The organism is Nonomuraea sp. NPDC004186, from assembly GCF_053603495.1.
Map to the genome: position 1 here is coordinate 1 of NZ_JBSGFQ010000110.1, position 42,564 is coordinate 42,564.

Here is a 42,564-nt window from a genome sequence, read left to right on the forward strand (position 1 = left end):
CTGAAACGACAATCCCACCATTCGCAGGAGATAACTCATGCCGCAGGTGCAACTTTGCCTTGTGGCGGTGATCACCGTGCGGCTACATGACCTTGGACTGCAAAACCTGCTAGGTTGGACTGCTGCTATGGCCCTGACCAGACACAACAGAGGGACAGCAGCCTGATGAGCGGGTTTTCTGCCCGACGCCCGATCACGACGTAAAGTGACGAACGTGTCCGAAGCCCGAAACCGAGGATCGGAGAGCACCCGAGACGTCATCGTCGAGACGGCATTGCGGTTGTTCAGGGAGCGCGGTTTCGACGCGACCACGATGCGTGCCATCGCCGCCGAGGCCGGGGTGTCCGTGGGCAACGCCTACTACTACTTCGAGAGCAAGGAGGCGTTGATCCAGGCGTACTACGACCGCGCCCAGGCCGAGCACGAGGCGGCCTGCAGGGAGTTCCTGGCCACCGAGACGTCGTTCGCGGCCAGGCTGAGCGGGGTGCTACGCGAGTGGGTACGCGTCTCCGAGCCTTACCACGAGTTCGCCGTGAAGTTCTTCAAGCACGCGGCCGAGCCCACCAACCCGCTGAGCCCGTTCAGCAAGCAGTCGTCCCCGGCCCGTGAGGCCTCCATCGAGATCTACCGCCAGGTCGTCGAGGGGTCGCGGGACCGCATGAACGCCGAGCTGCGTGAGGAGCTGCCCGAGCTGCTCTGGCTGCTGTCCATGGGAATGGTGCTGTTCTGGGTGCACGACACCTCGCCGGGCTGCGCGCGTACGTACCGGCTGATCGAGGTGACGGTGCCGCTGGTGGACCGGCTGGTCGGGCTGTCGCATCTGCCCGGGTTGAGGGGGATCACGAAGGACTTCATCGCGGCGGTCCACGAGTTGCGGGCCTAGGACGCCATACCGGTCGGTTGGTAGGGTGGAGCGGCCGCTGCGGACGCGCTTGGAGGCCGTGAATGAGTCGCAACTGGGGCATGACCATCCCCTTCTACGATCGCCCGCTGTCGAAGTCGCAGGAGCTGATCGCGGAGCTGCCCGAGCTGGGCTACACCGACGCGTGGTCCGCCGAGGTCAACGGGGCCGACGGGTTCGTGCCGCTGGCGATGGCCGCGCAGTGGGCGCCGGGGATCAGGCTGGGCAGCGCCATCGTGCCCGTCTCGACGCGCGGCCCGGGGCTGCTGGCCATGTCCGCGGCCACGCTGGCCGACCTGGCGCCTGAGCGGTTCGTGCTGGGCATCGGCGCCTCGTCGCCGGCGATCGTCGAGCGGTGGAACGCCGGGCGGTTCGACAAGCCCTACGCGCGCACGCGCGACACGCTGCGCTTCCTGAAGAAGGCGCTGGCCGGGGAGAAGGTCTCGGAGACGTACGAGACGTTCGAGATCAAGGGGTTCAAGCTGGAGCGGGCCCCCGAGCTCCCGCCGAAGATCGTGCTGGCCGCGCTGCGGCCCAGGATGCTCCACCTGGCCGCGGCGGAGGCCGACGGCGCGATCACCAACTGGCTCTCGCCCGACGACGTGCGCAAGGTGCGCGCCGAGATCGGGGAGGGCACCGAGCTGATCGCCCGCCTGTTCGTCTGCGTCAGCGAGGACGTCGACCGCGTGCGCGAGATGGCCAGGTGGATGCTGGCCACCTACCTGACCGTCCCGGTGTACGCCGCCTTCCACGACTGGCTGGGCCGGGGCGAGGTGCTGCGGCCCATGCACGAGGCGTGGCAGGCCGGCGACCGCCAGGCGGCGCTCAAGGCGATCCCCGACGAGGTGGTCGACGCCCTGATCGTGCACGGCGACGCGGCGACCTGCCGGGCCAGGATCCAGGAGTACGTGGACAACGGCCTCGACACCCCTGTCCTCGCGCCCGTCCCGGGCGGTGAGATCTCCATAGAGCAGGCCGTGCGCGCCCTGGCCCCACGAGGGTTGTAGGGGGCCATGCACGACGTGCTGAGGCTGGACGCGAACGACGTCTCGGTGGCCGGGCCGTTCGAGCACGCGGCGCTGCGCTGACCCCTTCTGGGAGCAGGCCAGGAACTCGTGGCGGTCCCGACGCGTTATGTCGTGAGAAGCCGGGGGTAGGGGGTTCCTCATGATGGCGAAGGCAGCACGGGCAGCGGCGGCCTGGCGGACTTACCGCGACGTGACCAAGCCGGGGTCGCCCGGCCTGATGACCAGGGTCCGGGCGATCCCGCGGATGGTCGGCGCGGTCATGCGCGGACAGTACGCGGGCATGGGCAAGAGCAAGCTCGCCATGCTCGGACTCGGCGTGGTCTACATCCTGTCACCCGTCGACGTGGTGCCCGACTTCCTGGTGATGGTCGGCGTGGTCGACGACTTCGGCGTGTTCCTGTGGCTCGCCGCGACGCTGCTCGGCGAGAGCGGCCGCTACGTCGAGCACGAGCGCAACGTCATCCAGGCCAGGCTGGTCGAGGAAGAGGGTTAGATCTCCTCCATCCGCAGCCAGGCGCGCGAGGGCAGCGGGTGGCCGAAGAGGCGGGCGGCGTTGCCGTAGGCGACCCTCGCGATGTCGGCGGGCGGGAGCGTTCCGAGATTGCGCGCCACGGACTTCTGCGTGTCGGGCCAGGTCGAGTCGGAGTGCGGATAGCCGCTCTCCTGCAGCACGTGGTCGAGCCCGACCGCGAGCCGCACGCCGGACAGCGCGTGGTCGTCGAGCGTGCCGAAGAAGAAGTTGCGGCGCAGCACCTCGCTGGGCTTGAGCCCGCCCTCCCACGACGCCTCGCTCGCGACCGGGTGGTCGAGGGCGTAGTCGGCGCGCTCGGCCAGCATGGGCAGCCAGCCCACGCCGCCCTCGACGATGAGGAGGCGCAGCGAGGGGAAGCGCAGCGGCACGCCCGACCAGAGCCAGTCGGCGCAGGCGAACATCGCGCTGGTCGGCATCAGCGTGGTGATGGCCTCGATGGGCGTGTCGGGCGAGGGCACCGGGGACCACGACGAGTCGCCCGTGTGCAGGGCGACCACCGTGCCGGTCTCCTCGCAGGCGGCGAAGAACGGGTCCCAGTGGCCGGAGTGGATCGACGGCAGCCGCAGCCGGGTCGGGAACTCGGGAAAGACCACGGCCTTGAAGCCGCGGGCGGCGTTGGCGCGGATCTCCTTGGCGGCCACATCGGGATCGGGCAGCCACGGGAGCTGCAGGCCGATGATGCGCTCGGGGTAGGTGCCGGCCCAGACGTCGATGTGCCAGTCGTTCCACGCCTTGACCAGGGCCAGACCGAGCTCCTGGTCACGGGTCCTGGCGAACGGCATGCCGGACTGCCCGGCCAGCATGCCGGGGAAGCACAGCGCGGCCCAGATGCCCGCCAGGTCCATGTCCTCGACGCGGGCCTCGATGTCGTGGCAGCCGGGGCGCATGTTCTCGAACCTGATGGGGTCGAGCGTGCGCTGCTCGCGGGGCAGCCCGGCGCCCACGTCGATGCCGGCGCACGGGTATGTCGCCCCGCCGTAGCGCCAGACCTGGTGGCCCGCCTCCGTATCCACGACCTTGGGCGCGACATCGGCATATTTCTCCGGCAGCCGCCCTTCGAACAGGTCGGGAGGCTCGATCAGGTGATCGTCGGCGGAGATGATCACGTAGTCGCGCCGCCTCGGGTCAGGGTCGGGGAGCAGCGGCGTAGTCACGCAGGTAACCGTACGACGGCGGGATAACGTCGAACAAGCTGCGACGTATCCGTTGGGTATCCGAGATCTTCGACCCGGGACCGCCAGGAGGGGGGCCGACGGGCGGTCCCAGGCCAGGGATGGGCCGCTCACCTGGACGCAGCAGGTGGGACCCGGCCTGCCACTACCCCTCGGAGTCCGGTTCAGTCAGCAGGTGGCCGCGTAATTCGGAAATGGTGGCCGGGGAAATGTTCAGGACTTGTGTGACATACGTCTCGATCGAGCCGTGCCGCGCCGTCAGGTCGCCGAGGAAGAGACGCATGGCCTCCGCGGGCGCCAGGCCGAACCCCGGCCACATGGGCGCGTCGGGGTGCCTGCTGCGCCAGCTGGCGACGAACCGCTCGGTGGCCAGCCCGGTGAGCGCGTAGTCCGCCACGATGTCGTCCTCGCCCACGCCCGCCAGTGACAGGACGAGCGCGGCGAGCACCCCGGTGCGGTCCTTGCCGGCCGCGCAGTGGATCACCACAGGGGCGTTGTCGGCCCGCGCGATCGTCTCCAGGGCGGTCCTGAGGTTCTCGACGCCGTCCTCGGTCGTCTCCAGGTAGCGGTCGGCGAGGTATCGCCCGACCCCGCTCTCCTCCTTGTAGGCCGTGATGTCCCAGCGGCGCCCCTCGATGGGCAGGTTCTGGTAGTACTGCCCCTCGGCGTCCGGGACGCGGCCCCCCTTCTCGATCTCGTACGCATGCCGCAGGTCGATGACCGTACGCACGCGCAGCTCGCGGAAGATCCTGAGATCGTCTCCGGCCAGCCAGCCGAGCGCGTCGGCCCGGTAGAGCCGCTGCCATTGGACCGTGCGCCCGTCATGGGCGACATATCCACCTACGTCGCGGAAGTTGAAGATGTTGGCGAACTCAATGTGGCGGATCACGCTCAACACCTTAATTGGCGGCGGTGACGGACTCCTTGGACGAATCGCCGGCCTTCCGCTCGGCCACCTCGCGGCGGATCAGCAGGACCCAGCCGGCCAGGGCGATGCCGATGAACAGCCACCACTGGACCCCGTAGGCCAGGTTGAGTCCGCCTCCCGCGCCCACGTCAGGCTCGGGCACCGGGGCCGGCGCCGTGGCAGGCGGGGGCGTCTGCTCGGTCAGCTCCACGTAGCCGCCCACCAGCCGGTACGGCAGCCCCTTGCCGATCTTGTCGGCGTTGATCAGCAGGACCTGCCCGGCCGGCAGCCCGGCGCGCTCCCGGATGCCGCTGGAGTCCTCGGTCTCGCTGAGCCGTAGCCGCCCGGTGACATTTACCTGTCCTGTGGGCGGAGCGGGCACCTCGGGCGTGGCGTCGGCGGTGGCGCCGGCCTTGACCCAGCCCCTGTTGACGATCACCGCGGTGCCGTTGCCGGTGACGAGGGGCGTCAGGACGTAGAAGCCGTTCTGGCCCTCCTGGGGTCGCCTGCGTACGAGGAGGGCATGGGACGGGTCGTACGTGCCCGAGACCGTGACCTTCCTGAACCGGTCGTCCGCGCGGACCTGCCGCCCCGGGACCGCCAGCCGCTCCAGCGGCACCGGCGCGGCCTCGATGTTGGCCGTGACCCGCTCGCTGTTGGCCGAGCGCTCCTCGAAGCGCCCGAACTGCCACCGCCCGAGGAACACGAAGGCGGGGATGACCAGCAGCACCACCACGTGGAGCGCGAGCCATCGGGGCGTCAGCAGGAACCGGTACACGCTTCAAGGGTAGGCACCGGAGGGGGTGCCCCCTCACGCGCCTAGGCGCTTCTGAGCTGGGCCCCCGACCCGGGCACCGCGGTCACCTCGCGCGGCCCGCTCACCTCGTGGCCGTCCGCGCACCGGAAACGCTGCTCGATGGGGGCCCCGCAGTCGCGGTGGGTCAGCAGCACCGCCGGCCCGTCCTCGTCCGCCAGGTATTTGTCACCCCAGTGCATGAGCGCGACCAGGAGGGGATAGAGGTCGCGGCCCTTGTCCGTGAGCCGGTATTCGTCGCGCTGCCGCTGGCCGGGCTCGCGGTAGGGCTCCTTGCGCAGCAGGCCCTCGTCGACCAGCCGGGCGAGCCGGGCGCTGAGCACCTGGCGGGGGGCGCCGGTGATCGCCTGCATGTCGGCGAACCTCCGCACGCCGTTGAACGCCTCGCGCAGCACCAGGAAGGTCCACTTCTCCCCGACGATGTCCAGGGTGCGCTCGATCGAGCAGTTGTCCACCCGGAAGGGAACGTTCATTGCCACATTATATCTGAGTTCATTTGACAGACTCAGCGCTCGCGGGCAGGCTGAGTCTATGCAGGGAACCCAGATCCGCCCCGCGCGCCCGGACGACGAGGAACGGATCAGACGCTTCCTGGCGGGGCTGTCGCTCCACACGCAGACGCTCCGCTTCTTCACCGGCGTCAGCAGTCCCGCCGCGGGGCTGGTGCGCACGCTGCTCGCGCTGGACGAGCGCCGCGACGCGCTCGTCGCGATCACCGAGGGCGGCGAGATCGTCGGCCACGCCATGAGCTTCAGGGGCGGCTGCGCCGACGTGGAGGTCGCCGTGGTCGTGGCCGACCAGTGGCAGGGCCGGGGGATCGGGCCCAGGCTGATCGACGTGCTGCTGCTCAGGGCCTCCGTACGAGGTGCGCGGACCGTGGGCATGGACGTGCTGGGGGAGAACCGGCGCGTCCTGAGACTCGTCCGCAGGCTCTGGCCGGACGCCGAGATGAAGGTGACTTCCGGATCGGTGGAGGTGACCGCTATGATCGATCCACTCGGCCTATTTGCGGAACAAGGTTCTGTTGGCACACCATTGACAGCGTGAAGAGTGCCAAGAACGGACGCGACGGCCGTACCCGCATCATCGAGGGTGCCCTCCGCCGCTTCAGTCAGGACGGGGTCTCGGCCACCACGCTGGCCAGCCTCCGCGAGGAGAGCGGCGTCAGCGTCGGCAGCTTCTACCACCACTTCGCCAGCAAAGAGCATGTCTTCGGCGTGCTGTACGCGGAGATCCTGACCGCCTACCAGGCCGCCTTCCTCGCCGAGCTGGTCAGCCACGAGGAGGCCCGCGACGGCATCGAGGCCGTCGTGGCCTTCCACATGCGGTGGGCCGGCGAGCACCCGGAGAGGGCCAGGCTGCTGGTCAGCGAGCGACCGCCGCGCAAGCACGAGCCGGGCGGCGCGGAGGTGGCCGAGGCCCGGCGCGGGTTCTTCCGCCAGGTCTCCGACTGGTGGCGGCCGCACATGAAGAACGGCCTGCTCCAGCCCGTCCACCCGACCATGTGCTACGTGCTGTGGCTGGGGCCCGCGCAGGAGATGTGCCGCCTGTGGTTCGCGGGCGCCCACACGCCTACGGAAGAGGAAATCAAGGGGCTGGGCGCCGCCGCCTGGCAGAGCCTCCGCCAGCAATGACAGGCCCCCGCAAGGGGCCTGACCAGCGCGGGGAGCGATGATCCGGGCACCGTCTGTGGTGTTATTGTCCACTTGTGACTCGACCTCGGGCGCTGGCACTGCCCGCTATGCCGGAGAGCGCGCTCGCCCGCTTGGGCGAGGTAGCCGACCTGGCCGAGGTTCCCGCGCGTCCCAGCCTCGGCTTCACCGACGAGCAGCTCGCCGACCTGGTCATCGAGACCGGCGCGACCGTGCTCATCACCGACGGCGACCAGGTTCGCACGTCGGTGCTCGCCCTGCCCCTCGACGTGGTGGCCGTCATGGGCCCGACCACCAGCGTGGACCTGACGCTGGCCGCCGAGTACGGGGTGACCGTCCTGCACGCCGCCGACCGCGACCCCGAGTCGGTGGCCGAGCTCACGCTCGCGCTGATGTTCGCCGTCAGCCGCAACATCGTGGCCGCGGACCGGGAGGTGCGCCAGGGGCGCGTCGGCAAGGTGCCGCCCGCCCAGCGCCACCGCGGCAGGCGGCTGAGCGGCAGGACGCTCGGCATCGTGGGCCTGGGCCGCGCCGGCAGGGCCGTGCGCTGGCGCTGCGAGGGCCTGGGGATGCGGGTGATCACCTGCGATCCGTTCGTCCCCGAGGCCACCCACACCCTGCCCGCCCTGCTGGCGGAGGCGGACGTGGTGTCGCTGCACGTGCCGCTGACCGGGGAGACGCGGGGCTTCTTCGGCTACCCCGAGTTCGGCGCGATGCGGCCGGGCTCCATCTACCTCAACACCTCGCGCGGCGCGCTGCACGACCTGACGGCGCTGGTCGACGCGCTGCGCCAGGGCCAGGTGGGCGGCGCGGGGCTCGACCACTTCGAGGGCGAGTGGCTCGATCCGGCCCACCCCCTGACGCGCCTGCCGAACGTGGTGCTGACGCCCCGCCTGGGCGAGGCCACGGGGGAGAGCCGGGAGGAGCTGGCCGGGATGCTGGTGGAGGACATCGCCCGGCTGCTGCGCGGCGAGCGGCCCGCCCACGCCTGCGTGCCCGCCCTGCCGTTCGCCTGATCCGCCTGGGCCGCTATGCGGGCTGGCGGAGGCGGGTGTGGACGCGCCAGCTCGCCCGGTCGAGCGAGATGTCCAGCCGCAGGTCGCCGCGGTGCCTGCGCAGGCCGGGCACGCGGACCCGGTCGTGCACGTCGAACCTGCCCCGATGCGGATAGCCGAACCCCAGCTCGCCGGGCAGCACCCGCAGGTCGTCGCGGTTGCCGCAGCGCGGGCACGTCCAAGACACCAGGTCCATGCCGCGGTTGTAGTCGGAGCAGGCGCGGAAGTATTCGTCAGGTCCGAACCGGGACTCGCAGGCCAAGCAAGGGATCAGCATGGGTCCGCTCCTCGGGGCGACATGGCGACTTCCCTAGAGATACCGCTCACTACTTGTCCGCCGCTTGCAGAACGCTTGGGTGTCTAAGTAACAGTATGAGCACACGGAGCGACGAGCCTGGGGCGGAGAGCGGTAGCTTGCGTGACCAGCGGAGCCCCGTGCGAGTGCGACCATCGGCTCAGAGCGACGAGCCTGGGGCGGAGAGCGGTAGCTTGCGTGACCAGCGGAGCCCCGTGCGAGTGCGACCATCGGCGCAGTATCCGGAAACAGTGCGAGCGCCGATGGTATCGGGCCATGCGGGAGTGTCCGTGGTGAAAGGATGGACTTGTGGAACGACTGCGCCATCACCTCCTGGAGACCGACTACACGATCGACGGCGTACGTGAGCGGCTGGGCAGCATGGCGGCCTCGGCCCTGGCCAGGGAGGAGCTGGTGCCGGCCCTGCGCGCCACCGCCGACCTCGATCCGCTGGCGGCGTCGATCAGGCTGTGGTGGCTGGGCGTTCCCGTCCCCGCCGCGTCCCTCGCCCCGGAGGTCCTCGACTCGGGGCTGGTCAGGGCCGACGGCGACCAGGTGAGCGCGACCGTGCACCTGCAGCCCTGGGAGACCGGCGGCTACCTCGTCTCCGACCGCAAGGTGCGCCCCGGCGACCCGGCGCTGCGTCCTGACCACGTGGTCGGGGCCGGCGGCGCCTCGGCCAACCTGGCCCAGCTCGCCACCCGCCGCCCGGTGGGGCGCGCGCTCGACCTCGGCACCGGCTGCGGCGTGCAGGTCTTGCACCTGGCCGGGCGGGCCGAGCACATCGTGGCCACCGACGTGAACCCGCGGGCCGTGGAGCTGGCCAGGCTGAGCTGGGAGCTGTCCGGCATCTCCGGCGTGGAGGCACGTACGGGGTCGATGTTCGAGCCGGTCGAGGACGAGCTGTTCGACCTGATCGTGAGCAACCCCCCGTTCGTCATCGGCCCCGGGGGCGGCCTGACCTACCGCGAGGCCGGCGGCGACGGCTTCTGCCGCGACCTCGTACGCCGCACGCCCGGCCACCTCAACCCCGGCGGCCAGGCCCACTTCCTGGCCAACTGGCTGCACGTCGAGGGCGAGGACTGGCACGACCGCGTGGGCGGCTGGCTGCGCGAGACCGGCTGCGACGCCTGGGTGGTCCAGCGCGACGTGCAGGACCCGGCCGAGTACGTCGAGCTCTGGCTCAGGGACGCCGCCGAGCAGGGCACGAAGGCGTACGCCGAGCACTACGACCGCTGGCTGGCCTGGTTCGACGAGCGGAAGGTCGAGGGCATCGGGTTCGGCTGGATCACCATGCGCAACTCCGGCACGCTCGACCCGGTCGTCCGCGTCGAGCACCTGGACCACCTGGTCTCGCTCCCGGTCGGCGACTACGTGGACTCCGTGCTCGACGCCATCGCCACCGCGCACCGCGTCAAGGACCTGGACACCGCGCTCCTGCGCACCGCGGACGGCCTGCTCGACGAGCGCATCGGCCTGCCGGGCGCGGAGGACCCCATCCGCATCGTGCTGCGCCAGACGCAGGGCCTGCGCCGCAGCAGGGAGGTCGGCACGGTGGAGGCCGCGCTGGCCGGAGTCTGCGACGGCGAGCTGGCGCTCGGCCCCCTGCTCAACGTGATCGCCGAGCTGGTCGGCGACGGTGAGATCCTCGACTCCGACGCGGTCAGGCCGCTGATCGCGGAGGGTTACTTCCTGCTTTAATCGCCCGTCAATTGGACGTTGAGCGCTGGGGTGGAGGCTCATGGCCAAGACACGGACCCCGGGGGGTTCGAGGGCCGTGTCAGGTCCGGCCGGTCGTCTAAGGTGAGGCGGCTAGCCACTACGCGGAGCATCCGGATAACCGGGCCCCCTAGCGACGCGTGGTGGCGACAGATGACCGGCCGGGCTGCATCACGACATATTCGTGACGGCCTAAGGACAGCCTTGATCAACCATGTGTGGATGACACGTCTGGACGATGAGCTGTACTCAGGACTCGACGACGGCCCCTTCGGCGGGGATGGCCTCGATCAGGGCCTTGAGGTCCCCGGCCTCGGGGGCGCCGAGCCGGGAGAAGATCTCGAACGCCTGCCGTAGGCATTCCAGGCTCCTGGTCGTGCTGCCCAGACCGCGCAGCGCCTTGCCGAGCACCGTGAGCGACAGCGCCTCGCCGTACGGGTGGCCGATCTCGCGGGAGACCACCAGCGCCTGCTCCGCGTGGCGCACGGCCTCGGGGTGGCGTCCGGCGGCGATGAACGTCTCGGCCAGCCGGGAGCAGACCCGCTGCTCCCAGACGCGCTGCTTGCTGGCCCGGAAGAAGGCCAGGCACTCGGCGTGGTGGTGGACGGCCTCGGTGAGCCGGCCGACCCGGGACAGCACGATGCCGAGGTGGTAGCGGGCGCGGGCGGTCCCGGCGCCGCTGCCGATCTCGGTGAACAGGGCCAGGCCCTTCTCCGCCGCCGCGATCGCGTCCGCGGGCCGGCCGAGCCCCAGGTGGTCGCGGGCCGAGTAGCTGAGCACCAGCGCCTCGCCGGCCGGCACGTCGTTCGCCCGGTAGAACCGCATCGCCGCGTCGAACAGCTCCAGCGCCTCGATGTGGCGGCGCTGCCTGCCGACGACGACGGCCAGGGCGTTCAGCACCTCGCCGGTGACGATCTTCTCGCCGCGGGCCGTGGACAGCTCGTGGACGACCCTGAAGTGGCCCTCGGCCGCCTTCAGCTGGTTGTCGGCGAACAGCACCCGGCCGAGCACGTACCGGCTGCGCAGCTCGCTGCCCTGGTCGCCGAGCCGCTGCGCGGCGCTCAGCACGGCGCGCGTGCCCTGGGCGAACTCCCGCGTGTGGGTGCCCGCCTCCAGCAGCGGCTCCATCGCCACCAGCAGGTCTCCGGCGGGCAGCAACTGCTCGCCGGCGACGGCCGACGCGGCGGCCTGGTTGATGGCCGCGAACAGCGAGTCGCCCTCGGCGATCAGCCAGGCCACGGCCTCGTCCACGCTGGTGAACGACAGCCCCTCGCTGATCGTCACGATGTTGGCCGGGATCATGCTGCCCTCGTAGGCCAGGCTGTGCGCGGACTGGGCCGAGGCCAGGTAGAAGCCGAGCAACCGGTGCAGCGCCCGCGCCTTGGCCTCGGGCGGCTCGGTCTTGTCCAGCTGGCGCCTGGCGAACAGCTTGAGCAGGTCGTGGAAGCGGTAGCGGCCTGGAGCGGGCGCCTCGAGCAGGCTCGCGTCCACAAGGGACTCCAGTACGGACTCCGCCTCGAACTGGCTCACCGACAGCACGGCGGCCGCCGCCCCCGTGGAGATGTCGGGCCCCTTGGACAGCGAGAGCAGGCGGAAGGCACGCGCCTGGGCCGGCGCGAGCTGGCCGTACCCGAGCGCGAACGTGGCCTCGACGGCCAGGTTGCCCACGCGCAGCTCGTCGAGGCGGCGCTGCTCGTCGGCCAGCCTGGGCACGAGCGAGGCGACCGTCCAGGAGGGGCGCGCGGCCAGCCTGGCGGCCACGATGCGCACCGCCAGCGGCAGGAACCCGCAGGCGGCCACCACGTCCATGGCCGCGCCGTGCTCGGCCGACACGCGCTCGGCCCCGGCCACCGACGCGAACAGCGACAGCGCCTCGCCCGGCTCCATCACGTCGAGGTCGATGAGCCGTGCGGAGGGCAGGTCGGCCAGCTTGCCGCGGCTCGTCACGATGGCCGCGCACCCGGGCGAACCCGGCAGCAGCTGGCTGACCTGCTCGGCGTCGCGGGCGTTGTCGAGCAGCACGAGGATGCGGCGGTCGGCGAGGATCGACCTGTAGAGCGCGGCGCGTTCCGGCAGCCCGTCCGGGACGATGTCCGGCGGGATGCCGAGCGCCCGCAGGAACCCGCCGAGCGCCGACTCGGGCACGGTCGCCTCGTCGGTGTAGCCGCGCAGGTCGGCATAGAGCTGGCCGTCGGGGAACAGGTCCTCGGCCAGGTGCGCGACGTGCACGGCCAGCGCGGTCTTGCCCACGCCGCCGATGCCGGAGACCGCGATCACGGGCACGCCCTCGGCCGACGACTGCGCCGACGACTGGGCCGACAGCAGCGTGCGGAGCCGTACGGCGACCTCCTTGCGGCCGGTGAAGTCGTTGACGGCGGCGGGGAGCTGCGCGGGGCGCGGCAACTGCGGGGCCTGGCGCTGCTCCGGCTCCTCCACCGGCTCCTCGGCGGGCACCTCGGCGGCGGCCAGCGTGGGGTCGGCGGCCAGGATGCGCTGGTGCAGCGCGGTCAGCTCGGGGCCCGGCTCGATGCCGAGCTCCTCGACGAGGGCCTCGCGCGTCTCGGTGAACACGTTGAGGGCGTCGCCCTGCCGCCCGCACCGGTAGTAGGCCAGCATCAGCTGGGCGCGCAGCTTCTCGCGCAGCGGGTGGTCGGCGGTCAGCGCGATCAGCTCGGAGACGACCTTCGCGTGGTCGCCCAGCTCCAGGTCCACGTCCATGAGCGTCTCGACGACGCTGATGCGGCGCTCGACCAGCCGGTCGCGCTGGTGCTCGGAGTAGGGGCCGACGGTCCCGGCCAGCGGCTCGCCCTCGAAGAGCGACAGCGCCTCGCGCAGCCCTTCGGCGGCCTCGCGCAGCCGACCGCCCTTGCGCGCGCTCTCGGAGTCCTGGACGCCGCGTTCGAAGCGGACCAGGTCGAGCGAGCCGTCGGGCAGCCGCAGCGCGTAACCCCTCCCGATGGACGTCAGCAGCTCCGGGCGGGAACGGGCGGGCCGGTCCGGCTCCAGCACCGTACGCAGGCGGGAGACGTAGGTGCGCAGGGCGCCCAGGGCCCGCGGGGGCGCGTCCTCGCCCCAGACCGCGTCGATCATCTCGTTGGGGGTGACCGCATGGCCTTCACGCAGCAGCAGCATGCCCAGGATGGAACGCTGCAGCGGAGTGCCCAGATCGAGCTCCTGGCCGTCACGCCAGGCGCGGACAGGACCGAGCACGGCGAACCTCAGCCCGCCCTCGACGCTCTGACCAGCCATGCCGAATGTCTCCCAGCCAATGGATCGTTTTGTTACCAAATGATAGATCCAACGTCCTTTGTCACCTAGACTCCGGACTGATCGTTAAATGTGCCGTTGATCCGTCTTTGATCCGGTGTTGAGCGTGCCCCTGGATGCTGATGGTCGGCTAGGCATGATTCACACCGCGGGGGCGTGTCATGTAGAGCACGCGTAGGCAGGAAAAAATACGGCCCCGCCCAAACTTTCTTGGGGCGGGGCCGTGGTGGACAGGTTCTCAGGCCGCCTCGACCAGTCCGAGCCGCAGGGCGAGCCGCTCGCGTACGAGCGGCCATTCGGAGCTCAGGATCGAGTAGAACGCGGTATCTCGGACCGTGTTGTCGGCGCCTCGGCTATCCGCTCGCCGCACCCCGTCGAAGTGTGCGCCGAGGGCCTCGATGGCGGCCCGGGACTTGGTGTTACGTACATCTGCTTTGAGGGTGATGCGGTGGACGTTCCATGTCTCGAAGGCGAGCGAGAGCATCAGGAACTTGCTCTCACGGTTGACACCCGTGCCCTGGGCACTGGCGGCCAGCCAGGTGTAACCGATGTCCGCCACGGACGGGATCTCGCCCACCGCACCCCGTGTACCCGGAGGCCAGGGCATGGGGCCCTGCCAGTACTCCAGGTGCATGAGACGGGTGGCACCGACCACGCGGTCGGTGTTCAGCCACCGGATGGCGAAGGGCATGGAGCGGCCCTCCGCCTGCTCAGCCATGGCGGCCTCCACATAGGAGACCATCTCGTCCCGGCTTTCCGGGACGCGAGTGAAGGCGTAAGTGCAACGGTCTTCACTCGCCGCGGCGACGAGGTCGTCGATCGCCGCGAGGCTGAGAGGTTCCAGGCGCACGGAGCGCCCGGACAAGGTGACAAGAGCGGGCATGAGCACATGATGAGGGGAAGCGGGGGCGCACGTAACCATGCAGTTAGGAAGATCTTTTGCAGCTTTCTGCAGACAGGGTGTTCCTGCAGGTCAGCGGCCCCTTTTGAGCGATGGTAAACCCGCTCTTGGGGAAAGATTCGCCTAACTGTGACATGGCGTCGGGACGAGCGCGGGACGCCGTTCACGCACCGCTTCGTGCGACACCGAGGCCAGCTCGTTCAGACCCTTCGAAAGATAGTCCAGATTGTCGGCGATCCAGGGGAGTTGGAGGGGGTTCGGGCTGTTCAGAGCGGTCAGTCGCTCTTCGGCGGTCTCGCCGTAGAGGAGGCTCACCGCGACCCGCACCCTGGCCGCCGCCGGGTCGTCGCCGAAGGCGTGTCCGGGCAGGACACCGATGCCGTGTTCCTCCAGCAGGATCTTGGTGATCTCGGCGGAGCCGCCGAGCCGGAGGTGGCTCAGATCGGGATAGAGGTAGAAGCCGCCCTGCGGGGCGGGCACGTCGGCCCCGATCTCGGTGAACCTCTCGTGGACGGCCCTGGCGACCGTGCCGTGCAGCCGCCGGGCGAGCTCGATGCGGGCCAGCAACTCCTGGGGCTCGTCGAAGGCGTACGCCGCCGCCTCCTGCACCGGGGCGGCGGGCGCCGACCAGATCTCGCTGGCCACCGCGAGCAGGCTCCTGTGCAGCGCGTGGCTGCCCGCGGGCAGCCTGGCCACGCCGATCCGCCAGCCGCCCAGCGCCAGGCTCTTGCTCAGCCCGGTGGTGATGATCGTGCGCTCGGGGGCGAGGTCGGCGGGGGAGGTGAACGGCAGGGCCGGGTCGTGCACGACGTCGCGGTAGATCTCGTCCGAGATGATCACCAGATCGAGCTCGCGGGCGATCTCCACCAGCCGCGCGATGGTCTCCGGACCGGACAGGCGGCCCGTCGGGTTGTCGGGCAGCGTCACCAGCAGCGAGTTGACCGTCCGGCCCTGGGCCCTGGCCCGGAGCACCGCGCCGGCCACGAGGTCGGGGTCGGGCACTCCGCCCCCTCCTGGCGGTGCGGGCACCAGGATGGGGCGGGAGCCGACCAGCTCCGCCTGGGCGGCGTAGCTGACCCAGCTGGGCATGGGCAGGACGATGTCCCCGCCGATCGCCAGGAGGAGGCCGTACAGCAGGGACTTGCTGCCAGGCCCGCAGACGACGAGCCCGGGGTCGGTGGGGAGCCCGCGTCGTGTCCAGTAGCCCGCCGCCGCCGTCCTGAGCTCGGATGCCCCCGCGACCGGCCCGTAGCCGTTGCGTTCGGCCGCGCCGGCCAGCCTGTCGCGCAGTGCCGGGTGGACGGGCAGCCCTGCCTCGCCGAAGGCCAGGTGAAGCACTCGCTCCCCGGCGCGCCGTCTTCGGTCGATGTCCTCGTTTGCCGCCAAAGTGGCGGACAACGTCACGGTCATGTTTGTCACGTTCCCAGGGTGGTTTGATGAAGGCATCAGCACAAGCGAGGCTTTTCGTGGGTAGGCATAAGGAAGACTGATGCTTGAATTGCGGCGTTTGGTCCTGATCTGCGAGTTCGCTCGTCGCGGAAGTATCGCTGCGACGGCGGCATCGCTGGGGTACAGTCCTTCGGCCGTGTCGCAGCAACTCGTAGCGCTCGAACGTGAGACCGGAACGGTCCTCATCGACAGGACCGCGCGCAGTGCCGAGCTGACCGACGCGGGGCGGCGGCTGGTGGCGCACGCGGAGCGCATCCTGTCCATGGTCGAGGAGGCGGAGTCGGACCTGTCCGCCCATGCGGGGACACCCGCGGGGCGGGTCGTGGTCACCGCCTTCCCGACGGCCGCGGTCGCGTTCGCCCCGGCGCTCGCCCGCTCGCTGCGCCGCCACACCGAGCTGACGCTCCGGCTGGGGCAGAGCAGGTCGGGCCGGGGCATGCGCGAGGTGCAGTCGGGAGAGGTGGACATCGCGCTCGTGGACGACTGGTACGGGCGGGTTCGCGACAACGAGAGCCTGCGGGTGTTCCCGCTGCTGCGCGACCCTCTGGTGCTGGTGGTGCCGCGCAAGCACCGTCTGGCCGACCCCGATGTGCCGGTGGACCTGCGGGAGCTGCGCGACGAGCCGTGGATGGCGACGCCCGACGGGGAGCCGTCCCGGCTGGCGGTGGACCGGCTCCTGGTGGACGTGGGCGGGACCCGGCCCACGCCGTGGGAGTTCGAGGGGCTGGGAACGATCCTTTCTCTGGTGGCGAAGGGGATCGGCATCGCCGCCGTGCCCGCGCTCGCGCTGGCGGCAGGGGTGCGGGGGCTGGCGGTGCGCCAGTTCCCGGGAAACCCGGTGGGGCGCGACGTGCACGCGGTCGCCCGCAACTCCAGCGTCAACCGGCCGTCGGTGTCGGTGACGCTCCGCGCGATCCACGTGGCCGCCCGCTACCTCGCCGCCGACCTGGATCCGGTACGCCCGGCGGACCGCCGCCCGCCCGGCGATCCGCTGGAAGATGACGAGGCGGCCCAGTGAACGGCCCAGTGAACGGCCCAGTGAACGGCCCAGTGAACGGCCCGGTGAGGCGATAGCGTCTGCCGTTATGGCGCCGACGTACGACATCGAGCACCTCCTGCTCTCCCAGCCGAGCACCCGCACGGTCGCGGGCATCGACGAGGTGGGCCGTGGCGCGTGGGCGGGACCGGTAACGGTCTGCGCCGTCGTCACCGACCTGTCCGAGCCGCCGTCCGGCCTCACGGACTCCAAGCAGGTCTCGGCGGCCAGGCGCACCCCGCTCGCCGAGGAGCTGACCGCGTGGGCGGCCGGCATCGGCTTCGGCGAGGCCACCCACACGGAGATCGACGAGCTGGGCATGACCGAGGCCCTGCGCCGGGCCGCCAGGCGGGCGCTGGAGGCGCTGCCGGTGCGCCCGGACGCGGTGATCCTCGACGGCAAGCACGACTACATCGGCCCGCCCTGGCCGGTACGCCTGGAGGTCAAGGGCGACGCGGCCAGCATCTCGGTCGCGGCGGCGTCCGTCCTGGCCAAGGTCCGGCGCGACGCGTACATGGGGACGATCGGCTGCGAGGAGTACGGCTTCGCCGACAACGCCGGCTACCCCTCACCCCTCCACCAGGAGACCCTGGCCCGGCTCGGCCCCACGCCCCACCACCGGCTCTCGTGGTCCTACCTGGACGACCTCCCTCGATGGCGGCACCTCAAGCACCACCGGGACCCGCTCGTGGGAGAGGGTCAGGCCAGCCTGTTCGGCTGAGCGGGGACCATCGGGCATCATCGGATGGGTGCGAATCGGCGTCTTCGTCATCGCGGCGCAGTTCCCCGGCCAGGAGGCCGGGCAGGTGCTGGCCGATGCCGTCGAAGTGATCGTGGCCGCCGAGGAGGCGGGGTTCGACGACGCGTGGGTCGCCGAGCATCACTTCATGTCCTACGGCGTGTGCCCCTCCGCGACCACCCTGGCGGCGGTCGCCCTCGGCAGGACCTCGCGGATCGGGCTCGGCACGGCCGTCAGCGTGCTGTCCACGCAGCATCCCGTGGCGCTGGCCGAGCAGGCGGCCATGCTGCACCACCTGTCCGGCGGGCGGTTCACGCTGGGGGTCGGCAGGGGCGGGCCGTGGGTGGACCTGGAGGTGTTCGGGACGGGGGCCGAGCGGTTCGAGCGGGGGTTCGGGGAGTCGCTCGACCTCCTGCTCGACGGGCTCTCCGGCGGTCCCGTCGCCGGTGACGGGGAGTTCTTCCGGTTCAGGGAGGTCCGGGTGGTGCCGGGCGCGAGCATGCGGCCGGTGGTCGCGTGCACCTCCGAGGCGACCGTGGGGGTGGCGGCGGAGCGGGGGCTGCCGATGCTGCTCGGGATGCACATCGGGGACGCCGAGAAGGCCGCCCTGGTCGAGGACTACGTCGCCCGGGGCGGGACCGCCACCGATCACGTGGCGGCGGGGGTGGCCTACGTGGCCGACTCCACGGCGGGGGCGGTGCGGGAGATCAAGGAGTCGCTGCCCCGGTGGCTGGAGCCGGGGCTGGCGGGGTACGTGCCGGTGGACGATCGCCCCCGACCTATGCGAAATATCCCTGCATATGTGGATTTGTTGGCCCGGATTCATCCGGTCGGGTCGGCCGAGCATTGTGCCGCGACGATCCTGCGTACCGCCGAGAACACCGGGATCGAGCGGTTCATCCTGCTGGTCGAGGGGCTGGGCGAGCACCGGCGGACGGTGGAGAACGTGCGGCGGTTCGGGGCGGAGGTGCTGCCGCTGCTACGGGCCCGGTGACCCGGGCAGTGCCGGGTCACTGGGCCGGGTCACTGGGCCGGGTCACTGCGCCGGGTCACTGGGCCGGGTCACTGCGCCGGATCACCGGGCCGGGTCACTGCGCCGGGTCACCGGGCCGGACGGTCAGCAGTCGACCAGCTCCGGCTTCTGGTTGAGGATCTGGGCCCTCGGGGTGACGAACTCGTGCAGGGCCTTGGTCGCCGTCGGGTCGAAGACGGCGACCCGGTGGCAGTTCTGGAAGGCCAGCCGTACTCCGAAGTGGCGCTCCAGCGCTCCGCGCATCGCGTCGCTCGCCAGGCAGCGCAGGAGCTGGCCGCGGGCTTCCTCGGACGGCGGCGGCACCTGGTTGTCGGCGAACTCGGCTCCGGTCTGCTCGCGCTGTTCGGCCAGCCCGCTGATCAGCGACCACGCGTACGGCAGCGAGTCGCGGACGCACGCGATGAAGGCCGCGTCGTCCACCTCACCGGCTCTGGCCTGGTCGAGCAGTTCGTTCGGAACGGTCAGCGACATGCTGTCTCCTCTCGAATGGGATCAATCTGACGCTAAGTGGGGATTCGTGATCGCTCCAGATGCCTGGAGGGGGGCACTCAGGGGCCGAACACGAAATCCGGGTCTATCTGTGAGGCCAGGTCGGACCCGGTCCGGTCGTTGCCCCACGCGTGGGCGTTGCGCAGGTGGAAGTCCACGGTCTGGCGGCCGAAGCGCGCCCAGTCCTTCTCCTGCTCGTCGAGGGTCTTGCGGAGCACGGCCAGCGCGTCGGCGTTGACCGGCTCCAGGTCGTCGAGCGTGAAGTGGCGGCCCTGCTCCATGGCGCGGACGGCGGCGGAGTGCTCCATCCAGGTGAGCAGGTCGTCGCCCACGTGCTCGCGCAGGAAGTCGACGTCGGACGGGCCGTGGACCTTGTTGCCGACCACGGCCAGCGCGACGTCGTACGCGGCGGCGTACTCGCGGTACTGGCGGTAGACGCTCACACCCTGCCTGGTCGGCTCCGCGACGAGGAACGTCAGGTCGAACCGGGTGAACAGCCCCGAGGCGAAGGAGTCGGCGCCCGCGGTCATGTCCACCACGACGTACTCGCCGGGGCCGTCGATGAGGTGGTTGAGCAGCAGCTCCACCGCGCCGACCTTCGAGTGGTAGCAGGCCACGCCGAGGTCGTCCTCGCTGAACGGGCCGGTCGCGAGGAGGCGCAGCCCGTCGGGGGTGGTCAGCGCGTACGGGTCGGCGGCCAGGTCCTCGAAGCTCAGCAGCCGGGATCCGCGGCCGGGCGGGGTGGTCTTGACCATGGCGTCGGCGGAGGGGATGCGGGGGTTGTCGCCGCGCAGCCGCTCCTTGATCTCGGTCAGGTGGGCGCCGAGCGGCTCGGGCTGCCGGTCGAGGCCGAGCACCATGGCCAGGTGCTGGTTGATGTCGGCGTCCACGGCCACCACCGGCCCGCCCTGGCTCGCCACATGTCTGGCGAACAGCGCGGACATCGTCGTCTTGCCACTGCCGCCCTTTCCGACGAACGCCACTCTCACGGGCCCTCCAGGTGGATATGAAAACCGTTTCCGTTGTCATCATGCCACACTCCGTGCGGGGCGTGTGCGGACAACGCGAAAAGGCCACGTGGACGGTTTCCACGTGGCCTTTCCGGACGGGCGATTCAGGTGCAGGTGGCGTCGAGGTTGACCGGGGTCTCCGGGTCAGGTGTCCGCTCGGCGGCGGTGCCGGCCCTGGTCGGGCCGGCCTCCAGGGTCTCGGCGACCTTGCGGCGGATGAACGACCAGTCGGGGTACGCCGTGTTGATCAGCGGCGGCACGAAGCTGAGGCTGCGGATCTTGGCGTCCTTGACCCGCTGCGCGAGGTCGATGACGGCCGGCAGCAGGTCCTGCGGGAGGTCGGTGGAGATGGCCCGTTTGGTCGCCACGGCCAGTCGCTCGAAGCTGTTGATCACGGTCATCGGGTCGGCCTGCTTGGCGAGCGCGTTGAGCAGGCACTTCTGGCGTCCCATGCGGACGTAGTCGTCGCTGTCGGTGCGCGAGCGGCCGTACCAGAGCGCCTCCTCGCCGGACAGCCTGCGGGTGCCCGCCGGCAGCAGGCCCTCGCGGTACTTGCCGTACACGATGGGCTCCTTGATGGTGACCTTCACGCCGCCCATGGCGTCGATGATCTCCGCGAACCCCTTCATGTCCACCAGGGCGTAGTAGTCCACGTTGAGGCCGAGGATGTCGCCGATCGTCTGCTTGATCAGAGCCGGCCCGCGCTGGCGCCGCTCCACGCCCGGCACCACCTCGGGGTGCTCCTCGGCGTACTGGAAGATCTCGTTGAGCAGGCCGGGCGTGTCGGGGCCGGTGCCGGTGAACCCGTAGGGGAACTGGTCCCGGGCCGGACCCGCGCGAAATTCGACGCGCTGGAGGTTGCGCGGCAGGCCGAACAGGGTGGTCGCGCCGGTCTCGGTGTCCACGCTGGCCACGGTCATGCTGTCGGTACGCACGCCGGGCCGGTTCGGCGCGGCGTCGCCGCCCAGGAGCAGGAAGTTGACCCGGCGGGCGCCGTTCCACGGGTCCTGGGCCATGATGGGCGCGGTGGCGGTGGTGCTGGGGAACAGGGTGTTCACGACGTCGCGTGACAGGTACGCCAGCCTGGTGGCGTACACCGTCGGGGTCATGATGAGCGCGCAGAGCGCGAGCGTCAGCGCCGTGGTCAGGAAGCGGCCGATCCTGTCGGAGCTCGGCGGGCGTACCAGGACGAAGGACCAGACGACCACGCCGGTCCAGGCGATCGCGATCGCCACCAGCACCACGGTGAACCCGATGAGCCAGCGGGGCTGCACCGCCAGCGACAGCAGGTGAGTGCTGTACGCCGTGAACACCATGAGGATGCCGGCCAGCATCACGACATATCCGAACATGAGCGCCAAGCCCGTCTTACGGCGCTCCGCGGCCAGATGTGCCACTCCCCACAACAAGGACGATGCCAGTGTCAGGGCCATGCTCGCCCCCAGGCCGAATCCCCGCTCTTTCTCCGTCATGCCTGGTCAAACCCCCATTTGCGCGCCCATCCACGCCACCTTAGTAATGCGCTGTGCGGGAAAGACGGTAGGAAGGGACGGGTCAGGTCAATTCCATGTCAAGACCACCTTGAGATATAACGTGAGTGTGCGCAAGCGACACGGAAGCTACGGATTCGACGCTCCCTGGGCGCTGGTCGGCTTGTTGTTCGGAGCGCTGGTGCTCCTGGCCCTGGCGTCGGTCTCGTTCCTGCTCGACATCCCCCTGGCGGGCATCGCGTTCCTGTTCGGCGGGCTCTACACGCTGGCCAGCGCGGCCAGCTACCTCTATACGACGCGGCGCGGCAAGTTCGCGGTCTGGGCCGGTGAGCTCGAGCGGCTGAACGGCGACGAGCTCCTGCTCGACCTCGGCTGCGGCCGGGGCGCGGTGCTGCTGATGGCGGCCCGGCGGCTGGAACGCGGCAAGGCGACCGGCATCGACCTGTGGCAGTCGAAGGACCAGTCGGGCAACCGGGAGACCAAGGCCAGGGCTAACGCCGCCGCCGAGGGCGTCGCCGACCGCGTCGAGCTGGTGACGGGCGACATGCGCGACCTCCCGTTCGGCGACGGCGCGTTCGACGCGATCGTGTCGAGCCTGGCCATCCACAACATCCCCGACGCCGAAGGGCGCGCGCAGGCCGTGCGCGAGGCGCACCGGGTGCTGCGGCCCGGCGGGTTGATGCTGATCGCCGACTTCCAGCACACGGCCGCGTACGAGGACACGCTGCGCTCGCTCGGCGTGGTGGACGTGCGGCGGCGCGACGCGGGCTGGCGGTTCTGGTACGGCGGACCGTGGTTCAGCACCGGCATCCTGGAGGTCAGGAAACCCGCGGCCTGAGCCTGCGATGCACATCGCGGCGGAAATCCGGCGAGGGGGTTTGCATGGTCATGCATAGGTGTGTATATACTTCGACTCGTGTCTAAGATGCTCACCTCTCTGCCTGTCGGTGAACGTGTCGGGATCGCCTTCTCCGGTGGCCTCGACACCTCGGTCGCGGTCGCGTGGATGCGCGAGAAGGGCGCGGTGCCGTGCACCTACACCGCCGACATCGGCCAGTACGACGAGCCTGACATCGCCTCGGTGCCCGGCCGCGCCACGGCGTACGGCGCCGAGGTCGCCCGGCTGGTCGACTGCCGGGCGGCGCTCGTGGAGGAGGGGCTCGCGGCCCTGGCCTGCGGGGCGTTCCACATCCGCTCCGGCGGACGCACCTACTTCAACACCACGCCTCTCGGGCGGGCCGTCACGGGCACCCTGCTCGTACGCGCGATGCTCGACGACAACGTGCTGATCTGGGGAGACGGCTCCACCTTCAAGGGCAACGACATCGAGCGGTTCTACCGCTACGGCCTGCTCGCCAACCCCTCCCTGCGGATCTACAAGCCGTGGCTGGACGCCGACTTCGTCACCGAGCTCGGCGGCCGCAAGGAGATGTCCGAGTGGCTGCTCGCCAACGGGCTGCCCTACCGGGACAGCACGGAGAAGGCGTACTCCACCGACGCGAACATCTGGGGCGCGACCCACGAGGCCAAGGCGCTGGAGCACCTCGACGCGGGCATCGAGATCGTCGAGCCGATCATGGGAGTGCGGTTCTGGGACCCCGACGTCGAGATCGCCGCCGAGGACGTCACGATCGGCTTCGACCAGGGCCGGCCGGTGACCATCAACGGCAAGGAGTTCCCCTCCGCCGTCGACCTGGTCCTGGAGGCCAACGCCATCGGCGGCCGGCACGGCATGGGCATGTCCGACCAGATCGAGAACCGGATCATCGAGGCCAAGAGCCGGGGCATCTACGAGGCGCCGGGCATGGCGTTGCTGCACGCCGCCTACGAGCGGCTGGTCAACGCGATCCACAACGAGGACACCCTGGCCAACTACCACGCCGAGGGGCGGCGGCTGGGCCGGCTGCTGTACGAGGGCCGCTGGCTGGACCCGCAGGCGCTGATGCTGCGCGAGTCGCTGCAGCGCTGGGTCGGCACGGCGGTCACCGGCGAGGTGACCCTGCGGCTGCGGCGCGGCGAGGACTACTCCATCCTGGACACGTCTGGGCCGGCGTTCAGCTACCACCCGGACAAGCTGTCCATGGAGCGCACCGAGGACTCCGCCTTCGGGCCGGTCGACCGCATCGGCCAGCTGACCATGCGCAACCTCGACATCGCCGACACCCGCGCCAAGCTGGAGCAGTACGCCGGGCTCGGCATCGTCGGCCCCCAGCACCCGATGCTGACCGACGTGCCGCAGACGGCCTCGACCGAGCTGATCGGTGAGATGCCCGAGGGCGGCGCCGAGGCGATCGCCAACCGTGGCGAGCGCGGCGAGATCCCCGGCGACGACGAGCTGCTCGACCACGCCGCGATGGAGTCCGGCACCGACTGACGAGGAGACGGCCGCGGCTGCCCGGCAGCCGCGGCACCGCCAACCCCCGGGAGCCGACGCGTGGCCGAACCGCAGGGCGACGAGCTCTACATCATCGTGTGCGCCGCCGGGCCGGCCCCGGACGTCGGCCGGCTGGTCGCCATGGCGCAGGAGCGGGGCTGGGCCGTCCAGGTCGTCGCCACTCCGTCGGCTCTCGACTTCATCGACGTGGCCGCCCTGGAAGCCCAGACCGGCCGGCCCGTCCGCAGCCGCTATCGCAAGCCGCACGAGCCCAAACCCCCTCGACCGGGCGCGATCATCGTCGCGCCGGCCACGTACAACACGGTCAACAAGTTCGCCGGGGGCATCGCCGACACCTATGCCCTGGGCCTGCTGGCCGAGGCGCCCGGGCTCGGCATCCCCGTCGTCGTGCTGCCCTTCGTCAACAGCGCCCTGGCCGCCCGCCGGCCCTTCCTGCGCAGCATCGACGAGCTGCGCGCCGAGGGCGTCCGGGTCGTGTTCGGCCTGCCACGGCAGGTCGCCACGGACGAGCCGGACGCCGGCGCCCACCGATTCCCCTGGGAACGCGCGCTGTCGGAGCTGTCTTAAGGACTTGCGCCTGACACTGTGTGAGGCGGTATGCCAGGAGGTGCCGACTTTCAGGAGGAACATCGTGGCAATGGCTGAGCGGGTCGACGAGATCCTGGGCACGGGCAAGGCGCCGAACTTCCACGGTCTCGTGGTGATGCGGGGCGGGGAGATCGTGCTGGAGCGTTACGGCGCGGGGCCGGACCACCGGCTGGGCGACTCGCTGGGGCACGTCGAGTTCGACCGGGACACGCTGCACGACCTGCGCTCCGTGTCCAAGAGCATGGTGGCGCTGCTGTACGGCATCGCGCTGGGCGAAGGGCTCGTGCCGGAGCCGAGTGCGCCCTTGGTAGCCCAGTTTCCGGAATATCAGGATCTGGTGGCGGATCCGGAGCGCGCTCATCTGACCGTCGAGCACGCGCTGACCATGACCCTCGGCCTCGAATGGGACGAGAGCGCCCCCTACACCAGCCCGGCCAACAGCGAGATCGCGATGGAGCTGGCGCCCGACCGGTACCGGTACCTGCTGGAGCGGCCCGTCGTCGAGGAGACGGGAAAGCTCTGGCACTACTGCGGCGGAGCCAGCGCCCTGCTCGGCGGCCTGATCGCCCGCGGGGCCGGCAGGCCGCTGGAGGAGTACGCCGCGACCGCGCTCTTCCGCCCGCTCGGGATCGACGCGTTCGAGTGGTCCAAGGGATACCACGACACGGTGAGCGCCGCGGCCGGCCTGCGGCTGCGGCCGGTCGACCTGGCCGCCGTCGGGCAGCTGGTGCTCGACGGCGGCCGGGGCATCGTGCCCGCCGAGTGGCTCCGGGAGCTGGTGCGGTCGCGGGTGGTGATCGAGGACGGGTTCGAGTACGGCTACCAGTGGTACGTGAACACCAAGGACCGCCACTGGGTCGGCGGCCTCGGGAACGGCGGTCAGCACCTGCTCGTCCTCCCCGAGGAGGAGCTGGTCGTGGCATTGACGGCCGGCGACTACGACCAGAGCGGGGACAGCTCCAAGGCCGTGCTCGAAGCGGTCCTCGCCTCCTGAGGGTTCCTTACGGAATGAGCAGGATCCGGCCGGTGACCGCGCGGCTCTCCAGGAGGCGGTGGGCCTGCGCGGCCTCCTCCAGCGGCAGCGTACGGTCGATGTAGGCGACGCTGCGCCCGGAGGCGAGCCGGTCGAGCATCGCCGGATAGTGCGTCCCGAACACCTCCCCGGCCCAGCCGGGCCCGCTGCACCCGGTGAGCGTCACCCCGCGTTCCATGAGGTCGGCGGCCGTGACGGCGGCGGGCTCCCCGGTCAGCATCCCGTAGAACAGCATCCGGCCGGTGCCGGGGGTGAGGTGGTCGAGCACCCGCCTGGCCGTGGTGCCGCCGATGGACTCGAACACCACGTCCACCTCGGGCAGCTCGTCGGGCCAGCCGGCCGGGCCGTGGTCGAGCACGAGGTCGGCGCCCAGCTCGGCGGTCCGGTCCCGCTTGGCGGCCGAGCCGGCGGTGGCGATCACCCGCCCGGCCCCGAACTCCTTCGCGTGCCGCACCAGGTACGTCCCCACCGAGCTGCTGCCCGCCTCGACCAGCACGGTCTCCCCGCCGGCGAGGCGTGCCTTGTGCAGCAGCGCGAGGGCCAGCGCGCCGGGCGCCCCCGCGGCCAGCGCCTGGTCCGGCCGCACGCCGTCCGGCACCGGGGCCGTCAGAGCGGCCGGGAGCACGGCGTACTCGGCGTACGAGCCGAGCCCGCCGGTGACCCCCACGACCGTGCTCCCGAGCAGCTTCGCGTCCACCCCCTCGCCGACCTCGACCACCTCGCCGGCCGCCTCCGCGCCGATCACGGCGGGTAGCGGCAGCGGGAACGGCAGCGTCCCCGCCCGGATCTGCGTCTCGGCGTAGCTGACGCCGACGGCCTGGGTGCGGATGAGGACCTGGCCCTCGCCTGGGCCGGGGCGCGGCAGGTCCGTGACTTCGAGCCGTTCGGGGCCGCCCTTTTCCGACAGGACGATCGCGCGCATGCCTGAACTCCTTTAACTGAACCGATGGTCCAGTTAATATATGGACCACTGGTCAAGTTTGTCCATGGGAAAGAATGACCGGATGGAACGTCGAGAGCGGGCCGACGCCGCGCGCAACAGGCAGGCCATCCTGCGGGCGGCCGAGGAGCTGCTGCGGCGGCACCCGCCCGAGCAGGTCTCGGTCGAGCGGGTGGCGGTCGCCGCCGGCGTGGGCAAGGGGACGGTGTTCCACCGGTTCGGGAGCCGCACGGGGCTCATGCTGGAGCTGATGAGCGAGCGGGCGCGCGAGTTCGAGCAGGCGTTCACCGAGGGGCCGCCGCCGCTGGGGCCGGGCGCGGAGCCGGTCGAGCGGCTGGTCGCGTTCTTCGCGGACGTGGCCGTGCTGGCGGCGCGCAACGGGAACCTCGTCAGCGCCATCGAACACGCCAGGATCACCACGAAGGCCCACGGCGAGCAGCGCAGGGAGGAGAACCCGATCTACCGGTCCTGGCACCGGCACGTGTCCCGGCTGATCGCCGAAGGGCGGTCCGACGTGGACGCCGAGCAGATCGCCCACATGCTGCTCGGCACGCTGCACATGGAGCCGATCGCGAGCCAGCTGCGGGCCGGGCAGCACGAACGGCTCGCCGCCGGCTTCGCCGACCTGGTCAGAGGGCTGCTGCGTTAGAGGGGCAGGTGGGGGATCGCCGCGTGGAAGGCGGCGACGGCCGCCCTGATCGACGGGTGCTCGCCGTTCCCCTTCCTGAACGCCGCGAGCGTGCGGCGGCTCAGCGGCAGGCGGGTGAGCGTCACCCCGGCCGGCGGGTCGATCGCCGCCAGGTGCGGTACGAGCGCGACCCCCTGCCCGGCGGCGACGAAGGCGAGCACGGTGTCGAAGTCGTCGATGTGGTGCCGTACGAGCGGCTCGAACCCCGCCGCCTGGCACGCCCGGATCGCCATGGTGTGGCAGAGGGTGCCCGGCCTGTCGGTGATCCACGCGTCGGCGCGGGCGTCGGCCACGGAGGGCCGGTCGGTCAGGTACATGGGCTCGCTGTACAGCGGCTCCGTCTCGATGGACGCGTCCGTCACGGGCGGCACGAAGTCGTACTCGTGCACGAGCGCCACGTCCAGCTCGCCCGCCCGCAGCGCGGCCGAGACGTCGGCGGGGTCGATCTCGGAGACCATCGGCACCAGCCCGGGATGCGCCCCGGTCAGCTCGACGAGCGCCGGGGGCAGGAGCACGCGGGCCGCCGTCGGGAACGCGCCGATCCGTAGCGGCCCCGAAGGCCCGCCACGCGCGGCGGCGAGCGCCGCCGACGCGCGTTCGAGCTGCTCCAGCACGGCGTGAGCGTGCTCGACCAGCAGGTGCCCGGCGGGCGTCAGCGCCACCGTACGGCCGGTGCGCTCCAGCAGCGGCACGCCCGCCTCCCGCTCCAGCGCGCTGAGCTGCTGGGAGACGGCCGAAGGCGTGAACGTCACCGCCTCCGCGACCGCGGCGATGGTGCCGCGCCGGGCGAGTTCGCGGAGGAGGTGGAGCTTGCGCGGGTCGAGCATAAGCTGAGCTTAATCTCAAACGAAGAAATCCGCGCTGGACCTAACGGGTCCGGGCAGGACAGGCTCGAACCATGCTGAGAGGACTACACGTACCGCTGGTCACCCCGTTCACCTCGTCGGGAGAGGTGGCCGTGGACGCGATCGAGAAGCTCGCGTCGGACTACCTCGACCAGGGCGCCGCCGGGCTGGTCGCGCTGGGGACGACGGGCGAGGTGGCCGCGCTCGACCCCGGCGAGCGGGAGCTGGTGATCGAGGCGTGCGCGCGGGTGTGCGCGGAGCGGCAGGCGCTGCTGACGGTGGGGGTGACGGGGAACGCCACGCGTTCGACGGCCCGGGCCCTGCAGGGCCTGCCCTCGGGGGTCGGCGCCGCGCTGGTGACGGTGCCGTACTTCCTGCGGCCGGGCGAGCGCGGGGTGATCGCGCACTTCGAGGCGCTGGCGGAGGCGACGCCGGTGCCGCTGGTGATCTACCACATCCCGTACCGGACGGGTCAGGCGGTCGGCGCCGCGACCTTCCGGCACCTGGGCGCGCACCCGATGATCGCGGGCATGAAGTACGCGGCGGGCGGGATCGACCAGGACGCGGTGGACCTGCTGGGGGATCTGCCCGAGGGGTTCGAGGTGGTGGGGGGCGACGACGCGTTCATCTCGCCGCTGCTCGCGCTGGGCGCCGTCGGCGGGATCCTCGCCTCGGCGCATCTGCAGACCCGCGGCTACGTCGAGCTGGTGGAGGCCTGGAACGCGGGCGACGCGGCCAGGGCGAGGGCGCTCGGGCACCGGCTGGCCAGGCTCTCGGCCGCGCTCTTCGCCGAGCCGAACCCCACCGTGATCAAGGGAGTGCTGCACGCCCAGGGCCTGATCCCGACCCCGGACGTGCGGTTGCCGCTGGTCCCGGCCGGGGAGGCGGCGGTCTCACAGGCTCGCCTGGTAGCGGTACATCCAGGCGAGTGACTCCTGGCTCGCGCTCTTCTTCAGGAAGAACGGCAGCATCAGGTCGCGGAAGACCCGGGCGACCGGGCTCGCGGCCTTGCTGTTGCTGATCGTCCTCGAGTACGCCACCACCCGCTCCGCCCTGGGCCGCCGTTCGGCCTCGAAGCGCTCGAACGCCTTCGTGTGGCTCCCGCTGTCGCGCAGGCACCTGGCCAGCACGACCGCGTCCTCGATGGCCAGCGAGGCGCCCTGGCCGGAGCTGGGTGAGGTGGCGTGCGCGGCGTCCCCGATCAGCAGGACCCGGCCGCGGTGCCAGACGGGCACCGGCGGCAGGTCGTAGATCGGCGACCCCGGCTCGACGTCGCTGCGCCGGATGAGCTCGGCGGAGAAGTTCGCGTCGTCCTCGAACGCCCTGACCAGCACCGGCTTCCAGTCCTTCGGAACGTCGCCGAGCCGCCTGGGCAGGTTCGCGAACCACCAGGTCTCGCCCGACTTCGGTACCGCGCCTATGGTCGCGCTCGCACGGGGCTCCGCTGGTGACGCAAGCTGCCGCTCTCCGCCCCAGGCTCGCCGCTCCGTGTAACCGAAGAACGCGCGCTTGCCGAAGACCATGTTGTAGACGCCCGGCTCGCCGGGGAAGCCGGCGTCCTTGACGATCCCGCCGAAGCTGTAGAGGCCGCTGTAGCGGGCGGCGGGAGCTTGCGGGTCCAGGATCGTGCGGGTGCTTGAGTGCACGCCGTCGCACGCGATCAGCAGGTCGCCCGTCGCCTCCGTGCCGTCCGCGAACCTGGCCGTCACCTGCCTTGCGCTTTCGTCGTACGAGACCAGGCGCTTGCCGTACGTGACCTCGATGCCGCGCCGGGCGGCCTCGTCACGCATGGTCCGGTAGAGGTCGGAGCGCAGGACGGTGTGGCTCACCGTGCCGTCGTCGAGCCGCAGCCCGTTGGCCACCTCGCCCAGCCGCTTGCCCGATCCGCTCCACATGACCATGCGCGGAGTGGGGATGGCCTCCGACAGTACCTTGTGGTGCGCGCCCAGCACGCGGAGCGCGGCCAGGCCGTTGGAGGCGACGTTCAGGAACGAGCCCACGTCCTCCGCACCCTGCCCGTACGCCTCGAAGATCTCGGCGTCCACACCCACCTCGCGCAGGGCCATCGCCGTGACGGGTCCGGCGATGCCGCAGCCTATGATCAGAGCCTTCATAGTGATAACCTTTCGTTCGGTCGAACGAAATATATGCGGAGGCTTTACCTGTGTCCAGAGATATTTCGGAGCGGCGAAAGAATTTGCTGGAGGCCCTCGGCATGGCGGGGCGGGACAGCAGCAACGCCGCCGTGATGTACCACACCGCCATGGGCGAGCGGCTGGGGCTCGGCATGACCGAGGAGAAGACGCTCGACCTGCTGCAGCGCATGGGGCCGCTGACGGCGGGGGAGATCGGCCAGCACGCGGGGCTGGCGCCGGCGACCGTCAGCGGGCTGATCGACCGGCTGGAGTCGAAGTGGCTGGTGCGGCGGGTGCGCGACACGCGGGACCGGCGGCGGGTCATCGTGGAGATCAACTACGAGCGGCTGGCCGGGTTCAGCGAGCTGTTCGAGCCGTTCGTGGCGGCGTTGGGGGAGCTGTACGCGCGGTACACGGATGACGAGCTGGAGCTGATCCTCGACTACGTCACCCGCGCCACGGCCCTCCAACGCGAGGCCACCCGCGACCTGACGACATAGCCCCGCAGCCTCCAGTGCTGTGTGCGGCGGCCGGTGGGTGGGATCACGGGCCGCAGCACCAGAGCGAGCGAGCCGGGGCCGGTGGCCTAGCGGTCGGCTTCGCGAACGGTCGTGTCCACCTCGCTCACGCGGTCGGCTTCGCGGATGGCGGTGCCGACCTCGCTCACGCGGTCGGCCAGCAGGCCGAGGGCGCCCACGGCCCGGGCCATCGGGTCGTCGTCGGCGCCGCCCAGGGCCTTGGCCTTGAGGTAGGCGGTCTTGATCTCCGCCCAGCGTCCGGCCTGGGCCGGGGTGAGGCGGCCGCGCAGTTCGGCCAGCTTGAGCAGGTTGGCCTCGGCGTCCGTGGTCAGGGTCTGGGCCTCTCCCAGGTAGTGGTCGTCGATCACCGCTTCCAGCTCGGCGTCGTTCATGGCGGGGACGATGCGCTCGGCCAGCTTGTTCATGTTGCGGTACGAGCCCTGCAGCCGGTACGGGGGCTCGGTGCGGGCCGCGTCGGACTGGGCGGCCGAGGCGATGTAGGCCTGGTTGTTGGCCAGCACGACCTCCTGGACGCGTACGAGCTTGGCCAGCACGCTGAGGATCTGATCCAGCTCCGGCTTGCTGTACGGGTGACGGAGCTGGTCGGGCTGGACGGTCGTGTCGCCCCTGGCGAGCCGTACGAGGAGCTCGACGTCCGCGCGGTCGCGGCCGGAGAGCGGCGCGAGCACCGGGTTGGAGGTCAGCGCGTTATCCACATAGCTCAGCGCGAACAGGTCGTCCTTGCCCGACAGGACGTCACCCAGGTTCCAGACGTCGGCGCGGTTGGCCAGCATGTCGGGGATGCGGAAACGCTGCCCGGACTCGGTGTACGGGTTGCCCGCCATGCACACCGCGAACCGCTTGCCGCGCAGGTCGTACGTGCGGGTGCGGCCGTTCCACACGCCCTCGATGCGCCGCTGGGCGTCACAGAGCGAGATGAACTTCTGCAGCAGCTCCGGCGAGGTGTGCTGGATGTCGTCGAGGTAGAGCAGCGTGTTGTTGCCCGTCTCCAGCGCGAACGAGATCTTCTCCACCTCCTGCCTGGCCGTCGCGTCGGGCGCGTCCGCCGGGTCCAGCGAGGTCACCTCGTGGCCCAGGGCCGGGCCGTTCACCTTGACGAACACCAGGCCCAGGCGGCTGGCCACGTACTCCATCAGGGTCGTCTTGCCGTAGCCGGGCGGTGAGATGAGCAGGAGGAGGCCCATCTGGTCGGTACGCTTGCCCGCGCCCGCCGCGCCGAGCTGCTTGGCCAGGTTGTCGCCGATCAGCGGCAGGTACACCTCGTCGAGCAGGCGGTTGCGCACGAAGGCGCTCATGACCTTGGGCTTGTACTCGTCCAGGCGCAGGCGGTGGCGCTCGGCCTCGACCAGCTCGCTCCTGCGCCGCTGGTAGGCCCGGTACGCCGGTACGCGCTCCTGGCGGAAGCGGCGTGTCCTGGTGAGGAGCTCGTCCAGCCGGATGTCGAGTTTGCGGTCCTTGATGCGGGGGTGGGCGCCCAGGAGGCCGTCCACGGTCTCCTGGACGGCGGCGCTGGAGTCGTGGCGGGGGACGTCGCACAGCTGCACCGCGATGGCCTCCGCCACCTCGGGACCCTGGTGGTAGGCGGCCATCCAGGCGTGGGCCAGTTGCAGGCGCTCGGGGAGCGGGACGCTCTTGAGCTCGTCCTCGAACTCCCGGAGCTTGGCCGGGCCCAGGGCCTGGCGGAAGCCATCGAGGAGGTCGCGCGCCGCCTTGCCGGTCACGAACCCGAACGGGCTGCTGCCCAGCTCCTCGACGAGATACTCTCCCGCAAGCCCGGCCCCCGCGACGGTAGGGTCGGGCGCCGGCGTGCGGAGGCCCGCTGCCGGCGCGCCCGGTGGGTTCGGGCGGAGGCCGCCGACGAAGTCCGCGATCAACGTCTCCAGCTCGACCGCCAGCGAGTCCAGGGCCGGGGTGGGGCCGAAGACGGCGCGGGCGCGGACGAGCGACACGGCGCGCGTGGTGAATGTTTTACGTGAAACCTCGTCCAACCCGAAGGCCCAGAACAGCTGCGCCGCCGCCCGCACCTCGGCCGGGTACCGCAGCAACCCCGCCCCCGACCGCAGCCGTACCAGCACGTCCAGGATGGCAGCGGCGTCGTGGTCGTGGACCCCGCGCTCGTACCCCTCGTCATAGCGCGACTCCACCGCCTGCCGCACCGCGTCCTCAAGAGCGACCCCGGGGGAGAGGGAGTCCAGGAGCGAGGCGGCCAGGTGCTCGCCCCGGTACACCTCAGGCGTCTCCGACACCAGCAGCTGGTCCCAGAAGGGCCGGGTGTCGGCGAAGGAGGCGGGCACGGGCGAGCGGTAGTCGGTCCCGGTGATCGCGAAGTGCATGGACAAGCGCTCATGCTCACGGCCGCTTCCGTGCGGCACCAGCGTCAGGTCGATGGGCTGGGTGTTGACGGCGAAGCGGTGGCGGCCGAGCCGGAGCGTCTCCCCGCCGTCGGAGAAGAGGTCGAGGCGATCCCGGAGGGCCCGGCCCGCCTCCTGCTGGGCGGACTTGACGCGCCCGTCCAGCTCCTCGGCCCGTACGGCGTCCCCGAGCGAGCGCAGCTCGACGGCGGCCGAGCGGACCTTGGCCACCATCGGGTCGGTGGCGAAGTACGTGTTGACATCGTCCAGGGAGGCGAGGGCGCCGAGGCGGCGGGTGATGCTGCCCAGGATGCGTTCGGCGGAGGCGAAGACGCGGTCGGCGCGCCGGGCGAGGTCGTCGAGCTGGGTCTGCTTGCGGGCCGAGAACGCCTCGTAGACGTCCTCCCGCTTGGCCGACAGCTGCGCCGCGAAGTCGTCGAACTCGCCGAAGCGCGACTCCAGGGTCTCCAGCTGCAGCATCAGCCGCCCGAGCTGTTCGTCGCACTTGGCCGGGGTGTCCGCCATCGCCAGCGCGCCCGTGATGGCCTGGCCGAGCAGGGCGAACTCGGCGGCGAACGCGGCCCGCCCCTCCGTCCCGAGCAGTTCGCGCCGGCGCCCGTCCAGGATGGCGCGCGCCCGGTTCACCCCGCCGAGGACCTCGGCGATCCGGCCCAGGATGGAGGTGCGTACGGTCGCGTCGGCGATGTCCAGCGAGCCGACGACCTCCGTCACCACCTCCAGCCCCTCCGCCTGCGCGGCCAGCCGGTCCGCCACGGGGGCGGCCTCCGCGACCGTGCCGATCGCGGCCGCCCCGGCGGCGAGCTCCTCGACGGCCGCATGGTAGGCGGTGAACGCGTCCGCACCCTGCAGGAACTCGACCGCCCGCCTGCCGACGGACGCCAGCTCCTCCGTCACGGAGGAGGACAGCGCGTCCAGGCCGGCCAGGTCGATGTAGCGGGTCTCGCGCAACGTCACCAGGCGGCCCTGGGCCCGCCGCAGCGTGGCCAGCGTGTCGACCCAGGCGTCCGCGGTGACCGGACTGTCCGCCCGCGCCTCGCGTACCAGGTGGGTGATCTCCTCGGAGGCGGCGGTGAGCGCCTCGGCGGCCTGGCGGGTGAGCTGCTCGACGTTCTCGTACTCGTCCAGCACCTGCTCGGCCGTGGCCCGCACGTCGGCGAGCGGCCCGCTCAGGCCGTGCTCCTCGAGCCAGTGATAGGAGTCGAACGTCCGCGTGCAGGCCGCGATCAGCCCCTCGAACGTCCCCGCGGACGCCGCCATCTCCTCGACCATCCGCGACACGGACAGGCAGTCGGAGATGCCGCGCACCAGCTCCGCGTTGCCGATGCGTTCCAGGGGCCCCGTCCCGGCGGGCTGGGCGGCGGCGTACGTGTCGGAGACGTACGGCGTCTGCCAGACCTGCATCGGGTGCACCCGGGTGGGCTCGTCGGAGGTCGCGCGGAAGACCACCATCGTGCCGTCGTCGAACAGCGAGTAGCCGTGACAGACGATGGGGTTGGCGACCTCCTTCCTGATCACGTTGTACGGCAGCAGCAGCGAGCGCCCGTCACCCCTGGCGTGGAAGACGTACAGGACGTCCTCGCCGTTGGGCGAGCGGACCACCCGCTCGAACTCCAGGTCCGTCACGTCCGTGTCGAACGTCTTGCTGGCCCCGGTCGCCAGGTAGTAGCCGCCGGGGAAGATCAGCCCCTGGTCCTCGGGCAGGCGCTGGCACGCCTGGCCGAGGCCGTCGAGCCTGATGACCGCCTTGGTGCGGGTGTTGAAGACCAGGTGGCGCCACTCGGTCTCCTTGTACGGCCTGATCCGCATGAGGACGAGCGGCCCGACCCTGGCGTACTCGACGTCGGCGTCCGCCAGGCTCTGCAGCGGTTCGGCGACCGGCTCGGCGTAGATGCCGGCGCCGGTCTCCGTGTTGTTCTCGATCTTGATGGTCAGGTCGCCGCCGACCGTCTCGACGAACACCTCGCCCTCGATCGAGATGTGCGGGTGCCGTCCGAGCACGTGGTCGTCGCGCGTGGTCGGCGTCCACTCGAAGTCGTGGGACGGGGGGAAGGTGTGGTCCCGCTCCCCCCGGTTGTCCACATATTTCGGGACGCCGCCGTTGTCGACCGTCCACCGCAGCACCCGCAGGTCCGCCGGCCCCGTCTGGAACACCGCCAGCAGCTTGCCCTCGACCCGCCGCAGCTGCTGCAGCCTGGTCTCCTTGTAGTACCGGTACAGCTCGGCGAAGTCCTTCTTGAACGCCGGATCGTCCAGCGTCTCCAGCTTGTCGGCGTCGAACCTGAACGCGTCACCGTCCCTGGAGAACCGGTGCACCGCGAACACGTCCGCCACCGCCGTCTCCGGCTTGAGCCCGATGAAGACGTTGTAGCCGAAGAGCATCACGTCGCCCAGGGAGACGATGTCCCTGGGGACGCAGTTGTTCTCCGTGCGGATCCGCTCGGTGCCCAGCAGGCGCAGCTCCGCGCCGCCGAACACCTTCAGCCGCGCCCCGTTGAGCGCCTCGGCCGCCGCCGTCAGGGTCTTGGCCTGGGCCTGGAGCCTGTTCCTGAGGACCTCGTAAGTCCCCGCCTCCAGCTCAGTCACCGAGCGGCCCCGGCGAGCGCCGCCACGGGGGAGTCGGCCAGGCCGAGCCTGCGGGCCGTCTCCAGCAGCTCGCCCAGCGCCGTCGCCTGCGGGCCACCGTCCTGGATGAGCCGCATGAGGAGGGCGGAAACGGTCAGGTTCTTGATGTCCTCGGTACGCACGCCGCCGATCACGTTCGCCAGGTCGGTCGCCAGGCTGGCCGAGCCGTTCACGTACGGCGAGACCAGCGCCCCCGCGACCTCCGAGTGGTCCACGAACCCGTCGACCACCTTGCCCGCGGTGATGGACCCGACCACCTTGTCGAAGAACATCGTGTCGCCGCCGACGATGTCGATGTTCGCCTTGGCGAGACCGGCGGCCAGCACGCTGGCCTGCGACTCCGCCACCTGCCGCGACACGTCGATGTGCTTGAGCCTGATCTCCTTGTCGGCCTCCAGGCGCAGGCGGTACTCCTCGTGCGCCCTGCTGGCCTCGTCCAGCGCCGCCATCGCGGCCGCCTTCTGCGTGAGACCCTCGGCCTCGGCCTTGAGCTTCTCGCCCACCGCGGCCGCCCCGGCCAGCGCCATCGCCTGCTCACCCTCGGCCTGCGCCTTGAGCCGGTCGCCCTCGACCAGCGCCATGGACTTGGCGCCCTCGGCCTCGGCGGCCAGCCGCTCCTTCAGCACCAGCGCCTCCGCGCGGCCCACCTTCTCGATGGCCTCGGCGTCGCGCTCCTTGACCTGCACCTCCGCCAGCCCGGCCGCGGCCGACTCGGCCTGGATGCCCTCGGCCAGCCGGATCTTGGCCCTGGTCTCCAGCTCGGCCGCCTGCTGCCTGGCCTCGGCGAGCACCAGCTCCTCGCGCGCCTTGAACTTGGACGCGGCCTCCGCGGCCTCGGCCGCCTTGATGTCCTTGACCAGGTTCTCCTGGGCCTCGGCCTCGGCGGCGATGATCACGGTCTGGCGGGTGCGCTCGGCCTCCTCGACCACGCGCAGCCGCTTGATGCTCTCCTCCTGCTCGGCCACGGTCTTGTCGACCGCGATGCGCTCGCGGATGACCTCGGCGATGGTCCGCTTCTCGGTCTCGACCTCTTTGTCCTTGGCGATGCGCGACAGCTCGGTCTCCCGCTCGCGGGCGATGACCTCCAGCACGCGGTCCTTCTCGATCCGCTCGGACTCGATCGCGATCACGCGCTCGCGGTTCTTCTCGGCGACCGCGATCTCACGGGCGCGGTTCTCGTTCTGCACGCCGAGCTGCTCGTCGGCCTTGATGTTCGCGCTCTGGGCGCGCAGCCGCTCCTCGGCCTGCACGCGGGCGATCTCCGCCTCCTCGCGGGCCTTGACGGTCTCGATCTCCCGCCGCTGCTTGAGCTCGGCGTCGGCCTGGCGGCGCTGCAACTCCAGGATGGCCTCGCGGGCGTCGACGTTCTGGCGGGTGATCTCCTTCTCCTCGTTGCGCTGGAACTCGTTCGTGCGCACGTGCTCGATCGCCGTCAGCTCGGTGATCTTGCGGATGCCCTGCGCGTCGAGGATGTTGCTCTTGTCGAGCTGCATGAGCGAGGTCTGCTCGAGGTAGTCGATGGCGGCGTCCTCGAGGCTGTAGCCGTTCAGGTCCGTGCCGATGAGCCGGACGATCTGGTCCCTGAACTCGTCGCGCTTGGTGTAGAGGTCCACGAAGTCGAGCTGCTTGCCGGCCGTCTTGAGCGCCTCGGAGAACTTCGCGCTGAACAGCTCCTGCAGCGTCGACTCGTCACTGGCGCGCACGGTGCCGATGGCCTGGGCGACCTTGATGACGTCCTCGGCGGTCTTGTTCACGCGGACGAAGAACGTGATCTTGATGTCGGCCCTGATGTTGTCCTGGCAGATGAGCCCTTCGCGGCCGGTCCGCTCGATCTCGATGGTCTTGACCGAGATGTCCATGGTCTCGGCCTTGTGGACGACCGGTAAGACGACGGCGCCGGTGAACGTCACGTCCACTTTGTTGACCTTGGAGATGATCAGTGCCTTGCCCTGATCCACCTTGCGGAAAAGGCGGCCGATGACGACGAGCAGGCCAATCACGATGACCAGGATGACGGCGAGAAATACGCCGAAGCCGGTGGAGATGACGTCCATCAGTGCTCACTTTCGTAGGGCATGACCCAGAAGAATTCGCCGTCTTTGTCGTATTCGAAGATGAGTGCGTCGTCGCCGCGGGCGAGACGGTCCTCGCCGGTCGTGCGTACCTGCACGATCGCGGACGAGCCGTCGGCGGCCGTGACCTCGGCCTGGCCGAAGTCAGGGGTGGCCGCGCCGGTGCGGATCACGCACATCTGGCCGACGAAATCACCACGCGAGTGCCGGTCCCCGGCAGGGAACAGCCTGCGTAGCGGACCCAGCAGACCACGGATGGCCAGCCAGGCCCCGACCGGTGCGGCGAAGGGGACGGCGATCAGCAGGCCGCCACTCGCCACCACGCTGCCTATCAGGCAGAGCAACCAGGCCAGGGCAATCAACAGCGAAAGCACGATCCCGGCCGGAACTCCCCCGAGGCCCAGCCAGGTGGCGTCATCTTCCAGTTCGAACAGCCCGGTGATCACGGTCAGCCAATAGCCGATGACCACCACGAGAAGGAAAGTGAAAATGACAGTCGGAAAGCTCAGTACGGTGTCTAAGAACTCGATCATCCCGCCCCGTGTGCCCATCCCCCGTTGATGTCCTGACGGACTATATACAGATAAAGCGCGACTAAAGCGGAAAGTTCCCGAAAAGTCTGGTGACTTTCCCGGCTTGACCTCCACTTAGGTTGAGGTTGCAGGGTTGGGCTCATGACTGACGTGATGAGAGCCGCGGCCTTCGCCGAACCCGGCGGCCCGGAGGTCCTGAAGGTGATGGAGCTGCCCGCGCCCCAGGCGGGTCCCGGCCAGGTCAGGGTGCGGGTGCGCGCGGCCGGCGTGCAGCCGTTCGACACGGCCGTACGGGCGGGGTGGTTGCCGCCGTACATGGGCCCCGTTCCCTTCCCGCGCATTCCGGGCAACGAGTTCGCGGGCGTGGTGGACCAGGTGGGTGACGGGGTGACCGGGGTGTCCGCGGGGGACGAGGTCCTCGGGTTCTCGGCGCTGTACGCCTATGCCGAGTACATCGTGGTGCCGGGGACGGACGTGGCGCCCAAGCCGGCGGGGGTGCCGTGGGAGGTGGCCGGCGGGCTGACCTCGGGTGTGCAGACCGCCGAGCTGGCGATCGACGGGCTCGGCCTCGCGGAGGGCGAGACGCTGCTCGTGCACGGCGCGGCGGGGTCCGTGGGCACGGCGGCCGTGCAGATCGCCCGGCGGCGCGGGGCCACCGTGATCGGCACGGCCCGCGAGGCCAACCACGACTACCTGCGCGATCTCGGCGCCATCCCGGTGGTCTACGGCGAAGGGCTCGCCGACCGGGTACGCGCGCTCGCCCCGAACGGTGTGGACGCCGCGCTCGACGGGGCCGGAGGTCACGCGCTGGAGGTCTCGATCGAGCTGGTCAAGGACCGCGGCCGGATCGTCACGCTGGTCGAGCACGGCAAGGCGGCCGAGCTGGGCGTCCGGGTGGTGCAGGGGCAGCGCTCCGCCGAGCGGCTAGGGCGCTACGCCCGCCTGTACGCCGAAGGCGCCTTCACGTTCGCGGTACGCAGGACGTACCCGCTGGAGGACGCGGCGGAGGCGCACCGGGAGATCGAGACCGGCCACGGCCAGGGCAAGATCGTCCTTCAGATCCGCTGACGTACGGCCTCGGCGACGGCGAGGCCGATCTCGTTGAGCTCGGTCTCCCCGTCCTTGACGTCCCACAGGGCGTTCTGCAGCACCCGGCCGAGCGTCCACCCGGCAGCCCGCCGGGGGTCGAGGCCGAGCCGGTCCACCATGAGGTCGAAGCGGCGCAGCACGGCCCGCCGCACGTCGCCGGTCGCGACCACGTCGTCCCAGCGGTTGTGCAGGGCGGGCAGCAGGTCGAACCCCGGGTCGCCCGCCAGCGGCTTGGGGTCGATGCTCAGCCACGGCTCCCGGCCGGCGGCCAGCACGTTGTCGTAGTGCAGGTCCCAGTGCAGCAGCCGGTCGCCCGGCTCGGGGACGAGCTCGCCGACGGCGCCCGCGCAGTAGCGGATCCATTGGCGGTCGCTCTCGCGCGGCAGCTTCGCCACGGCCCTGTCCACGTCGTCCAGCATGGCTCGCGCGATGTCGCCCAGCCGGCGCATCCCCTCGGGCGCCGGGTAGGACACCAGGCGGGCCAGGAGGTCCGCGAGGATGCCCAGGGCCTTCATGTCGTCCGGCATGCCGGACAGCGAGCGGTCGGCCTCCAGCCGTTCGAGCAGCAGGGTGCCGGTCCCGGGGTCGGAGTCGAGCAGCAGCACCGACGCGTCACCGGCCCAGGTGCGCAGGCCGGGGGCCTCGGTGGCGTTCTCGTCGTTGACGGGCTGGAGCTTGAGCGCCGCCTTCGTGCCGTCCTCGCGTAAGACGGGCAGCACGAGGGACACCACCCCGTGCCTGGACTCCCCGTCCAGCCGCAGCGCCCACTCCTCCAGGTAACGCTCGGCCAGCGCGGGCAGCCCCGCGGACCAGGCGCGACCGGCCTCCCCGTCGTATTTCACGTGGGATTCGGTCAACGCCGCCGGCACCCTGATCTTCATGCCCCCAGTCTGCCCGGGGACGGCGGTTCAGAAGTGCCAGGGGTACGGCGACCAGTCGGGCTCGCGCTTCTGCAGGAAGGAGTCGCGCCCCTCGGCGGCCTCCTCCGTCATGTACGCCAGCCGCGTCGCCTCGCCGGCGAACACCTGCTGCCCGACGAGCCCGTCGTCGATCGCGTTGAAGGCGAACTTGAGCATGCGCTGCGCCGTCGGCGACTTGCCGTTGATCTTGCGGCCCCACTCCAGGGCCGTGCGCTCCAGCTCCTCGTGCGGGACGACGGCGTTGACCATGCCCATGCGGTGCGCGTCGGCCGCCGTGTAGGTGTCGCCGAGGAAGAAGATCTCGCGGGCGAACTTCTGCCCGACCTGCCGCGCGAGGTAGGCCGAGCCGAAGCCGCCGTCGAAGCTGGCCACGTCGGCGTCGGTCTGCTTGAAGCGGGCGTGCTCGGCGCTGGCCAGTGTGAGATCCGCCACGACGTGCAGGCTGTGGCCGCCGCCCGCGGCCCAGCCGGGCACCACGCAGATCACGATCTTGGGCATGAACCGGATGAGCCGCTGCACCTCCAGGATGTGCAGCCGCCCGGTGGCCGCCGAGCCGTCGGCGTACTGGTAGCCGTCCTTGCCCCTGATGCGCTGGTCGCCGCCGGAGCAGAAGGCCCACCCGCCGTCCTTGGGCGAGGGGCCGTTGCCGGTGAGCAGCACGCAGCCGACGTCGGTGGTCTGCCTGGCGTGATCGAGCGCGCGGTAGAGCTCGTCCACGGTTGCGGGCCGGAACGCGTTGCGCACCTCGGGGCGGTTGAACGCGATCCGCACCGTGCCCTGGTCGACTGCCCGGTGATAGGTGATGTCGGTGAAGTCGAATCCCTCGACCGCCTGCCACGCCTTGGGATCGAACAGCTCGGAGACCATGCGCCAGAGCCTAACGGATCTGACCTTCGGCCCATTCGGCCCACTCCTGCTGCGCCTTGCCCAGTCGCAGGCCGTATTCGAGGCTGATCCGGCCGTACGCCGAGAGGTTGTCCTCGCGGTTCTCGAGGAACTCGCGGAGGCCCTCCAGGTGCTCCACGTGCTTGCGGACGTGTTCGGCCTGGTGGCGGAGGTATCCGCGGGCCTGCTCGGGCGCGACCTGGGCCAGGAAGAACACGCGGAGCAGCATGTCGCTGCGCAGGACCCTGGTCGGCTCGACCTCGGTGATCCAGTGGCGCAGCTCGGCCAGGCCCGCCTCGGTGACCGCGTACTCCTTGCGGCCGCGCGGGCCCTCGGCCGACACGTCCACGAGACCCGCGTCGGCCAGTTTGCCCAGCTCCGCGTAGAGCTGGCTCTGTGTGGCGGGCCACACGTTCGACAACGAGATGTCGAACATCTTCATCAGGTCGTATCCGCTCGCGGGTCCCTCGGAGAGCAGTCCCAGCACGGCGTGTCGAAGGCTCATATTCCTATGTTGACATATCAGCGCAGGAGGTTCTAGCTTCGACATGTCACTTTAGGAATGTGGAAGGACACCCCACCATGCGCGGTCTGCTCGGCTTCCTGCCCTGGATCGTCTACGCGGTCATCGCCACCGGCGACGAGTGGCGCTGGGGCGCCATCACCGGGCTCGTCATCGCCCTCGGCCTCGTCGTCATCGACCGCAGGGCGGGCAAGGCCTGGGACGAGATGGTGATCGAGAGCAGCGCGGCGCTGTTCTTCGCCTGCCTCACGGCGCTGTCGCTGGTGGCCCCGCACTCGCCGCTCACTCCGTACGGCCCCGCGCTGGTCAACGTCTGGCTGGCGGGCACCGCCTGGGGCTCGCTGGCGATCCGCAGGCCCTTCACGCTCGGCATCGCGCGCACGATGGCGCCGAAGGAGGTCTGGGAGACCCCGCGTTTCTACCGCGTCAACGCGTTGATCACCACGGTCTGGGCGGCGGCCTTCACCGTCGCCGCGGCCTCCCTGACGCTCGTGCTTTCCGTCTCACCTCACGCGACGACGCTCGTCATCGCCATCAAGGTGCTCACATTCGTTCTGCCCGCCGTCTTCACGGCCTGGTACCCCAAGCGCGTGCGGCAGGCGCCGGCTAAGTGACCTCCGCTCGCAGCTCCGCGAGCAGCTCGCCCTGGTCGGCGAGCATGTCGGTGAGAATCCTGCGGGCAGCCCCGAGCAGGTCGGCCAGCTCGGGTGTGGCCAGCGTGTAGACGACGGTGCTGCCCTCGCGAATCGCGCTCACGATCCCCGCTCTGCGCAGGACGGCGAGCTGCTGGGAGAGGCTCGAGGCCTCGATGTCGATCTGGGCCAGCAGATCCCGGACGGGAAGCGGCCCTTCCTGGAGTAGCTCCAACACTCGGATGCGAGCGGGGTGGCCGAGCG

At 70.7% G+C, this 42,564-nt stretch carries 40 protein-coding genes; 19 read left to right on the forward strand and 21 right to left on the reverse strand.

Translation table 11 applies throughout. The features are described from left to right. Positions 1 to 214 precede the first annotated feature (214 nt). The 3 genes from ACWEPL_RS51850 (at position 215) to ACWEPL_RS51860 (ending at position 2,422) form a co-directional block, all read left to right on the forward strand. Positions 215 to 883 (forward strand): TetR family transcriptional regulator, encoded by a 669-nt coding sequence (locus ACWEPL_RS51850; protein WP_449897063.1) that lies wholly within the window; start codon positions 215 to 217, stop codon positions 881 to 883. A 62-nt stretch (positions 884 to 945) separates the two neighbouring features. After that, positions 946 to 1,908: an LLM class F420-dependent oxidoreductase gene (locus ACWEPL_RS51855; RefSeq protein ID WP_363978957.1), complete on the forward strand. Its 963-nt coding sequence runs from the start codon at positions 946 to 948 to the stop codon at positions 1,906 to 1,908. A gap of 160 nt (positions 1,909 to 2,068) precedes the next feature. Then, positions 2,069 to 2,422 carry a YkvA family protein gene (locus ACWEPL_RS51860; RefSeq protein ID WP_350724070.1) on the forward strand — a complete coding sequence of 118 codons (354 nt, stop codon included), beginning with the start codon at positions 2,069 to 2,071 and terminating at the stop codon, positions 2,420 to 2,422. On the opposite strand, the gene ACWEPL_RS51865 is transcribed toward ACWEPL_RS51860, so the two are convergent. From ACWEPL_RS51865 to ACWEPL_RS51880, 4 genes are all read right to left on the reverse strand, one after another. Next, a complete protein-coding gene (locus tag ACWEPL_RS51865) occupies positions 2,419 to 3,615 on the reverse strand; it encodes an amidohydrolase family protein (protein ID WP_350724068.1) in 1,197 nt (398 codons plus the stop codon). The two genes, ACWEPL_RS51860 and ACWEPL_RS51865, sit on opposite strands and share 4 nt — an antisense overlap. 163 nt (positions 3,616 to 3,778) lie before the next feature. Further along, entirely contained in the window at positions 3,779 to 4,522 is a 744-nt protein-coding gene (locus tag ACWEPL_RS51870; protein ID WP_363978961.1) for a tyrosine-protein phosphatase, read from the reverse strand. A 10-nt stretch (positions 4,523 to 4,532) separates the two neighbouring features. Continuing rightward, positions 4,533 to 5,318, reverse strand: coding sequence for an SURF1 family cytochrome oxidase biogenesis protein (locus ACWEPL_RS51875; protein WP_452440773.1), 786 nt, complete (start codon positions 5,316 to 5,318; stop codon positions 4,533 to 4,535). Positions 5,319 to 5,359: 41 nt separating this feature from the next. Next, the gene (locus ACWEPL_RS51880; RefSeq protein WP_452440774.1) at positions 5,360 to 5,827 is read right to left on the reverse strand and encodes a winged helix-turn-helix transcriptional regulator; all 468 of its coding nucleotides are present in this window, start codon (positions 5,825 to 5,827) and stop codon (positions 5,360 to 5,362) included. A gap of 58 nt (positions 5,828 to 5,885) precedes the next feature. Here ACWEPL_RS51880 and ACWEPL_RS51885 point away from each other — a divergent pair, with 58 nt between their 5' ends. From ACWEPL_RS51885 to ACWEPL_RS51895, 3 genes are all read left to right on the forward strand, one after another. Continuing rightward, on the forward strand, positions 5,886 to 6,401 hold the full coding sequence (locus ACWEPL_RS51885; protein ID WP_452440775.1) for an N-acetyltransferase family protein: 516 nt from the start codon (positions 5,886 to 5,888) through the stop codon (positions 6,399 to 6,401). Beyond that, positions 6,398 to 6,988: a TetR/AcrR family transcriptional regulator gene (locus tag ACWEPL_RS51890; RefSeq protein WP_363978970.1), complete on the forward strand. Its 591-nt coding sequence runs from the start codon at positions 6,398 to 6,400 to the stop codon at positions 6,986 to 6,988. The genes ACWEPL_RS51885 and ACWEPL_RS51890 overlap by 4 nt, the downstream gene beginning before the upstream one ends. A gap of 74 nt (positions 6,989 to 7,062) precedes the next feature. Further along, entirely contained in the window at positions 7,063 to 8,022 is a 960-nt protein-coding gene (locus ACWEPL_RS51895) for an NAD(P)-dependent oxidoreductase (RefSeq protein ID WP_452440778.1), read from the forward strand. Positions 8,023 to 8,035: 13 nt separating this feature from the next. Here the strand turns inward: ACWEPL_RS51895 and ACWEPL_RS51900 are convergent, their stop codons facing one another. Next, positions 8,036 to 8,338, reverse strand: a complete 303-nt coding sequence (locus ACWEPL_RS51900) for a hypothetical protein (protein WP_192788942.1) — start codon at positions 8,336 to 8,338, stop codon at positions 8,036 to 8,038. Between the two features lie 327 nt (positions 8,339 to 8,665). Between ACWEPL_RS51900 and ACWEPL_RS51905 the strand changes: the two genes are divergently transcribed. Further along, a complete protein-coding gene (locus tag ACWEPL_RS51905; RefSeq protein WP_363978981.1) occupies positions 8,666 to 10,057 on the forward strand; it encodes a DUF7059 domain-containing protein in 1,392 nt (463 codons plus the stop codon). A 267-nt stretch (positions 10,058 to 10,324) separates the two neighbouring features. Here the strand turns inward: ACWEPL_RS51905 and ACWEPL_RS51910 are convergent, their stop codons facing one another. From ACWEPL_RS51910 to ACWEPL_RS51920, 3 genes are all read right to left on the reverse strand, one after another. Next, on the reverse strand, positions 10,325 to 13,324 hold the full coding sequence (locus ACWEPL_RS51910; RefSeq protein ID WP_452440779.1) for an AfsR/SARP family transcriptional regulator: 3,000 nt from the start codon (positions 13,322 to 13,324) through the stop codon (positions 10,325 to 10,327). Between the two features lie 256 nt (positions 13,325 to 13,580). Next, positions 13,581 to 14,225: a GNAT family N-acetyltransferase gene (locus ACWEPL_RS51915; protein WP_350724051.1), complete on the reverse strand. Its 645-nt coding sequence runs from the start codon at positions 14,223 to 14,225 to the stop codon at positions 13,581 to 13,583. Positions 14,226 to 14,366: 141 nt separating this feature from the next. After that, positions 14,367 to 15,653, reverse strand: a complete 1,287-nt coding sequence (locus ACWEPL_RS51920; protein ID WP_452440781.1) for a pyridoxal phosphate-dependent aminotransferase — start codon at positions 15,651 to 15,653, stop codon at positions 14,367 to 14,369. 79 nt (positions 15,654 to 15,732) lie between these two features. Between ACWEPL_RS51920 and ACWEPL_RS51925 the strand changes: the two genes are divergently transcribed. From ACWEPL_RS51925 to ACWEPL_RS51935, 3 genes are all read left to right on the forward strand, one after another. Then, positions 15,733 to 16,710, forward strand: coding sequence for a LysR family transcriptional regulator (locus tag ACWEPL_RS51925; RefSeq protein ID WP_350724049.1), 978 nt, complete (start codon positions 15,733 to 15,735; stop codon positions 16,708 to 16,710). A 67-nt stretch (positions 16,711 to 16,777) separates the two neighbouring features. Continuing rightward, positions 16,778 to 17,449: a ribonuclease HII gene (locus ACWEPL_RS51930; protein ID WP_350724047.1), complete on the forward strand. Its 672-nt coding sequence runs from the start codon at positions 16,778 to 16,780 to the stop codon at positions 17,447 to 17,449. 28 nt (positions 17,450 to 17,477) lie between these two features. Beyond that, complete coding sequence (locus ACWEPL_RS51935) at positions 17,478 to 18,461, forward strand: LLM class flavin-dependent oxidoreductase (protein ID WP_452440782.1); 984 nt, start codon at positions 17,478 to 17,480, stop codon at positions 18,459 to 18,461. 123 nt (positions 18,462 to 18,584) lie between these two features. On the opposite strand, the gene ACWEPL_RS51940 is transcribed toward ACWEPL_RS51935, so the two are convergent. The 3 genes from ACWEPL_RS51940 to ACWEPL_RS51950 form a co-directional block, all read right to left on the reverse strand. Next, on the reverse strand, positions 18,585 to 18,971 hold the full coding sequence (locus ACWEPL_RS51940) for an SCO5389 family protein (protein ID WP_350724043.1): 387 nt from the start codon (positions 18,969 to 18,971) through the stop codon (positions 18,585 to 18,587). A 77-nt stretch (positions 18,972 to 19,048) separates the two neighbouring features. Beyond that, complete coding sequence (locus tag ACWEPL_RS51945; protein ID WP_350724041.1) at positions 19,049 to 19,978, reverse strand: ATP-binding protein; 930 nt, start codon at positions 19,976 to 19,978, stop codon at positions 19,049 to 19,051. Positions 19,979 to 20,103: 125 nt separating this feature from the next. Further along, entirely contained in the window at positions 20,104 to 21,471 is a 1,368-nt protein-coding gene (locus ACWEPL_RS51950; protein WP_452440783.1) for an LCP family protein, read from the reverse strand. Positions 21,472 to 21,598: 127 nt separating this feature from the next. Between ACWEPL_RS51950 and ACWEPL_RS51955 the strand changes: the two genes are divergently transcribed. From ACWEPL_RS51955 to ACWEPL_RS51970, 4 genes are all read left to right on the forward strand, one after another. Beyond that, positions 21,599 to 22,327, forward strand: coding sequence for a class I SAM-dependent methyltransferase (locus tag ACWEPL_RS51955; protein ID WP_452440785.1), 729 nt, complete (start codon positions 21,599 to 21,601; stop codon positions 22,325 to 22,327). Between the two features lie 78 nt (positions 22,328 to 22,405). Then, positions 22,406 to 23,863, forward strand: coding sequence for an argininosuccinate synthase (argG, locus tag ACWEPL_RS51960; protein ID WP_350724035.1), 1,458 nt, complete (start codon positions 22,406 to 22,408; stop codon positions 23,861 to 23,863). A gap of 60 nt (positions 23,864 to 23,923) precedes the next feature. Continuing rightward, positions 23,924 to 24,451 (forward strand): flavoprotein, encoded by a 528-nt coding sequence (locus tag ACWEPL_RS51965; RefSeq protein WP_350724033.1) that lies wholly within the window; start codon positions 23,924 to 23,926, stop codon positions 24,449 to 24,451. A gap of 70 nt (positions 24,452 to 24,521) precedes the next feature. Next, the gene (locus ACWEPL_RS51970) at positions 24,522 to 25,466 is read left to right on the forward strand and encodes a serine hydrolase domain-containing protein (protein WP_452440787.1); all 945 of its coding nucleotides are present in this window, start codon (positions 24,522 to 24,524) and stop codon (positions 25,464 to 25,466) included. Between the two features lie 7 nt (positions 25,467 to 25,473). On the opposite strand, the gene ACWEPL_RS51975 is transcribed toward ACWEPL_RS51970, so the two are convergent. Then, entirely contained in the window at positions 25,474 to 26,427 is a 954-nt protein-coding gene (locus tag ACWEPL_RS51975) for a quinone oxidoreductase family protein (protein WP_452440788.1), read from the reverse strand. Between the two features lie 82 nt (positions 26,428 to 26,509). Between ACWEPL_RS51975 and ACWEPL_RS51980 the strand changes: the two genes are divergently transcribed. Beyond that, positions 26,510 to 27,094 (forward strand): TetR/AcrR family transcriptional regulator, encoded by a 585-nt coding sequence (locus ACWEPL_RS51980; RefSeq protein WP_452440789.1) that lies wholly within the window; start codon positions 26,510 to 26,512, stop codon positions 27,092 to 27,094. Here the strand turns inward: ACWEPL_RS51980 and ACWEPL_RS51985 are convergent. After that, positions 27,091 to 27,960 carry a LysR family transcriptional regulator gene (locus ACWEPL_RS51985; RefSeq protein ID WP_350724027.1) on the reverse strand — a complete coding sequence of 290 codons (870 nt, stop codon included), beginning with the start codon at positions 27,958 to 27,960 and terminating at the stop codon, positions 27,091 to 27,093. The genes ACWEPL_RS51980 and ACWEPL_RS51985 overlap by 4 nt on opposite strands. A gap of 71 nt (positions 27,961 to 28,031) precedes the next feature. Between ACWEPL_RS51985 and ACWEPL_RS51990 the strand changes: the two genes are divergently transcribed. Continuing rightward, a complete protein-coding gene (locus tag ACWEPL_RS51990; RefSeq protein ID WP_452440790.1) occupies positions 28,032 to 28,910 on the forward strand; it encodes a 4-hydroxy-tetrahydrodipicolinate synthase family protein in 879 nt (292 codons plus the stop codon). Here the strand turns inward: ACWEPL_RS51990 and ACWEPL_RS51995 are convergent. After that, on the reverse strand, positions 28,872 to 30,092 hold the full coding sequence (locus tag ACWEPL_RS51995; RefSeq protein ID WP_452440791.1) for an FAD-dependent oxidoreductase: 1,221 nt from the start codon (positions 30,090 to 30,092) through the stop codon (positions 28,872 to 28,874). The two genes, ACWEPL_RS51990 and ACWEPL_RS51995, sit on opposite strands and share 39 nt — an antisense overlap. 50 nt (positions 30,093 to 30,142) lie before the next feature. Here ACWEPL_RS51995 and ACWEPL_RS52000 point away from each other — a divergent pair, with 50 nt between their 5' ends. Beyond that, positions 30,143 to 30,613: a MarR family transcriptional regulator gene (locus ACWEPL_RS52000; protein WP_452440792.1), complete on the forward strand. Its 471-nt coding sequence runs from the start codon at positions 30,143 to 30,145 to the stop codon at positions 30,611 to 30,613. Between the two features lie 86 nt (positions 30,614 to 30,699). Here the strand turns inward: ACWEPL_RS52000 and ACWEPL_RS52005 are convergent, their stop codons facing one another. The 3 genes from ACWEPL_RS52005 to ACWEPL_RS52015 are packed head-to-tail and all read right to left on the reverse strand — an operon-like array spanning position 30,700 to position 38,251. Next, positions 30,700 to 35,607 (reverse strand): DNA repair ATPase, encoded by a 4,908-nt coding sequence (locus tag ACWEPL_RS52005; protein WP_452440793.1) that lies wholly within the window; start codon positions 35,605 to 35,607, stop codon positions 30,700 to 30,702. Continuing rightward, positions 35,604 to 37,700, reverse strand: coding sequence for a flotillin family protein (locus ACWEPL_RS52010; protein WP_363979020.1), 2,097 nt, complete (start codon positions 37,698 to 37,700; stop codon positions 35,604 to 35,606). The genes ACWEPL_RS52005 and ACWEPL_RS52010 overlap by 4 nt, the downstream gene beginning before the upstream one ends. After that, positions 37,700 to 38,251, reverse strand: a complete 552-nt coding sequence (locus ACWEPL_RS52015; RefSeq protein WP_350724016.1) for a hypothetical protein — start codon at positions 38,249 to 38,251, stop codon at positions 37,700 to 37,702. The genes ACWEPL_RS52010 and ACWEPL_RS52015 overlap by 1 nt, the downstream gene beginning before the upstream one ends. A gap of 153 nt (positions 38,252 to 38,404) precedes the next feature. On the opposite strand from ACWEPL_RS52015, the gene ACWEPL_RS52020 reads away from it, so the two are divergent. Continuing rightward, positions 38,405 to 39,319, forward strand: a complete 915-nt coding sequence (locus tag ACWEPL_RS52020) for an NADP-dependent oxidoreductase (protein ID WP_452440796.1) — start codon at positions 38,405 to 38,407, stop codon at positions 39,317 to 39,319. On the opposite strand, the gene ACWEPL_RS52025 is transcribed toward ACWEPL_RS52020, so the two are convergent. Genes ACWEPL_RS52025 through ACWEPL_RS52035 form a run of 3 tightly spaced genes read right to left on the reverse strand, consistent with a single transcriptional unit; the run spans position 39,307 to position 41,650 of the window. Next, complete coding sequence (locus ACWEPL_RS52025; protein WP_363979027.1) at positions 39,307 to 40,221, reverse strand: aminoglycoside phosphotransferase family protein; 915 nt, start codon at positions 40,219 to 40,221, stop codon at positions 39,307 to 39,309. The two genes, ACWEPL_RS52020 and ACWEPL_RS52025, sit on opposite strands and share 13 nt — an antisense overlap. 27 nt (positions 40,222 to 40,248) lie before the next feature. Then, positions 40,249 to 41,127 (reverse strand): 1,4-dihydroxy-2-naphthoyl-CoA synthase, encoded by an 879-nt coding sequence (locus ACWEPL_RS52030; protein WP_363979030.1) that lies wholly within the window; start codon positions 41,125 to 41,127, stop codon positions 40,249 to 40,251. 10 nt (positions 41,128 to 41,137) lie between these two features. Next, positions 41,138 to 41,650: a PadR family transcriptional regulator gene (locus tag ACWEPL_RS52035; protein ID WP_350724009.1), complete on the reverse strand. Its 513-nt coding sequence runs from the start codon at positions 41,648 to 41,650 to the stop codon at positions 41,138 to 41,140. A 77-nt stretch (positions 41,651 to 41,727) separates the two neighbouring features. On the opposite strand from ACWEPL_RS52035, the gene ACWEPL_RS52040 reads away from it, so the two are divergent. Continuing rightward, positions 41,728 to 42,282 carry a hypothetical protein gene (locus ACWEPL_RS52040; RefSeq protein WP_363979033.1) on the forward strand — a complete coding sequence of 185 codons (555 nt, stop codon included), beginning with the start codon at positions 41,728 to 41,730 and terminating at the stop codon, positions 42,280 to 42,282. Here the strand turns inward: ACWEPL_RS52040 and ACWEPL_RS52045 are convergent. Further along, positions 42,275 to 42,564: ArsR/SmtB family transcription factor (locus ACWEPL_RS52045; protein ID WP_452440794.1), on the reverse strand; the 290-nt coding region annotated here is incomplete at its 5' end. The two genes, ACWEPL_RS52040 and ACWEPL_RS52045, sit on opposite strands and share 8 nt — an antisense overlap.

Bases quoted from the DNA above. Each gene is read 5' to 3' on its own strand.
- ACWEPL_RS51855 (WP_363978957.1), top strand. From the start codon at position 946: ATGAGTCGCAACTGGGGCATGACCATCCCCTTCTACGATCGCCCGCTG.
- ACWEPL_RS51860 (WP_350724070.1), top strand. From the start codon at position 2,069: ATGATGGCGAAGGCAGCACGGGCAGCGGCGGCCTGGCGGACTTACCGC.
- ACWEPL_RS51880 (WP_452440774.1), bottom strand. From the start codon at position 5,827: ATGAACGTTCCCTTCCGGGTGGACAACTGCTCGATCGAGCGCACCCTG.
- ACWEPL_RS51885 (WP_452440775.1), top strand. From the start codon at position 5,886: ATGCAGGGAACCCAGATCCGCCCCGCGCGCCCGGACGACGAGGAACGG.
- ACWEPL_RS51900 (WP_192788942.1), bottom strand. From the start codon at position 8,338: ATGCTGATCCCTTGCTTGGCCTGCGAGTCCCGGTTCGGACCTGACGAA.
- ACWEPL_RS51910 (WP_452440779.1), bottom strand. From the start codon at position 13,324: ATGGCTGGTCAGAGCGTCGAGGGCGGGCTGAGGTTCGCCGTGCTCGGT.
- ACWEPL_RS51915 (WP_350724051.1), bottom strand. From the start codon at position 14,225: ATGCCCGCTCTTGTCACCTTGTCCGGGCGCTCCGTGCGCCTGGAACCT.
- ACWEPL_RS51920 (WP_452440781.1), bottom strand. From the start codon at position 15,653: ATGACCGTGACGTTGTCCGCCACTTTGGCGGCAAACGAGGACATCGAC.
- ACWEPL_RS51925 (WP_350724049.1), top strand. From the start codon at position 15,733: ATGCTTGAATTGCGGCGTTTGGTCCTGATCTGCGAGTTCGCTCGTCGC.
- ACWEPL_RS51930 (WP_350724047.1), top strand. From the start codon at position 16,778: ATGGCGCCGACGTACGACATCGAGCACCTCCTGCTCTCCCAGCCGAGC.
- ACWEPL_RS51940 (WP_350724043.1), bottom strand. From the start codon at position 18,971: ATGTCGCTGACCGTTCCGAACGAACTGCTCGACCAGGCCAGAGCCGGT.
- ACWEPL_RS51950 (WP_452440783.1), bottom strand. From the start codon at position 21,471: ATGACGGAGAAAGAGCGGGGATTCGGCCTGGGGGCGAGCATGGCCCTG.
- ACWEPL_RS51970 (WP_452440787.1), top strand. From the start codon at position 24,522: ATGGCTGAGCGGGTCGACGAGATCCTGGGCACGGGCAAGGCGCCGAAC.
- ACWEPL_RS51975 (WP_452440788.1), bottom strand. From the start codon at position 26,427: ATGCGCGCGATCGTCCTGTCGGAAAAGGGCGGCCCCGAACGGCTCGAA.
- ACWEPL_RS51980 (WP_452440789.1), top strand. From the start codon at position 26,510: ATGGAACGTCGAGAGCGGGCCGACGCCGCGCGCAACAGGCAGGCCATC.
- ACWEPL_RS51985 (WP_350724027.1), bottom strand. From the start codon at position 27,960: ATGCTCGACCCGCGCAAGCTCCACCTCCTCCGCGAACTCGCCCGGCGC.
- ACWEPL_RS51990 (WP_452440790.1), top strand. From the start codon at position 28,032: ATGCTGAGAGGACTACACGTACCGCTGGTCACCCCGTTCACCTCGTCG.
- ACWEPL_RS51995 (WP_452440791.1), bottom strand. From the start codon at position 30,092: ATGAAGGCTCTGATCATAGGCTGCGGCATCGCCGGACCCGTCACGGCG.
- ACWEPL_RS52010 (WP_363979020.1), bottom strand. From the start codon at position 37,700: ATGGACGTCATCTCCACCGGCTTCGGCGTATTTCTCGCCGTCATCCTG.
- ACWEPL_RS52015 (WP_350724016.1), bottom strand. From the start codon at position 38,251: ATGATCGAGTTCTTAGACACCGTACTGAGCTTTCCGACTGTCATTTTC.
- ACWEPL_RS52020 (WP_452440796.1), top strand. From the start codon at position 38,405: ATGAGAGCCGCGGCCTTCGCCGAACCCGGCGGCCCGGAGGTCCTGAAG.
- ACWEPL_RS52025 (WP_363979027.1), bottom strand. From the start codon at position 40,221: ATGAAGATCAGGGTGCCGGCGGCGTTGACCGAATCCCACGTGAAATAC.
- ACWEPL_RS52030 (WP_363979030.1), bottom strand. From the start codon at position 41,127: ATGGTCTCCGAGCTGTTCGATCCCAAGGCGTGGCAGGCGGTCGAGGGA.
- ACWEPL_RS52035 (WP_350724009.1), bottom strand. From the start codon at position 41,650: ATGAGCCTTCGACACGCCGTGCTGGGACTGCTCTCCGAGGGACCCGCG.
- ACWEPL_RS52040 (WP_363979033.1), top strand. From the start codon at position 41,728: ATGCGCGGTCTGCTCGGCTTCCTGCCCTGGATCGTCTACGCGGTCATC.